The sequence below is a fragment of the Ohtaekwangia sp. genome (assembly GCF_036568665.1).
Lineage (GTDB): Bacteria > Bacteroidota > Bacteroidia > Cytophagales > Cyclobacteriaceae > Ohtaekwangia.
In genome coordinates, this window is the sequence record NZ_DATCSD010000446.1 from 1 (window position 1) to 57,671 (window position 57,671).

Here is a 57,671-nt window from a genome sequence, read left to right on the forward strand (position 1 = left end):
GGATGCTGTTTCGTTTCTCGGTCTCATGAAAGAGAAAATGAAACTCGTAGAGATCGATCAGTCATTATTGAATCGTTCACTCAACGAAGGGTTCTCCGGTGGTGAGAAGAAACGTAACGAGATCTTCCAGATGGCAATGCTCGAACCAAAGCTGGCTATACTGGATGAGACAGATTCTGGTCTTGACATTGATGCATTGAAGATCGTTTCTAACGGTGTGAATAAACTTCGTAATAAGTCGAACGCAGTAATTGTAGTAACTCACTATCAGCGCTTGCTGGATTATATAGTGCCTGACTTTGTACACGTGTTATATAAAGGAAAGATTGTGAAGTCTGGCACAAAAGAACTGGCTCTTGAACTGGAAGCCAAAGGATATGACTGGATTAAAGATGAAGTTTCTGTCGCTTAATGTGTAGATGATGAGTGTTGCAGCAACAGAAAAGAATATAACAACCGAGGTAGCGTCAGAGATCGAAAAGAGTCTGGCAGGCGCTGCCGGTCAGATGCTAAAGAAAGAAGCACTTGACTCCTTCCGTACACTTGGATTCCCTGCTAACAAAGCAGAAGAGTATAAATTTACTCCTATAACACGAGCGCTTGAAAGGAACTTCAATCTCTCGCTGAAGAATCCTGTATCCGGGAAATTGGATATAGCATCATACAAAATACAAGGGCTTGATGCTCATGTACTGGTATTCATCAACGGTGTTTTCTCCAAAGAAGCATCTTCTATACAAGCCGGTAATTTTACAATCCTCTCCTTACAGGAAGCATTACTGACGGGCAACAGTATAGTTGAAAAACATCTTGGTAACTATGCCGACTTTAAAGCCGATGCATTGGTTGCTTGGAATACGGCCTCATTCAGCGATGGTGTCTTCATTCACGTTCCCGATAAAATAGTAGCCGATAAACCTGTTATACTATATCACATTCACGATGCACAGGAAGGACAGGTTATATCGCTTAACCGTAACCTGATCGTAGTTGGAAAAAGCAGTGAACTAACTGTGATGGAGAAGTTCGATTCCAAGGGCACGTCTGCTAATTTTTCCAATGCTGTCACTGAAGCGGTAGTTTCCGAAAATGCCGGTCTGGAATTATACTCCATTCAGAATGATCCGGGTGCGCGTTACCAGTTCGGATTAACGCAAATTCATCAGTCAAACTTCAGTCGTGTAAATACCTATACATTTACATTGAACGGAAAACTGATCCGTAACAATTTACAATTTACACTGGATGGTGAAGGTATCGAATCGCACATGTATGGTTTATACCTGCTGGCGAATGATACCCTGGCGGATAACCATACCGTTGTGGATCATAAAAAACCTAACTCCTTCAGTAACGAGCTCTACAAAGGTATTATGGGCGACAGTTCTAAAGGTGTATTCAACGGTAAGATTTATGTTCGCCCGAATGCACAAAAGACCAATGCATTTCAGGCGAACCGAAATATACTTCTCACCGACAAGGCAACGGTTAACACCAAGCCTCAGTTGGAGATTTGGGCTGATGATGTGAAATGTTCACACGGTTGTACTACCGGACAACTCGATGAAGAAGCACTCTTTTATTTACAGGCACGTGGTATAGCGAAAGATACGGCACAGGCAATGATGCTTTATGCATTTGCCGGTGAGGTGCTGGACAATGTGAAGAATCCGGTAATTAAAGAATATCTCGATAACGTAATCAGCGAAAGATTACACAAAGATTTTTGAGTATGACTTCCTCTCCTGCTGCTATAGATCGGAAACTGGATATCGATGCTATTCGGAAAGAGTTTCCGGTGTTGCATCAACAAGTGAATGGCCGCGACCTGGTATATCTTGATAATGCGGCTACATCGCAAAAGCCTTTGAAGGTAATTAATGCATTGGTTGATTACTATCAGGGATATAACGCAAACATTCATCGCGGCATCCATACACTGGCTGAGCGCGCAACAAAAGCGTATGAAGAAACCCGCCATACAGCGAAGCGTTTCATCAATGCTAAGTCCGAGCAGGAGATCATCTTTACCCGAGGTGTAACAGAAAGTATAAACCTGGTAGCTGCTTCTTATGGCCGGGCGTTTATAAAAGAAGGAGACGAGATCATTGTATCAGAACTCGAACATCACTCGAACATCGTTCCCTGGCAACTGGTATGCGAAGAGAAAAAGGCTACGCTGAAAACTATACCCGTTTCTCCGCAAGGTGAACTTGACTTAGACACTTTCACAAAACTGCTTTCATCAAAAACCAAAATTGTAGCGGTTAATCATGCGTCCAATAGTCTTGGAACCATCAACCCGATTAAAGAGATTATAGCACTGGCACATAGTGTCGGAGCCGTTGTGTTGATTGATGGAGCACAATCAGGAGCGCATATTGAAATAGATGTGCAGGATCTCGATTGTGATTTCTATTGTCTTTCATCACACAAAATGTATGGACCTACCGGCACCGGTATACTATACGGAAAAAAAGATCTGCTCGAAAAAATGCCTCCTTATCAAGGTGGTGGAGAGATGATCAAAGAAGTTACGTTTGCTAAAACAACGTATAATGATCTCCCTTACAAATTCGAAGCAGGTACACCTAACATTGCCGATGTTGTGGCCTTCCGGTATGCGATGGATTTTATCCAGGAGCTTGGAAGAGATGCCATGGCGGCACATGAGCATGACCTGCTCACCTATGCCACTGAACGCGTTTCAAAACTAAAGGGTGTAAACCTGGTAGGTACTGCCAAAAATAAAGTAAGCGTTCTTTCCTTTACAGTAGAAGGTATACATCATTTTGATATAGGTCAGATGCTGGATGCACGCGGTATAGCTGTTCGCACCGGTCACCACTGCACACAACCTCTCATGACTTGCTATGGTATTGAAGGAACTGTACGGGCATCTTTTGCCGTTTATAATACAAGAAAAGAGATTGATCATCTCGTGGAAAGCCTCGAGCGGATCATTAACTTCATGAAGTAACAGATGACGGTTGACCAGATACAGGAAGAGATAATCAGTGAATTTTCGCTGCTGGATGGAGACATGGAGATGACGGTCTTCTATATTATGGAGTTAGGCCAGAAGCTCCCCGAAATGCCAGCCGCTGAAATAACAGAAGACAATGTTGTGAAAGGATGCCAGTCGAAAGTATGGCTGTCCGGAAAAATAGAAGATGGCAAAGTATACTTCACTGCCGATAGTAACACAGCCATCACCAAAGGACTGGTGAGCTTACTGGTGAGAATCTTTAATGGCCAAACACCTGATACTATTCTACATGCTGACCTGTATTTTATGAACAGGATCGGCATGGAACGATTCATCGGCACACAACGTTCGAATGGTTTTGCGGCCATGATCAAACAGATGAAACTATATGCGCTCGCTTTTAAAACCAAAATGGAAGTGAAATCATGAGTGAGCAAGTGGAAAATATACAGGTATCAGAAACTTCAATACCCGAACTGCGGGACAAGGTGATACAAGCCATCAAAACGGTTTACGATCCGGAGATTCCAGTGGATGTCTACGAGCTGGGCCTCATCTACGAGATCAATGTATACCCGATCAATAATATTTATGTACAAATGACGCTCACTTCTCCTTCATGCCCATCGGCTGAGGTAATTCCCGGAGAAGTAGAGCAAAAAATTAAAGCCATCGAAGGTGTCAACGATGTGAAAGTTGAAATTACCTTTGACCCACCATACTCGCAGGACATGATGAGCGAGGCTGCGAAACTTGAACTAGGATTTCTATAATTTGTTATAATACTATCAGCTTTAACTGACAATAAACTATGTATCCCGAACAATTAGTAGCACCCATGCGCACCGATCTGACAAGCGCAGGTTTTGCTGAACTAAAAACACCTGAAGAGGTGGATAGCTACCTGAAAAACCAAAAAGGAACAACCTTGCTGGTAATCAATTCTGTATGTGGCTGTGCAGCAGGTGCTGCCAGACCCGGAGTGAAGTGGGCTTTACAATCTTCATCTAAAAAGCCGAGCAACCTGGCTACCGTATTTGCTGGTGTTGATAAAGAGGCCGTTTCGAAAGCAAGAGAATATACGCTTCCTTATCCTCCATCATCCCCTTCCATTGCACTTTTCAAAGATGGTGAATTGGTACACTTTGTCGAGCGCCACCACATTGAAGGCAGAAATGCCCAGATGATCGGCCAACACTTAGTAGAAGTGTTCGATGAATTTTGCGAATAAGCTATAGATATAGCTGTATATAAAAGAAGCGGGCAATACCCGCTTCTTTGTTTTTATACCTTTTTTACCTGAAAATCTAAGCTGCAGTTTGCTGATCCAGCATAAGCCTGGTTTCTTCAAGATCGAGTTCGTACTCTATTCTTCGAAGGGCTTCATCTCCAATCTTCCCCTCTCTTCTCATCTGCAAAAGATCTTTCCTTTCCTTGTTGAGCAATTCCTGTTGAAGTCTGTGAAACTCATGTATCTCTGCTTCATTCAGTTTTTTCTCTGATTGATCTTTCCGCAGCCGTTGAATACGGATTTCATATTTTGTTTTGATCTGGTTGAGCACCTCATCACTCAACGACAAAGAGTAATTCTCTTCGATATGCTCAATAACAGAAGATGCAATTAATAGTCTTGCTTTCTGTTCTTCTTCCTGGTCTTTTCCATCTGCCTGCAAACCAAACCAATTGATCATCGGCCGCAGAGTAAGTCCTTGTAATACAAGTGTTGAAAAGATAACACAGAAGGTCAGAAAGATAATAAGATTCCTGTGAGGGAAAGGTTCTGTTCCTCTGCCGGTAAGAGGCAGTGCTAATGCAGCAGCCAAGGATACAACGCCACGCATACCCGACCATGCTACAATGGTAGTCAGTTTAAGATTTACTTCAGGCTCACGCTTACGAATCTTTTTACTGATCCGAGGTATATACGTGCCGGGATATACCCAGATGATGCGGCCGACAATTACTGCTATACTTATAATGATTGCATACTTCCAAGCCCAAAAAGAATTGTCTCCTAAATTTCGAATGATCTCCGGAAGCTGTAACCCGATAAGAATAAAGATGACTCCATTCAAAATGAACAACACCGTATTCCACGAGCCATACGCCTGAAGTCTGGTTTGCTGTGAGAACACCTCGCTGGAATTCCAACTCACATATAAACCGGAAGCGACTACAGCCAATACCCCGGAAATATGTATGGACTCCGCACCCAGGTAAGCTACAAAGGGTGCCAGAAAAGTAAGGGTTGTATCAGTAGTCGGGTTGTCGGGAGTAAATTTATGTATCCACTTGAATATCCATCCCACTAGAAGTCCCAATACAATTCCACCAAGTGCTACAACAAAGAATTGCACACTGGCATCCCACACACTAAATACTCCGGTGGTTACTGCTACAACGGCATATCTATACGCAATCAAACCAGTTGCATCATTCACCAGGCTCTCTCCTTCTAATATAGTGATAACACGCTTGGGTACACTCAAGCCCTTGATGGCGGCTGCCGCAGCGACAGCATCTGGCGGAGAAATGATTGCACCCAATACAAAAGCTTCTGCCCAATTAAAACCTGGTATAACCATATGCGCCACCCAGGCAACCGCGCAGGTAGTAAAGATCACACACCCTGTAGCGAGTAGAATGATGGGACGCTTGGCTGCTTTAAAATCCGGCCACGAAGTATTCCAGGCCGAAGCATAAAGCACAGGGGGAAGAAAGACAAGAAAGACAATATCAGGATCGAGCGAGATGGAAGGCAAGCCCGGTATCATCCCGATCAGGATACCCGCCACTACCAATAATATAGGATACGGTATCTTGATCCGGTCAGTCACCTCCGCCAGGGCAGTGACTACGGCAAGCAATACAATAACGGTAGCAATATTTTGCATGCAGTGGGATTAACAAAAAGCAGAGTTAAAGTTAATAACTGAACCTGGTCAGAAACTCTTCCAGTTCTTCTTTCAGTGGCTGGTCGTTCACCACGCCTAAAAGCTTATTTACTTCCGGGTTTACTTTTACATTCAGCTCGTGTAAACGAAGATGCTGGTTAATAAAAATAAACTCGAGCGGTGGAATAAGCTCCTTCAACGCATCCAATATATCAATTACTTTCAAATTGCGTTCAACAAGGTTGTATGTTCCGTTGCCTAGTTGGGCAGTGAGAAGGTTGGCCAATGCTCGGGCCGCCCTATCCACATGAATGAATGTTCGGGATTGTTTGCCATCGCCCTGTATAGTGATGAGCTTGGAAAAATTGGCTTCGAAGGCAAACTTGTTGATAACGGCATCAAAACGCATACTCCGGCTATAGCCGTATACATTTCCGCAGCGCATAATATAGGTATCAATTTTTCCAGCCAGCCTGCGAACGTGTTCTTCTCCTCTTAATTTAGAGATAGCATATAACGTCTGTGGATCCGGAGCCGTGTTTTCATCAGCCGCTTCTTTGGAAGAACCATATACTCCCGTGCTGCTGGTATAGATAAAGCGCTTTACATTACTTTCTTCAACAGCATAAACCAGTTCGGCTGTGCCCCAGTGATTTACCTGTTCGTATGAATGCGCATCGGCATTGGCAAAAGGAGTCGTTACTTTGGCCGCCAGGTGATATACTACATCTATACCCTTCAGTACTTTTCGAAGGGCGCGCGAATCCAGCAACTCACCTTTTACGAACGTGATCTTGGTATAATTCTGCAACCGCAGTCCCAGAAACATATTGTAGTTGGGCCTACTCAGATTATCGTATACTATTACTTGCTCTACTTCTGGTTTTGCTATTAACGCACTGATCAGCTCAGTGCCTATATATCCGGCACCTCCGGTAACTAATACTTTCATCTTTGAATTAATACTACTTGTTGATCAAATCCGTATGCAGGCCGCATTCTACCTTGTTCATACCGAACCAGCGAGCTTCACGCTCCTGCATTTCAGGGTCTAATTTACGGGTACACGGCTCACAACCTATACTGATATATCCTTTTTCTTCCAATGGATGTTTGGGAAGATTGTATTCCTTTTGATACTGCCAGATCATCTTGGCGTTCCAGTCGAGCATCGGGTGAAAGCGCGTACATCCATGCTTGGCTGGCTGCTCTACTTTCATCGCGGCACGCACAGCACTTTGATCGGCACGCACACCGTTGATCCATACATCATGCGAAAGCAGGATGGCATCCGTTGGTTGGGTCTTGTTGAGATAGCAGCAATGATCCGGATCGGAAGTAAAGAGCAAACGTCCATCGGCATCGCGCTGCATAAACTTGGGCACATCGGACTTGAGATCAATGATATTCAATCCGAATTGCTCACCGATGTAGTCTCTGAACTGCACCGTCTCCGGAAAATGATACCCGGTGTTGATGAAGTATATCGGTATAGACTTATCGATCCTGCTCAGGATATGGAGCAGCACCAGGCTATGCGACTGAAACGATGAAGTTGTAAAAAGTTTCTTGCCATCAGCCTTATATTCTTCCAGTTTAGCTTTAATCTCCTCGAATTTCACTGCAACTTATCGGTTAAGTAAAACAATCTAACTACTTAATAATCAAAATAACACAGAAAGAATAGTAAATCATTACTTTATAGGATATATTCGGTTAACCTTAATCCTAAAACCTTTCTACCTTGAGCCCTAAATATCGCGTTCTTTTAGCAGTATTGCTCACACTGCTGGCGATTTGTAGCCAGGCCGTGTTTGGGCAAACCAAAATTGTTCAGAAAATAGTTCACATTAACCAGCAAACGGTTAATGTTTCCCTCGACAAGCTTACACCTAAAGATTGTCAGGCAGGAGCCGGCAGCATCACTATTACTGTAACCGGTGGATCAGGTAAGTATACTTACAACTGGTCGGGCCCCGCAGGCTTTACCTCAAACCTTGAAGACCTCACCAACCTTAACTCCGGCACCTATACCCTTCAACTGAAAGATGGTGGCGATTGTATATATACCCGGTCATGGGAAGTACAATCAACCTGTGCGGCCACTTGCCAGTTGCTGGACATTGCCACTGTAACACAATCCAAAACCTGTAGCTCCAGCGATGGATCTATAAAAGTTACTATCAACGGAGGCTCCGGATCTTACTCCTATCTCTGGTATAATAAGAACTTCAACATCGTCGGTAATACAAAAGACCTGGCGGGTGTTGCTCCAGGCACTTATTACCTGGAAGTTACTGACCTCAAGAACACGGGTTGCACTACCATGTTCTACTATTACATTGAATCGGCACTGAAAGTAAGTTATACTTCAACCAGTAACAGCAAATGTGCTTCTCCTTTTACTGGGGGTATCTCGGCTATCGTTACGGGTGGTTCCGGTAATTATTCATACCAATGGCAATACCCGGATGGCACGAAAGTGACCAATACCGCAGCTTCGATCACCGGTTTACGAGGCGGCAATTATATACTGACTGTCAAGGATAAAACTCAGGACTGCACGGTTGATCAGTATATTTACCTATCCAACACATCGGCCGCCACATTGGCTATAGCGGAGAAGATTACTCCTTCAACACATTGTGCTCCAGGCAACGGAAGTATTGATATTACCGTAAGCAATGGTTCCGGTAATTATACCTATACCTGGTATAATCAGTCGACTGGCACATTTGCCAGCAGTACAGAAGATATTACCAATGTTACCGCCTCTACCTACAGTGCCTATGTGCTGGACAATACTTCGGGATGCTCGGCAAACAAGCAGTTTGTTGTTGCCGACAGAACACAGGTACCTTCATTTACTTTCACCAAAACCGATAACACGTTGTGCTCCACTCCTTTCAATGGCGCTATTGATCTTAATCCCGGAGCAAGCAACGACTACACCATACGCTGGAGTAATGGTGTAACCACAGAAGATATAGCAGGGCTGTCACCTGGTAATTACGGAGTATCCGTAACCGATAAAAGTACCGGATGCGTAGCCACTATTGATGCTTCGGGCAATCAGGCAATTATCATTGCGGATAAATCAGAGCAACCTTTATCAGTTACTATTGATGCTACTACGAATAACACACATTGTATAGCTCCTTCCGGATCTATTCAAACAACCATAGCATCGCCAGCCGCTCCTGTTACTATCACCTGGACTGGTCCGGATGGTTATACAGCAAACCTGGAAGACATTAATAGTTTAACCGGTGGCGATTATATACTTACTGCTTCCATACAGTGCAACACAGCTCCGGTAATAGACACGAAAGAGATCGTAATTCAAACACGATCAGCCATTGAGCTTGACCTGCTCACAATCATTACCGATCGCGATAACAACCTCGATCCATCCGGCATCACCATCATCAAGATGCCAAAGAGCGGAGCAGTGGCTTCGATCACGGCCGATTATAAGCTGAATATACAGTACAAAGAATCTTTCTCCGGCATTGATAACCTTACTATACAGGCATGCGACCTGATGAAAGCGTGTTCGGAGAATATCATTACGATCGATGTAAAGTCGTTGAGCGAGATGAATCAGAAGAGCCAGATTGTAGTATATAATGCAGTGGCTCCCAAAAGCATAGGCGACAATAGATTCATGCGCATTGAATATCTGCCGCCGGTCGATAACCGTGTTTCTATTTTTAACCGATGGGGCGATAAAGTGTTTGAAGTACAGAATTATACCAATGATCTTCCGGGAAAGCGCTTCGAAGGAATGAACGATCATGGTAAAGATCTGCCGAGTGGTACCTACTTCTATAAGATCGAGTTTGCTGATGCCTCCTCTCCTGTAACCGGATATCTTTCATTAAAGCAGTAAGCGCATGAAGTACCTCTACCTGACCCTGCTCCTGGGAATTTACCACAAAACTTTTTCCCAGGGAGACCCGCTCTATGCGCAATACCTCAACAATCCGCTGGTGATCAATCCTGCCTATACCGGGTTGAATAACAACTTCAATGCATCGGTATCATATCGCAAGCAATGGAGTAATTTTGATGGCAGCCCTACTACGTTTAATGTAAGCATGCATTCATCCGTGAGTCGAAACAAGATGGGACTCGGCATATTACTGGTTCAGGATAAAACCGGAGTGAACAAAAATACCGAAGCCTATACTACTTATGCTTACCGGCTTAAGTTAAATACCATGCAGCTATCCTTTGGTATACAGGCGGGCTTCATCAACTTCAGAACCAACAACGATGCACTCAATGCTTACGATCCGTCTGACCCTGCTTTTAGCAACAATCTGAATATTACCAAGCTCAGCTTCGGAGCGGGTATTATACTCAGCAGCGAACAATTCTTTGCAGGCTTGTCAGTTCCGCGCATGCTTCGCTCTACCATAGTACTATCAGACGATAACACGAACGAATCTGTAAAAGCAGAACTATACGATCAGCATTACTATGGAACCCTGTCCTATATGTTCTACCTTTCGCCTCGCGTACGCTTTAAGCCTTCATGTCTTGTAAAATATATTCCGGGTGCTCCAGTATCGGTTGACTATACGGCAGCGATCAACCTGGATCAGAAATATTCAGCGGGTCTATTTACCCGTAATGCCAACACGTTTGGTTTTTTAGTACAGCTCAGGTTTGCAAGTGCTTATCGGTTCGGATATGTATTCGAAGTACCCACAGGCAACTCTGTCGGCACACGCTTCAATACACATGAAGTTACTTTAGGATTGAACCTGGCTGTTTTTGGTTTTCAAACCACTACACTTTCTAATTTTTAGTAACCGGTAATTTTGCCGATTAAAAATTCTACACTGAACCTTTTAACCCTAAACCTGTTTACCTTTATGACATGAAGATTAAGGTATCGAGGAAGGAACATTTTAACGCAGCTCATCGACTTTTCAATTCCGAGTGGTCTTCGGAGAAAAATCAGCAAGTGTTTGGCAAGTGTAACAATCCCAATTTTCACGGGCACAACTACGAACTGATTGTAAGCGTTACAGGAGAACCTGACCCGGCTACCGGTTATGTGTATGACATGAAAGTGTTGAGTGATTTGATCAAGGAACATGTGTTGATTAAGTTCGATCACCGTAACCTGAATCTTGATCTTGACTATTTTAAAGAACTAAACCCGACTGCCGAAAATATAGCCATCGTTATCTGGAGAATACTTCGGCAACAGATTGATTCTAAGTTTGAATTGAAAATTACTTTGTATGAGACAGAAAGGAATTTCGTTGAATATCCAATCAGCTAATGATGGAGACTTTTCAGAAGACCACGTAGGTACTTCTGCCGAAACTCCTCTCCGTCCGGATGCATTCGACATGGATGATGAGGAAAAGATCGAGAAGATTGAAAATCATTTTCGCGAGATCATGACTATACTGGGTCTTGATCTTACTGACGACAGCCTCAATGGTACACCGCGCAGAGTCGCCAAGATGTATGTGAAAGAAGTATTCAGCGGTCTCAATCCAAAAAATCGTCCGCACTCTCGATTATTTGATAACAAGTATAATTATGATCAGATGCTCGTGGAGAAAGACATTACGTTTTACTCTCACTGCGAACATCATTTTGTACCTATATATGGCAAAGCCCACGTGGCTTACTTCTCCAGCGGTAAAGTAATTGGTCTCTCCAAGATCAATCGTATCGTTCAATATTTCTCCAAACGTCCTCAGGTACAGGAGCGTCTCACTGTTCAGATCGGCAAAGAAATGCAGCGCGTGCTGCAGACTGAAGATGTAGGTGTTGTGATCGATGCCAACCACATGTGCGTAGCATCTCGTGGTGTAGGCGACACAAATAGTAAAACCGGCACAGCCTATTTTTCAGGTAAGTTCAAAGACGAAAACATCAAAAGAGAGTTCCTGAATTATATAAACAGCAAATAATAGGGATAACCGGTACCGATTTCCATATAGGTGTTGTACCGGATTATTAAGGTATTCTGTCTGGCGGATTTCTTTAATGCCTACTTTGGGTGTCTAAACCCAGAAACCCCCGCTATATGTCATTAGAACAGGATATCTACCAGGAGGATTTCAGAAACGAGTTTCAGAAAGCCTTATTGAACATGGTCTTCACGAATTATCACGTGGTAGACAAGATGAACGTTGTGTTTAAGAAACACGACATCACGCGGCAGCAGTATAATGTACTGCGGATCTTAAAAGGTCAATTGCCAGGTCATGCATCGATCAATCTCATTAAAGATCGCATGCTGGATAAAATGTCGGATGCGTCCCGCATCGTTGAACGACTTCGTATTAAGGGTCTCGTTACCCGCGACTTCTGTGAAAAAGATAAGCGTAGTGTTGAAGTGAGAATCACGCAGACTGGTCTCACTATACTCGACCGTATGCAACCGGAAGTAGAAGGCTTCGAGCACATTTTACACAATCTTACTGAAGAGGAAACCCATCAGCTAAATTACCTGTTGGATAAAATAAGAGGATCAGATAAAGTAAAGCAAACGAATTCAAAGCAAACGCTAGAGGCGGAAACTTCTTCGCGATAAAAAAATTGCTACTTTAGCATCCGCTTTAAATTTAAACTCTTATGGTATTCGATTTAGAAATGATCAAGGCTCTGTATGCCAATATGCCTGCACGCATAGCCAAAGCTCGAAAAGTTGTCAATCGCCCTCTCACGTTGTCAGAAAAAATACTATACTCTCATCTCCACGAAGATCAAAAGCTGGAGAACTTTGGCCGCGGAAAGTCATATGTTGATTTTGCTCCGGACCGTGTAGCGATGCAAGATGCAACAGCACAGATGGCGCTGTTACAGTTCATGTCTGCAGGAAGACCTAAAGTAGCGGTACCTTCTACTGTACACTGCGATCACCTGATCGTAGCTAAGACGGGTGCTAAAGAAGATTTGATTAATGCTAATACAGAAAGTAAAGAAGTATTTGATTTCCTGGCCTCTGTCTCCAATAAATATGGTATTGGATTCTGGAAGCCGGGAGCTGGTATCATCCACCAGGTAGTGCTTGAGAACTACGCATTCCCTGGTGGTATGATGATCGGTACAGACTCTCACACGGTAAATGCCGGAGGCCTCGGAATGGTGGCCATCGGTGTCGGTGGAGCTGATGCCGTAGATGTTATGTCAGGCATGGCATGGGAGCTGAAGTTCCCCAAGCTGATCGGTATAAAACTTACCGGTAAACTTAATGGCTGGGCATCTGCTAAAGATGTTATTCTGAAAGTGGCGGGTATCCTTACCGTTAAAGGTGGAACCGGTGCTATAGTAGAATACTTTGGCGAAGGTGCTGAAGCATTGAGCTGTACAGGTAAAGGAACTATCTGTAACATGGGCGCTGAGATTGGAGCAACTACATCAACCTTCGGGTACGATGACTCCATGGAGCGTTACCTGATCTCTACCGGCCGTGCAGAAGTTGCTAAACTTGCCAACGGTATACGCGAGCATCTTACTGCCGATCCGGAAGTATATGCTGATCCTGAAAAATATTTTGACCAGATCGTTGAGATCAACCTGTCTGAACTTGAGCCACACCTGAATGGTCCGTTCACTCCAGACCTGGCTACTCCTATATCCAAGATAAAAGAAGAAGCGGCTAAAAATGGTTGGCCTACAACTGTTGAAGTAGGTTTGATCGGTTCATGTACAAACTCTTCGTATGAAGATATATCTCGTGCGGCAAGTCTTGCTAAACAAGTAGCGAGCAAAGGATTGAAAACAAAAGCAGAGTTTACGATCACACCTGGTTCAGAACAAGTTCGCTATACTATTGAGCGCGATGGTTTTATCGATACGTTCGATCAGATCGGTGCGAAAGTATTTGCTAATGCCTGCGGTCCCTGCATTGGTATGTGGAGCCGTGTAGGTGCTGAGAAAAAAGAAAAGAACACGATCGTTCACTCCTTCAACCGTAACTTCCAGTCACGTAACGATGGTAACCCGAATACATTTGCATTCGTGGCTTCGCCTGAATTGGTTACTGCACTCGCGATTGCCGGTGACCTGACGTTCAACCCGAACACAGATTACCTGACGAATGAACGCGGTGAGAAAGTGAAGCTTGACCCTCCTACCGGAGATGAACTTCCTGCAAAAGGATTTGACGTAAAAGATCCGGGCTTCCAGGCTCCTGCCAAAGACGGAAGCGGTGTAGTTGTAAAAGTAAATCCTGCATCGGATCGTCTGCAATTACTTGATCCATTCAAACCTTGGGAAGGTACAGATCTGAAAGGTCTGCGTCTGCTCATTAAAGCAAAAGGTAAATGTACTACCGACCATATCTCTATGGCTGGTAAATGGCTCAAGTATCGTGGTCACCTCGATAACATTTCAAACAACCTGCTGATTGGTGCTACCAACTTCTTCAACGAGAAGATCAACAGTGTTAAGAATGGTGTATCAGGTGAATACGATGAAGTACCAAAAGTACAACGTGCCTACAAAGCAGAAGGTATAGGATCGATCGTAGTAGGTGACGAAAACTATGGAGAAGGTTCATCACGCGAACATGCCGCGATGGAGCCACGTCACCTGGGAGTACGCGCTATATTGGTAAAATCATTTGCCCGTATACACGAGACCAACCTGAAGAAGCAAGGTATGTTAGCATTAACTTTTGCTAACAAGGACGACTATAACAAGATTAAGGAAGATGATTCGTTTGATATCATTGGCCTGACTTCATTCGCTCCTGAAAAACCTCTCACGCTGGTTCTTCACCACAGCGATGGTACTGAAGAAAGTATTTCTGTAAACCACACATACAATGCTAACCAGATCCAGTGGTTCAAAGCCGGGTCAGCATTGAACCTGATGGCGAAGAAATTTGCTGGCGAGAAGAAGCCCTCAGCAAAATCAGCAGCTCCTAAAGCTCCTGCTAAACCTGCCAAGACTGCTTCCGCTAAAGAAGCAGCGAAAAAACCTGCCACTAAATCTACAGCTCCTAAAAAAGCGGTAAAGAAATCTCCTGCTAAAAAAGTAGTAGCGAAGAAAGCAGCGAAAAAGGTAGTGGCTAAAAAGGCAGCTCCGAAGAAAGCAGCTAAAAAAGTAGTGGCTAAGAAAGCGGCTCCTAAAAAAGCAGCGAAGAAGCCCGTGAAAAAAGTAGTTGCTAAAAAAGCGGTAAAGAAACCTATCGCTAAAAAGGCAGCGAAGAAAGCTGTAAAAAAAGTAGCTAAGAAGAAAAGATAGTCTGCAAAAGCCCCGGTAACTCCGGGGCTTTTCTTTTTTAAGTTCGATATATACTCTTCCCCGATTATCCTCACGGAAAAACCAACAGAATACATTAGCTTCGGGCAAATTTATGTCCGTGCAATACGATGTTATAGTGATTGGTGGTGGAGCCGTAGGTTTGGCCACTGCCCTGCAACTCACCAGCCGAAATCCCCGGCTCAAAGTAATTGTTCTTGAAAAAGAGAATGCCGTTGCCAATCATCAAACCGGCAATAACAGCAATGTAATTCACTCCGGTATTTACTATAAACCCGGAAGTTTAAAAGCAAAGAACTGTATTCACGGGTATAATTTACTCCTCAACTTCTGTCGTCTGCACAATATACCACACAACATCTGTGGTAAAGTGATTGTCGCGACCGATGAAAAGGAGCTTCCCCTGCTGAAGAATATATTTGATCGCGGTCAGCAAAACGGATTACAAAATCTGAAGATGCTCAGCGCCCCCGAACTGAAAGAACACGAACCTCACGTTGCTGGTATAGCCGGTATACATGTACCTCAAACAGGCATTGTTGATTATAGAGTAGTTGCCGAAAAATATGCAGAGGTACTGCAACAGCAAGGTGGCGAAGTACATCTTGGAGAAAAAGTGATTGATATACAATTCAATACCGAGAAGGCTGTGGTGGTTACACAGAAAGCAAGCTATACCGGTAAATTGGTTGTAAACTGCGCAGGACTATATTCTGATAAGATTGCGCGCATGACATCTTCTCAGGTAAATGTAAAGATCATTCCTTTCCGTGGCGAATACTATAAACTTAAGAAAGAGAAAGAGTATCTCGTAAAGACACTGATATACCCTGTGCCTGATCCTAACTTCCCATTTCTCGGTGTACACTTCACTACGATGGTGGGTGGCGGAGTTGAATGTGGACCGAACGCTGTGTTGGCTTTTAAACGCGAAGGGTATAAAAAGAGCGACATCAATCTATCTGAACTTGGTGAGACATTGGCGTGGCCCGGCTTCCGCAAAATTGTAGCAAAATATTGGAGAACTGGTATGGGAGAAATGTATCGCTCCTATTCCAAAGCTGCCTTCACTGCAGCACTGCAAAAATTACTTCCGGAAATTAAAGAAGAAGATTTAGTAGAAGGTGGTGCAGGTGTTCGCGCCCAGGCGTGCGACAGAACGGGAGGGCTACTGGACGATTTTATGATTCTAGAAGAAAAGCAAGCGATCAATGTTTGCAACGCTCCTTCTCCGGCAGCAACTTCATCACTTTCTATTGGGGAAACTGTAGCTGAATTGGTTGAGAAGAGACTGTGATTTCGTTTCAGTTAACAGTTACTTGTTTAAGATTTTAATAACGAATATCGAACAAGGAACATCGATCAAACGAGTTATTGAAGTATAGCTTTTCACTTTCAGTTGTATTTACTCTGCCTAAATCTGAGAGATCTGCAGGAAACAAATGGCTGTTTATTTTGTGAAAATCTGTGAGTTCTGTGGGAAAGAACAAAGAGTTTCACCTTCTCTTGATGAAACCCTATATCCTCTCGGGAAAGATTTTGATTTTCTCGAACAGCCATCGGCTAACCAATAACGATTAACCGATAACGGCTACACATCAAACTCGATCGTATCTCCCGCGCTAAAAGTACCAGAAGACTTTCCGTCTTCCGGACTTTCTAACTTTAGATTTACTTCTTCCCTTTTGCCTTCGCCTTCTTTGCCGGAGCTTTCTTCACTACCTTCTTGGCTACTTTTTTTGCCGAAGAGGTCTTGCTGCTCGACTTGGATTTTTTTGGTGGGCTCGCTTTTTTGCTGGTGGCTTGGGGCTTGGCCTTTACCTTCTCCTTTTTCACCGCTTGCTTTTTCGGGCTCACCGAAGAGGCTGACTTGGCCGTCTTCTTCGACTTCGGGCTCAGATTCGTACTCAATTTTTTTTTTGACGACTGATCCGCATCAGTAGTCTCTACCACATTATTTTCCTCGTCACCTTCTTCAAAACCGGTCTCTTCTTCCTGCACCAGATTTACCTTAGTTACTTTATACTGAGACAGTTTATTACCAACTGCTTTCCAGCCTTTGATATCCACCACCTCTTCGAGGTTAATCACCTCGGTAACTTTAGGTTTATCTTTTACTTTCACAACCTCCACTTCTACTTCCGGAGTTTCGGATGTTGTTACCGCTACCAAACGTGAACCGATTCCTTCCGATATAAATCCAAACTCCTTATCAAACGTTGTGGTCTCGATCATGAAACGCTTCGCCATATACTGCTTGCTTTCACCATCTACATATACTGCAGATATAGGTTTCTCTGCATTGAACTTCTCTACGTGCAAAGTCTTCTCAGGATCGAAGCGGTTGGTCAGCTCATAGTTTGTGATCTTATAAGAACCATTACGATAGAAAGTAATAATCTTATCGTCTACATCGAACTTACCGAGATAGCGGCCGCGCTTCTCTTTATTGAGTCGGCCGGCATCCGTATCAAACCAGAGATCAAGTTTACTCAACGTAGATCCACCGGCTTTGAGGAAGTCAACCTTACGAACCGGGTACGGCGTAATAATATTACCTCTTGAGCTTCTGCCCTTTATCTCCAGTTCGGCAAAATCATAGGTAAATATCTTTTTGCGAGCTGTGCTGGACTGTGAAAGTTTTACTTCAACTTTCTCTGCTTCACCGTTCGGGTTTCCACTTACATAGAGTATGCGTGAGTTAGGATTGCCCTGCGACAAATCGTATTCTTTATCGCGGGTAACGCCTGGTATATTAAAGCGCTTGGCAAAGCTCTTGCCTCCTTTACCATCGGCATAGATCACATTATATACCATGCGGTCGTCACCTTTCTTCCAGATGCCAACATAGAGTATATCTTTACCCATGAAGACTTTATCCTGGATGCGCGACACTCTCGCTTTGCCATCTTTACGAATAACGATCACATCATCCAGATCAGAACAATCGCAGATATACTCGTCTTTCTTTAAGCCATAACCAATAAAACCATCAGCACGATTTACATATAGTTTCTGGTTGTTGGCTATAACCTCCACGGCAGTAACCGATTGGAAACTCTTGATCTCTGTTTTACGCTCACGTCCTTTGCCATACTTTTCCAACAAGCGCTGGAAGTACGCTATAGCAAAATCCGTCAGGTTCTTCAGGTTATGTTCTGTCTCCTTCAGTTCCTTCTGAAGATCGCGAAGTATTTCATCTGCCTTGAAAGAGTCGAATTTGGAAATACGCTTGATGCGTATCTCGGTCAACCGAACTATATCATCCGTTGTAATCTCGCGATAGAACTTCTTCTTGTGAGGCTTCAGTCCTTTATCGATCGTCTCGATCACTTCCTCCCAGCTCTCTGCTTCTTCAATGCTTCGGTATATTCTGTTCTCGATGAATATTTTTTCGAGTGACGAGAACAAAATTTTCTCCATCAACTCCTCGCGCTTGATCTCCAGCTCTCTTTTAAGAAGCTCTACAGTTTGCTCTGTATTGTGCTTGAGTATCTGGTTTACCGGCAGGAACTTCGGCTTGTCATCCACAATCACACAGGCATTCGGAGATATCGATATCTCACAATCGGTAAACGCATAGAGCGCATCGATCGCTACTTCCGGTGATTGCCCCGGCTGAAGCTGCAACTGTATCTCTACATTCTGCGCAGTGTTATCGATCACTTGCTTTACCTTGATCTGTCCTTTCTCACTCGCCTTCACGATAGACTCCATCAATGAAGTGGTAGTCGTGGCAAAGGGAATTTCTTTGATAACCAAAGTCTTTTTATCGAGCACATCAATCTTGGCTCTTACCTTGATCTTCCCTCCTCTCAATCCCTGGTTGTAATCACTAAAGTCGGCTATACCTCCTGTAGGGAAGTCGGGGTATATTTTCGGGTTCTTTCCTTTCAGTATATCTACAGAAGCCTTGATCAGTTCACAGAAATTATGTGGCAGAATTTTCGTGGAGAGACCGACCGCTATCCCCTCTACCCCCTGCGATAACAGCAGCGGAAATTTTACCGGAAGTGTTACAGGCTCTTTTTTTCTACCATCGTACGAAAGCTGCCATTCAGTAGTCTGTGCGTTGTACACTACATCCAGCGCAAACTTCGAGAGGCGTGCTTCTATATAACGCGGAGCAGCAGCACCATCACCGGTTCGAACATCGCCCCAGTTACCCTGCGTCTCTATCAACAGATCTTTCTGCCCTATATTTACGATCGCTTCACCAATAGATGCATCACCATGTGGGTGATACTGCATGGTGTTACCAATCACATTCGCTACTTTATTGAACCGGCCATCGTCCATTTCCTTCAGCGAGTGCATGATCCTTCGCTGCACAGGCTTGAGCCCGTCTTCCAGGCGCGGCACAGCACGCTCCAGAATTACATAGGATGCATAGTCTAGGAACCAGCTTTGATATAAGCCATCAATGGCAATGGAGTGAATTACATCATCACTTCCACCGGCACCGTTGCTTTCTTCATTCGACTCGTTGTCCTGGTTCGCTTTCGGGTTTTCTTTCTTACTCATGACCGATTAAAAAATGTAAACTTCAAAATTATGCTTCTACTTCTTCCTCTTCTGTTTTCTCAGCCTCACCTTCTACCTTATCCAGTTCTATACGCAGGTTCTCGATAATAAAGTCCTGGCGTGTAGGGGTGTTCTTGCCCATGTAAAACTCGAGTATCTTTTGCAAGTGACTGTCTTTATGCAGCAATACAGGTTGAAGACGAATATTCTCTCCAATGAACTTTCCAAATTCATCCGGTGAGATCTCTCCTAATCCTTTGAAGCGTGTGATCTCAGGCTTGGCTCCCAGCTTTCTCATCGCTGCTTGCTTCTCTTCTTCACTATAACAATATATAGTCTCCTTCTTATTGCGCACGCGGAAGAGCGGAGTCTCCAATATAAATACATGGCCTGCCTTCACCAGTTCGGGGAAGAACTGAAGGAAGAAGGTCATTAGCAATAACCGGATGTGCATGCCATCCACATCGGCATCTGTAGAGATAATTACTTTATCGTAACGAAGTCCTTCAAGACCGTCTTCGATGTTCAATGCGTGTTGCAGCAAGTTGAACTCTTCATTCTCATAAACTACTTTCTTGGTAAGGCCAAAGCAGTTAAGAGGCTTGCCCCGCAAGCTGAACACAGCTTGAGTTTCCACATCGCGCGATTTTGTGATTGAACCACTCGCAGAGTCACCCTCGGTGATAAAGATCATGCTATCAGAACCCTTTGGATTCTTTTCATCAAAGTGGAAACGACAGTCGCGCAGCTTACGGTTGTGCAGATTTGCTTTCTTGGCGCGTTCGTTTGCCAGTTTTTTGATACCGGCAATTTCCTTGCGCTCACGCTCCGACTGCTGAATGCGTTTCTTTAACGCATCGGCTGCTATCGGATTGGTGTTCAGGTATATTTCAAGTTCCTTGGCAACAAAGTCTCCAACAAAACTCTTGATAGGCTGCCCTCCTTCCGGAGCGGTATAGATCGATCCTAATTTTGTTTTTGTCTGCGATTCAAAAACAGGCTCTTGTACACGTACGGCTACAGCACCAATGATACTCGCACGAATGTCTGCCGCATCAAAATCCGATTTATAAAATTCACGAACACCTTTTACAACACCCTCGCGGAAGGCAGCCAGGTGCGTGCCTCCTTGTGTTGTGTTCTGTCCGTTAACAAATGAATAGTACTCTTCACCATATTGATTGCCGTGTGTAAGGGCAACCTCTATCTCTTTTCCTTTCAGGTGGATGATCGGGTAACGCAGATCATCAGCATCAGACTTTTGTCTGAGCAAGTCAAGCAATCCATCTTTTGAGAAAAATTTCTGACCGTTGTAATTGATGGTAAGACCGGCATTCAGAAATGCGTAGTTCCACATCAGATCATCCAGGTACTCCGGAATGAAGTGATAATTTTTGAACATGGAATTATCCGGCTCAAACTCAACGTATGTTCCGTTTTTCTCATCGCTCTTTCCAGGCTTGGGGTCATTTACCAGAACACCTTTCTTAAACTCGGCAAGCTTCTGTTGACCTTCGCGGAATGCCTGCACTTTAAAGTAGCTCGACAAAGCATTGACTGCTTTTGTACCGACACCGTTAAGACCCACGGATTTTTGAAAGGCACCGGAGTCATACTTGGCACCGGTGTTGATCTTGGAAACAACATCAACAACTTTACCCAAAGGTATACCACGACCATAGTCGCGCACGGTAACTTTAGATTCCGTTATGTTCACATCGATGATCTTTCCATAGCCCATCATGTGCTCATCGATACAGTTATCAACAACTTCTTTTACCAATACATAAATACCATCGTCCTTAGATGATCCGTCACCAAGTTTACCGATATACATACCGGGACGCAGACGAATGTGCTCACGCCAGTCGAGTGACTTGATACTCGACTCATCATACGTAAACATGGAAGATTCTTTCTCCGATTTTGCCATAGCACGAATAGGATTTAGCGTTCAGAAAATTTGAAGACTAAAAAATTCACTTTCAAAGTTTAAAAAATCTGCTGCATCATGACGGCCCGAAAACAAATGAATTGTTTTATAAGCCGCAGCAAAAAATCTATCTGGTTCTAATAAAATGAATTTTAAAGTCACTTCAAGGGGTTCAATAAAAACTTTAACTACAAAAATGAATAAAGTAAAATATTGTAACTAATTGTTATATAGTTACTAAAGTTACTTCAACTAAACTGATTGATCTGATGCTCGCTTATCAAAAAAGCGAACAATCGGCCAACTGATTGCCCATAACACTATAAGGCTAACACTACCATAGATCACAAAACCAATGCGGCTAAAGTCGAAGCGTTCATCGCTGTTATAGGCGTTGATCAGAAACATTCCGATCACAAAAAACAGGTTGAAAGTAATAATGAGGCCATAAAACCAGGCCCGGAACGTGTGATCTTTCTTGAACATACTGGAGATAACATATACTAACACATTGATAATGGTGAGAAAGCCCACCACAATGTAGAAGAATACATCGCGTGGAAGTAGCACCGTTTCAATGCCTTGCTGCTGCACAATAACATTTTCAGGCAGGTCGGCATACACGTAAAGCAATGCACTCAGCACACCCAGTAACGAGAAAAACCATACTGCCCGAAAGATTTTAAAAATCATACTTTCTCAAATTTTGGCGCAATTAACCAACATCATTTTTAACAACCAAGAAATTAGAAGACACTTCTCCCCTTGCATCTCACCGTGCAATCTACTTCCTTTGTTATATAAACGCATCGGGGTGCCGTGTTGAACGGCTGAGATTACACCCGGGGAACCTGATCTGGTTAGTACCAGCGAAGGGAATGCACCACGCTTCGATTTTTACTTTTACGGGTATAAGATATTGAGCCGCATTCCTTTTAGGTGCGGCTTTTTTATTTCCACTTAAAACTAAAGGCAATGTCTTTTAACCTCGTAACACAAAATCTGAGATCGTGGCAGAACCGAAAAGAGTGGTTCTTTAACCGTGAACATACCGATACTTACGAACTCTGGTATGAAGGTCGCTATAAACGCGCGGAGATCTGGCAGAAGAAAATTATTGGCGATCTGGTGTTGAGCGATCCGCGCATCCATACGCTGCTCGAGTTTGGTTGTGGTACCACACGATTTACCCGCTGGTGGAATAACATCGGCATTGAAGCAACCGGAGGTGACCTCTCACCTTTTATGCTCGGGCAAGGTGCACAGTTATTTAAAGGCGACCTTGTTTTAGCCGACTCGCACTATATGCCATTCAAAGACAAGACCTTCGATGCCCTTGCCTTCATTACAACTTTTGAATATTACCGCGATCCTGTTCAAGTGATACAGGAAGCTGCACGGGTAGCACGACACGGTATAGTATTCGGAATGATGAACCGAAATTCTCCGAAAGTTGTGCGCAGAAGAGTGCAACAGCTCTTTGGTAAAAATCCATTTTACGTTACAGCCCATTTCTATACTCCGACAACACTTGCTGCTGTCATTCACAAAGCCTTGCAGGGAAAAGAGTATACACTGGAGTGGAATTGTACCGGGTTGCCCAAATGGTTCCCTGTACAACAATGGAAAGTACCGTATGGTGATTTCTTCGGACTGCATGTAAAATTTAAAGAGTAAGATGCTATGAATGAAACACTGGAAGCCACACAATTTCCGGAGACCGGAAAAATTCAGAACAGTTTCTTTAAGGAGAAGGTGTTCCCGTTCTGTGGAGCAGCACGTCCGGAAGTAATTGTGGGGCCTGAATATGGCGTAGATGTATCACTGGTTAATCTCCCGAATGGTTTAACAATGGCTATGACCAGCGATCCACTATCGCTGATACCAACGCTTGGGCTACGCGAATCGGCCTGGCTATCGGTTCAACTCATGGCAAACGATATGGCTACTACAGGATTCACTCCTCAATACGCCCAGTTTACGCTTAATCTCCCCACAACGCTTGGGGTACACGATTTTGAACAGTACTGGCAATATATACATGAGTTCTGCGATCGGTTAGGAATTGCCATTACCGGCGGACATACCGGAAGGTTTGAAGGCATTCAATCTACCATTGCAGGAGGCGGCACCATGATTACCATTGCTTCCGGAGAGCAGATGGTTACCAGTAAGGGTGCACGCCCCGGAGATATACTCATCATGACAAAGGAATGTGCATTAATTGCCACCTCTATTCTGGCATTGAGCTTTCCGGAAACAGTAACGAAAAGTTGTGGTACAGCGGTGCAACAACAGGCGGCCTCATTATTTTACGAAACAAGTGCAGTGGAGGCTGGACTCATAGCCGGTGAAATTCATCGACATACCGCTGCTGTTACGGCCATGCATGATGTAACAGAAGGTGGCGTGCTCGGTGCTATATACGAGCTCGCGCATGCTTCGGGCTGTGGGGTTGAAGTGGATAACAATAACCTTCCGATTGGTGATGCACAACAGAAGATCGGTGCGCTGTTCGGTATAGATCCGCGGTTCTGTGTAGGTGCGGGTTCTATGATCATCACCATTAAACCGGATATTCTTCAGTTGATACTCAAGCAATTTAGGCAGAAGAATATACAAGCTACTGTGATTGGACGTATAACGGAACCTTCGCAGGGATTGATACTTACAGAAGGTTCTTCGCGCCATACTTTACAACATCCGGGTGCCGATCCTTATTGGAGCGCGTTCTTTCAGGCACTTCAACAAAATTGGAAATAACCTATAAAAAACAGCTGATTCACTTCACATTATAGTCTATGAACTCAAAAGGAATACACGGTGGTTTATACCTGGTGATTGATCCTGCTCCGGGAGTCGACCTGGTTCTTCCAAAGATCAGAGCTGCATTGAAAGGAGGAGTGGATGTTATCCAGCTATGGAACCACTGGCATTCTCGGCAAGACCAACACGGATTTATTGAAGCAGTAATTGCTGCAGCCCAACCGTTAGGAGTACCGGTATTGATCCATGAAGCCTGGCAATGGCTAAAGACTTTACCGCTTGATGGTATACATTTCGATGCTATACCCGGTAACTGGAGCGAGATCGGTAAGACTATAGGAAGACCTTTCATCACCGGCCTCACCTGCAGTAATGACCCTGAGCGGATTGACTGGGCACTAAAACATGCCAACTACATTTCGTTCTGCTCGATGTTTCCATCTTCATCCACTGATACGTGCGAGATTGTTCATCCTCAGATTATAGAGCGAACGCGAAGCCGTACCAATATACCAATCTTTGCAGCCGGTGGTATAACAACTGAAAATCTTTCCGGTTTACTTTCCCTGGGCATCGATGGTATCGCGGTGATCTCTGCCGTGATGAAAGCGCCAGACCCGCAGCAGGCAGCAGCGCGTTTCAAACATCAACTAACGAAGAACATCCATCCTTCATAACAAGAATTCATCCACATGAAAATTTCATTGCTTCAAAAACTTGCCTGTCCTTTTGATAAGAAAGATCTCGATCTGAAAATATTCAAACAGGAAGAAGACAATATTATAGAAGGTATTTTTACCTGTGCACATTGCAACCGCTACTACCCGATAGTCTATGGTATTCCGATTATGTCGCCCGATGAATACCGGGAAAAGACATTGGAACTCCCGGTGTTACATCGCTGGGGACTTCAGTTAGATGGAGACACTCCTACATTCCGACTGCTCTCCGCTCATCAGGAAGTTGAAAAATGAATGCCGAAAAAAGTGCGTCTGTAAAAACTTGTGATAAATTGCGCCCTTTAACGCAAAATAGATCATGAGTGAGTTATTAGAAACCGTTCAGACCAAGGCAGAAAGCTGGCTTAACAGTCGCGTAATAGACAACGCAACCAAGGCGGAAGTAAAGGCTTTGCTGGCCAAAGAAGATTCAAAAGAGCTGATCGATAATTTCTACAAAGATCTTGAATTTGGTACCGGAGGATTGCGCGGTATTATGGGAGCAGGCTCTAACTGCATGAACAAATATACTGTTGGTGTTGCTACTCAGGGACTTGCCAATTATCTCAACAAGACTTTTCCAGGACAAGAGATCAAAATTGCTATTGCTCACGACAGTCGTAACAACAGTAGTACGTTTGCCGAAGTGGTTGCTGCCGTTTTCTCAGCTAATGGCATCAAGGTATATATGTTCAACGATCTGCGTCCTACTCCCCTGCTCTCGTTTGCCATGCGATACCTGCAGTGTCAGTCCGGAGTTGTGATCACAGCATCACACAACCCTAAAGAATACAACGGGTATAAAGCATACTGGACCGGCGGTGCACAGGTTGTACCGCCTCACGATAAAAATATCATTGAAGAAGTGAAGGCAATTACTTCATTCGAGCAGGTAAAGTTCAAACCTACACTGGCAAACATTCATCTCATTGATGATGAGGTTGAGCAGGCATACTATGAAGAAGTAAAGAAGATCATCCCCAACCACGATGTAATTGCCAGACAAAAAAATATTCCGCTGGTATACTCAAGCCTTCACGGAGCCGGTATCACTATGGTACCGGAGTGTCTGAAGCAGATCGGCTTCACCAACATTCATATAGTAAAAGAACAGGAAGAACCCGATGGAGATTTTCCAACTGTAAAATCTCCCAACCCTGAAGAGCAATCGGCTATGGAGCTTGTTATCAAGCGCGGCAAAGAAGTAAACGCTACCATGGTAATGGCTACTGATCCGGATACCGATCGTGTTGGTATGGGCGTGAGAAAATCCAATGGAGAATTTATACTCCTTAATGGAAACCAGGCCTTTAGTCTCATGATGTACTTCATCATGAAGAATCTGAAAGACAAGAGCAACTCCTATATAGCCAAGACGATTGTTACTTCCGAGCTTATCGATACGATGGCCGCGAAGTTTGGCGTTGAATGCTATAACACACTCACCGGCTTCAAGTATATAGCAGAGCTGATGGGTAAACTGGAAGGCAAGAAAAAATTCGTAGCTGCCGGTGAAGAAAGTTACGGCTATATGGCTGGCGATTTTGTTCGCGATAAAGATGCTGTTTCTTCCTGCGCATTCTTTGCCGCGATGGCGGCAAGCGCTGCTGACGAAGGCAAGTCTATGTACGACTGGCTGATCGATATGTATGTAGAGTTTGCTTACTATAAAGAAGGACTACTCAACGTGACAAAGAAAGGTCAGCAGGGCGAACAAGAGATCAAAGCTATGATGGAGAAATTCAGAAGTAATCCTCCTGCTACAATCATCGGAAGCCGTGTGGTTCGCTTGCTCGACTATAAAACACTGACGGAAAAAGATCTCCTTAGCGGTAAAGAAACTACGCTCGACTTTCCGAAGTCGGATGTACTACAGTTCTACCTGGAAGACGGAACAAAAGTATCGGTTCGTCCATCCGGAACAGAACCCAAGATCAAGTTTTACATCAGCGTGAATGCTCCATTAGCCTCACGTTCAGAATTTGAAACGGTTGATTCACAACTCGACAAGAAAATAAAAGCCGTAGAGGAATACCTGTTAAGTGTTTAAGTTGCTAAGTGTGTACGTGTCTACTTTACCCCTGGATAACATAAACACGTACATACTTAAACACATAAACACGTTTTCCCTATCTTTGCGGCTTCATCATGAAAAAAGTCGCTTTTTATACGCTGGGATGTAAACTGAATTACTCAGAGACCTCGACCATTTCCCGAATGTTCGAGGAGAAAGGTTATAAAAAGGTTGATTTTACGGATACTCCCGACATTTTCATTATTAATACCTGCTCGGTAACCGAGAATGCCGACAAGAAATGTCACAAGATCGTTCGGGAAGCAAGAGGTATATCTCCTGAAGCATACGTGGCTATCATTGGTTGCTACGCTCAACTCAAGCCAAAAGAAATTTCGGAAATACCCGGTGTTGATGCAGTTCTTGGAGCTGCCGAGAAATTCCGTTTAGTAGAATTACTCGATGGCTTTGTTCGCAAACCTGAAGCAGAAGTATATGCTTCCGATGTTGAGCAGGCCAACAAATTCAATACCTCCTACTCCATCAACGACCGCACAAGAACTTTCTTGAAAGTTCAGGATGGTTGTGATTACTCTTGTACTTTTTGTACAATTCCACTGGCACGCGGAAGCAGCCGGAGCGATAGCATCGAAAATATACTGAAGACCGCAAGAGAGATCGCGAAGACAGATGTACGCGAAATTGTTTTAACAGGTGTAAATACTGGCGACTTCGGTATACAGGAAGGAAAACGTGTAGAACGTTTCATCGATCTTGTAAAAGCACTGGATGACGTTGAAGGCATCGATCGTTTTAGAATCTCCTCTATCGAACCTAATTTGTTGACGGATGAGATCATTGAGTTTGTGGCTTCTTCAAAAAGATTTGTTCCGCATTTTCATATACCACTTCAATCTGGTTCGAATAAGATCCTGAAGCTCATGCGCAGACGATATCAGCGTGAACTATATATCGATCGCGTAGCAAAGATCAAAGCACTTATGTCGCATGCATGTATAGGTGTGGATGTGATCGTTGGTTTTCCGGGAGAAACACATGATGATTTCTTGGAAACGTATCAGTTTCTCAATGAGTTGAACATCTCCTACCTGCACGTATTTACTTACTCTGAACGTGAGAATACACCGGCTGCAGAAATGCCAGGCACTGTTCCGGGAAGTCAGCGGGCAGATCGTTCAAAAATGCTTCATATCCTTTCCGATAAAAAACGGAGAAAATTCTACGAAGAAAATCTGGGAAGCGAATCTGTTGTATTATTTGAGAATGATATCGAGAACGGTATGATGCACGGATTTACCGAAAATTATATTCGTGTTACCGCCAAATACGATCCTGTATTAGTAAATGAATTGAAGCGCGTTAAGCTGCTCACTATAAATGACGCTGGCCTTGTTGAGGTTGAAGACACTTTCTCAGAAGTGTTGGCTCACTAGATCAAATTCCGTGTTGATACGAAGTAGGTTACCCGTAAGATAATCCACTCTTACGCACAATATGGGTATATTTTTAGGCATATTGTGGAGAAAAATCTATCATCTTACACCCTTACCTTCCTGCCCGACTCTATCTGAATTACCTCTAAAGGCCGCTATATCTTTGTATCAACAATCCGGTTAAAGAAAAAAGGAATTAAGCGGAGCCTACTCAAACCTGCTTATCCAAAGAAGAAGGAAACCACGGACTCGGAAGTTGGAAGTGAGGGTTTTCTTCTTTTGTTTTATACCTCTACTGTTTTACAATCCCATCCTTAATCTCAATTCTCCTGTCAGCCATTTTCGAAAGCTCTTCGTTATGCGTAACGATGATGAATGTCTGTTTCAACTCTTCGCGCAGTTGAAAGAACAGCGTGTGCAGTTCGAGTGCATTTTTTGAATCCAGGTTTCCACTCGGCTCATCCGCCAGAATTATAGCCGGAGAATTAATCAACGCCCGGGCTACTGCTGTTCGTTGCTGTTCTCCTCCCGAAAGTTCAGATGGCTTATGGTGTATCCGCGAGCTCAACCCTAACATCGAGAGTAATTCCTCTGCACGTTTCCGGATGGTAGATTCATTCTGATGGTTTCGAATAAGACCGGGTATCAGAACATTTTCGAGTGCCGAAAACTCCGGCAACAGGTTATGAAATTGAAAAACAAATCCGATTGATTTGTTTCTGAAAGCTGCCAGATTCTTTGCCGATTGCCCAAAAACATTTTGCCCCTGGATATATACACTGCCTTTATCGGGCACATCCAGCGTACCCAGTATATGCAGCAAGGTGCTCTTGCCGGCACCAGAAGCTCCGACAATGGCAACCACCTCACCCTGATTTACTTCCAGGTTAACGCCTTTCAGGACTTTTAACTGGCCATATGATTTTTCTACCTGCGTTGCTCGTAACATCGCTAATTATATAGATTCCTTTGAAATAAAGCTTTAAATACGCTAGTTTCGCCCAAAACAAAAAATGCAATGAACATTCACGAATACCAAGGCAAAGAAATTCTGAAGAAATACGGAGTGGCAGTTCAACGAGGCATCGTAGCAGATACACCCGACAGTGCGGTAAGTGCGGCAAAAGAATTACAAGCTGAAACGGGGACCAAATGGTTTGTGGTTAAGTCTCAGATACATGCGGGAGGCCGTGGAAAAGGTACCGTTAAGGAAACAGGTTCCAGAGGTGTTGTCTTGGCAAAAGGTATAAATGAAGTTCCTGATAAAGTAAAAGCTATTCTGGGCGGAACACTGGTAACCATCCAGACTGGTCCCGAAGGAAAGAAAGTAAATAAAGTTCTGATCGCTGAGGATGTATACTATCCTGGCGAAACGGAGCCGAAAGAATATTATATGAGTATACTTCTCGATCGCTCGAAGGGATGCCCGGTAATTATGGCGTCTACTGAAGGTGGTATGAACATCGAAGAAGTTGCTGAGACTCATCCTGAAAAGATCATCAAAGAATGGATCGATCCACTGTTGGGCTTGCAGCCTTTCCAGGCGCGTAAGATCGCTTTCTCACTCGGATGGGAAGGAAATGCCTTTAAAGAAGGTGTAAAATTCATCCATTCATTATACAACGCATACCTCGGATTGGATGCTTCTATGTTTGAGATCAACCCTTTACTGAAAACATCCGACAACAAGATTCTTGCTGTTGATGCAAAAGTAAATCTGGATGACAACGCTTTATATCGTCATAAAGATCTGGCTGAACTCCGCGACATCACAGAAGAAGATCCATTGGAAGTTGAAGCCGGTAAAGCTGGTCTAAACTATGTGAAGCTTGACGGAAACGTGGGTTGTATGGTAAATGGAGCCGGACTTGCTATGGCTACTATGGACATTATCAAGATATCAGGTGGCGAGCCTGCTAACTTCCTGGACGTTGGTGGTGGAGCAAACGCCGAGACCGTTGAAGCTGGTTTCCGAATTATTCTGAAAGATCCCAACGTAAAAGCTATTTTGATTAATATCTTTGGGGGTATCGTTCGTTGTGACCGCGTAGCGAATGGTGTTGTAGAGGCGTACAAGAAAATTGGTGATATCAAAGTTCCGATTATCGTAAGGCTACAAGGAACAAATGCGGAAGAAGGTGCTAAAATCATTGAACAGTCCGGGCTGAAAGTGTTTTCTGCAATACTGTTAAAAGATGCAGCTCAGCGAGTAAAAGAGGTGTTGGCATAGAGATTTCTATAAACCTGTCGAATTTGCTATATTTATAAAACTTTGACCGTAAACCCGATCAATGAAAAGGCTCTTTTGGTTTTTAATACTAACTATTTGTCTGGTCCCCTCCTTGACAGAAGCCCAAAGCTTTTATTCAACCAGGAGAAATAGAAATTTGCTAGTTGGTTTGGGCTCCGGCACAGCCAACTATTTCGGCGAAATGGTTAACCCAGGAAAGACCGGAACATTGAAGTTTAACATTGCTGCCAATGCAGAGTACTATCTGCATGAGCGTATCAGTGTACGGGCGGGACTTACTTTCTTTCAGATCTCTGGTGATGATGCAAAAGCCAATGATGACCGACAGGAAAGAAACCTGTCATTCAAATCCAGTAACATCGAGTTAAGTGCGTTAGGGGTTATCAATCTTAGTCCAATTGGCTTGCGCTTTTATCAACGCTCACAACTAAACTTCCACGCTTTTGCAGGTATAGGTTTACTTTACTTTAATCCGAAGACCGAATACCAAGGCAAGACGTATGCACTGCAGCCTTTACAAACGGAAGGTGTAAAATATAGCAGAATAACGCCAGTAATTCCCGTAGGACTTGGAGCTCGTATAAAAATAAATCCATTCTTTAATTTACTTGTTGAAGGAGGTTATCGAATTACTTTCACCGATCACCTGGATGATGTCAGTGTGAGACGCTACCCGGATCCTGCAACCTTGAAGAGCGATTTGTCTCGTGCGTTATCCGACAGACGTGTAGAGATTGGAACTCAACCTGCAAATCCAACACAGGTTGGCGTACGAGGAAACCCCAATAAGAATGACGGCTACTTCCTGGCAAACATCACCGTTCAATACTATCTGCCAAAAGAAGTATTCCAGTCCTCACAACGCAAACTCTATAACAAGAAACGCAAGTACTATTATCGCAGACCGTAGTCTTATTACGAGCTAAGAGTTATAAAATAAAAAGAGGCAGAGCATCAATAAGATGCTCTGCCTCTTTCTTTTGATTAATATTTTATGATGGATGTACTATTCTCTGCTGCTCACCGATCCTGAGACTTCGATCTAATCTTTCTCCCCAACTCTCTGCTTGCTATCTCATCATATTATTGGTGGAGTATACCCTCCCTTCCTTATAAAAAAACGAAGCCAAGTATCGATTATATATGGAGTGAATAAGTTGATTGCGAATTAATGAGTTATATCAAGAGCTTCAAATCTGGAATAATTGCTCTTATACTCAGGAACGATCTCTTTCATAAGCGTAACCATCTTATGCTCGTTCTTATCGTCAATGAAATCTTCCAGAAGATCAAGATTACGACATACTTCATCGTACATATACTCTGATACTTTTGCTTTCAGTATCTTCTCATGGTGAGTTGGTATTGTATTCTCCTGATTATTCAGCAGTTCCTCGTATAGCTTTTCACCATCACGGAGTCCTGTAAATACAATCTCAATATCTTTATTCAGTTCTTTACCTGAAAGCTTGATCATCTTACGAGCCAGGTCGTAGATCTTGACAGGTTTCCCCATATCAAAAATAAAGATCTCCCCTCCTTGTCCCATTACACCGGCTTCAATCACAAGCTCACACGCCTCCGGTATAGTCATAAAAAAGCGAGTGATCTCCGGATGTGTTACTGTAATAGGTCCTCCACTCTTGATTTGCTCTTTGAAGATCGGAATAACAGAACCGTTCGATCCCAATACATTTCCAAAGCGGGTAGTAACAAATGACGTTTTCCCTATACCCATCTTATCGAGGTGGCGGTCGAGTGACTGAACATAGATCTCTGCGATACGCTTGGTGCATCCCATTACATTGGTCGGGTTCACAGCTTTATCAGTAGAGATCATAACAAATTTTTTCACTTTAAACTCTACCGCTAAATCGGCCAACTGTCTTGTGCCGAATATATTAACACTTACCGCTTCGGCAGGATTACTCTCCATTAACGGTACATGTTTATATGCAGCTGCGTGAAAGAGTATATGGGGCTTAAACTCTTCAAAGATTCTTCTGATACGCGTCTTGTTACACACGTCAGCTATAAATACAAAGATTTTGCTTTGCTTATTCTTGCTTCGAAGTTCACGTTCTATTTCATAGAGTGGAGACTCAGCCTGGTCGATCAAGATGAGTGTACTCGGTTTGAAATTCAACACCTGTCTCGCCAATTCTGAACCAATAGAACCTGCAGCACCCGTAATACAAATTACTTTGCCTTGCAGGTCTGATTCAATCGACTTATTATCAAGCTTAATAACTTCCCGGCCTAAAAGGTCTTCGATGTTGATATCACGGATCTCTTTAACATCCCAATCATTACGTAACCACTTATCAAAAGAGGTTACATAGCTAACACGAATCAGATGATTCAGCGCATCATCTACAATCTCGTTTTTGCGTTCGATGGATAAGTTCTTAACAGCAATAACAATCTTCTTTACCTTATGCTTATGTACCAGCTCAGATAGTTTTTCATAGCCATAAATCTTTGAGCCGTTAATCTCTTTGCCATTCTTCTTAACATCATCGTCCAGGAAGCCGATCAACTTATATTGTCCGGTCATATCAGATTCAATAGCCTGCTTGGTCAGGAAGCCTGCAACGCCAGCACCAAATATGATAACGGGTACCCTAGACGCTGAATCTGATTTATAAAATGTAAAGACATTTTTTACGAACAATCTATACTGGTATAGCAACAGCGATGATATAAAAAATGCAATGAATACAACTGAAAACGGAATGAGGTTCCTGCCAACATTATAATGGTACAACAGGTTTATGATAACAATGATGGATAGACTTAATAACTCCGTGCGAATGATGCGAACACCGTCCTGTATGCCGGTATAGCGTACAATGCCAGCATAACTCTTCGTAATAAGGGTAGATAATAAAGCCGTGCTAAGACAAACTGCTATTCCGGGAAATGGATTATAGTCCAGTACAAATCTAAAATTGAAATTGAAACGTAGCAGGAAAGAAATCGAAACAGAAAAAAGAACGATGATGAGGTCAATAAAAATGATAATACCTCTCGGTAATACCGTTAGTCTATTAAGAAGTCTGAATAACACTGGTCTATTGGGTTAGTCTTTCGAAATTCTTTTTCGAAGTAATTTATAAGCCCCTAAAATACCTCCGGAGACAGCCAGATATTCCAATCCTGTAAGTGGCACTGGATTATCTATATCTCCGCCCGTCTGTGGGTTGCCCGGCTGTGCTAATGCACTGCCTGCAAACACAGACAATGTGAGAGAAAAACAAATGGTTAAAAAGAGATTGTCCTTTTTTACTTTCATCGCCTACTTCTTTTGTAACTGATAGCTATAACGACTTGTACCTTTGTCAACAACCAGTATATACATACCACTGGCATATGAGGTAAAATCAACAGTAATATCTTGCGTATTGTCAGTTAGTGTCGATCTATATATAGTCTGCCCTACTATTGATTTAATTTCAATCTGTCTGACGTCCTCATCCAGGCGTTGTATAGTTAATTTACCCGACACAGGATTAGGGTAGGCTTTTATACCTGCCATTTTTTCAAACGAACTCGATTCTATACTTTGTTTCTCAACAGCGAAACTGGTGTTCACCAAAGCATACGTACAAGATTGCGTAGCCATCACATGCAATGTATTCTGACCTTCATCCAGGGAATCAGCAACCAACGGGATGGCTATTGCTTTTCCCGTGCCGGATACTGAAGTCGAAATGATCTGATCAGCTTCATTTAACAATGCGTAGTTCACACCTACTTCAGAAGAACCAAGTTCTACTGTATATACTTTAGACGCCTCTACGGAAACCGGAGCATTCACAGAAAAAGACACATCAGGCAATTTTTCTTCCAGTCGTAAACTGAAACGATCAAATGCCTGTGATGCTTCATCACCTATAGTAAATGTATAAGCGTTTGACACTATATCTACTTCTTTATTCAGATAATGATCAATCAATATAAAATTAAAATTATCAAAGTATCCGCGTTTATCAAATGCTATTGTATAAGTTCCACCATCTGTTACTTTCAATCCGAGTTTCATAATCTTGCCACAATCCAATCCACTAAGTGCATTGATGGCCATCGGTACGTTATCGTCAGAAATTGTTGAGAAACTAAAAGTTGGGTTGTTGATTTTAGGCGCATCAAACTCATCAATTCCCGCTACAGCATCATCCTGAATTTTCACATACGCAGCATCACGAAGCTCACCGTTGGAGAGGCTTACAACAAATGATTCTTTGATACCTACTCTATAAAACTCTGCCACGGTACTCACTTTCACCCCTTCTGTGATCCTCAATATAGGGCTAGCTCCAGTCGCACGAACCCAAAAGGCTTGACCCACAGCAATTTGTCCATTAGGAATATCTTCTGTTACCCCGGCATCATAATAGCGTGTCATTCCGGAACCATTGTCCGTAACGGCGATAATCGTGGACATTCTTGTTTTAGACCATCCGGTTACATCCCAATCAATCGTAGCAGGGTAAGGATTTCCTACCAGATTCCATCCGGAAGCTGATGCATCGTTATTCGTATAGGTTAATGGGAATGTGATCGTTCCTTGATTTATAGTACCGGTAACATCAATCAGTGTAGGATTGGTACATTGGCGGATGAAGGTCGTATAGCCACGGCCCACCTGAAGGGCACTTGCAGCCGAAGTTGTCCCCGGGAGCGGATAAGCTACATATCCCTGGTTAATATCTCCCGCTACTGTCTCGTCATAATAAAACAAGGAAGCAGAAGAAGGAGTAACATAATAGCCACATATAGTCTGCTTAGGACTTGGATCAGAGAAGTTTCCGGTTACAGGGAAATCATCCTTCCATTGAGCCACAGTAGCGTTAGATACAGGGCTCGAAATATACCTATAGATACGCCCTTCACCACTCATATAGCGTTGCACGGTCACATCACCTGAAACTGTATTTCCGCTCTGAAGTCTCATGATCATCGCAGTACCACTTCCTGAAGCATCAGTAGTAGACAATAACGTCAGATGACCATTAGAAGCAAAATTTACGTTTGTTGAAGGCGAGCCAAATTGTAACAAACCGGAAAGATTCAACGCAGATGTGAGTTGCACTCCGGCACTGCCGGATTTTGCAACGGTAATATTTGAAAACGTAGTGCCATTCACAGATATAGTCTGAGCATTTGCCCCCGATAATGTTGCTGTAAACGTACTCATGTCAAATGAGCTACCGGTAGCGAAATTGATATTTCCCTGAATGACAAAGCTTCGGGTAAATGCTAAAGACTTGCCACTGTTCAATTGAATGTTACCAAAGAGAGGATTCGTTGTACCACCTGCACTGGTTGCACCGTCAAAAATAATTAGAGACGTTGAAGGAGTCAGATTTCCTGCGTTGTCACTCCATGCACTTCCCTTCATCGTTACGGTATAACTTTGCAAATTGAAAATGCCGCGATTCAGAGCAACATTTCCATTGATCGTAATATTCTGAGTAAGATTAACATTATGAGCAATTTGAGCAAGAAGGAAAGTCAGGCCACCAAGTGATGTTGCATTTGTGGGATCGGGTAACTCCAAACCAGTATCATACGATGCTGAAGTGGAACGATAATAAACTCCGTAACTACCACTGGTAATTACAGGGCGTTGGCCACTAATAGAGGATGTTTCATAACGAGTAATGAGAGCATTATTCGCCATGGTTAAACCCGAAGTATTGTTTAATATACCCTGTGTCAGATTCAATTGATTTTTTACTACCACTGTGCTGTTCAAATCAACCTGGCCACTTGTTCCTGATCTGTTTATTGTTAATGTACCTACAGTATCAGCTAAAGGATCAAATTTGATGGTACCCCATGTCCCTCCTGTAGTACCTGTAATAAACAGACTGGAAGTTGATGTGCCTTTTAATACACCTGCATTTACTTCCATTGTTCCTGAAGAAGTAAGTGCAAAATTATTCAAATTCAAAAAACCGGATTCAAGTCTGATCACGCCACCAATAGTTCGGTTGCCTGTCAAACTAACTCCTGATGAATTGTCAATCACTGTTGTGATTCCAGTTCCTGTTGGTTGACCAGGCCCCATATATTGGGCTCCTGATGATCGATAAATAATAACCGATCCACTTGAGTAGGTTCTGTATGTACTAACCGTACGAATATTTCCTCCCGTTACAACGAGTTGTATAGCACCACCTACATCCTGCGAACCCACCACCATGGTTCCATCGAGTTGAAAGGTTCCTGGTGTACTGCTCGCCATCGGGTATATTGACAGATCCAGCGTTGTAGCAGAACTGATATAGTAATTTATATGGCCAGATATACTTCCGGTCATCAAGTATGTATAAGAGCCGCTACCCAGAAATCGTATTGAACCTTGAGCAGGCTCTGATCCCAACTCATCAATTCTTCCTGTTTGCAAGGAGAAATTACCATACAGGTTAAGTGTCGTGTTACCGGTTGTACCTGTATTAGCCATGTGCAGTTTTCCGTTGGCCGTTGCATTCATGGAGAAGTCACCATAAACATCGACTGTAGTGGTACCAGTAAGTGTTAAGCTTGAGCCCGTAACATTAGAGGAGTTGAATCCAAAATTTCCATAGACAATAACATGTGTATTGCTACCGTCTGTTGAAAAATTTACTCTTGAAGTTCCTGATATTAAAATATCTCCACCAAAAGAGTCCGAGCTTGAGCCAATTGTAATCGTAGGATTCTCTGATGCACTAAGTTGTAATACATTCGTTCCGGTGTTCAGAACAGTAAAGTCTCCAAGTATAGTATTCAGGTTCCCGGCAAAGTCAACAATTCCACGCTGACCTGTTGAGTTGAACACTACATGCCCCAGAGCCTGAGCCCAAGTGTTATCTGCTGTAATCGTAGTGGTATTCGTAAACCCTAAAATTGAAACGGTAGAATTTTTATCCCACGTGGCTGTTGGCAAGCTTCCAACTGTAGTAGTATAATTATGTCTGTATTCTGAACCTGAACTGAATACAAGAGTCGAAGCATTAGAAGAATTATCAATCGTTGAACCATTGCTTCTTGATAATACACCAGAGACCTGTACAACTGCCGGAGAAGTAATTGTCATATCAGTCGATGCTCCGTCATTCAATGTCAATTGTCCTGTAAGTGCTATTGTTAAATTACCTTGAACAACCAGTTGATCTGCGGTAACTGTAACACCGCCTGGTACTGTAACCGTATGTCCTGACAAGATTGTTATAGTTCCATTTGAACTTGAAGGCGCTGAAGATGCAGCAACCCACGAAGTTCCGTTGAAGCTCTCCCAAGTACTAGCAGAACTCCAGTCTCCAGTTTGTGCAGTTCTGAAATCTCCAGAGGATTGCGCACTGGCATGACCGGTAATTATAGCTAACAAACAAATCGTAATGAACCTCATAGGCTTCTTGCCGAATTCACTAGAAGTTACGAAAATATTCATATGTTTCAACTTTATAGGGTTTTATAACAGCACCGTTTGTTTTGTAACCCATTGAGCCTGAATAAGCTTAACGACTCTTTCAAACTGTTCGGGAGAATTATTGGTACTTGACGGAAGGCATAGACCTTGACTGAACAGATGTTCTGAAACACCATTTACATAAGAAGGGCAATCTTTAAAAACCGGCTGTAAGTGCATCGGTTTCCAAACAGGTCTGCTTTCAATATTGTGTGCTTCGAGATCTTTCCGAATAATATCTGTAGTAACACCACCTGATTCATTAGGATCAATCAGTATAGTGGTGAGCCAACGATTAGCAAATAAACCTGCCGGCTCAGGAAGAAATTTTATACCTGACAGGGATGATAATTTCTCTTCGTAAAACGAGTATATCTTTCTGCGTTGTTCGATCCTCTGATCTAATACTTGCAGCTGACCACGACCGATACCTGCAGAAATATTGCTAAGCCTATAATTATATCCGATAGTTGCGTGTTCGTAATGTGGAGCAGGCTCGCGTGCCTGAGTCGCCAGAAAACGTGCTCTCTGTATCCAGGCTTCATTGTTAGATACCAACGCTCCTCCTCCAGATGTTGTAATGATCTTATTACCATTGAATGAGTAAATGCTCAGATCACCAAAAGTTCCTAACTTTTTGCCATTATACGTTGCGCCAAGTGCTTCAGCTGCATCTTCAATTACAGGTATTTCGTATTTTTTAGCTACCTGCATGATCTCTTCGATCTTTGCAGGCATACCATAGAGATGTACCACTATAATTGCTTTAGGCCTCTTCCCAGTTTTTTTGATCCTGTCTGCAATTGCCAAATCCAATAATTGAGGATCCATATTCCAGGTCTCATTCTCTGAATCAACAAAAACCGGCACTGCACCCTGATAGGCAATTGGATTACAAGAGCCTGAGAAAGTGAACGTTGAGCAGATAACTTCATCATTCCGTTCTACCCCCAGAATTATTAAGGCAAGGTGAATAGCTGCAGTACCAGAACTCAGCGCAGCGCAATGACCTATCGTATTGTAAGCAGCGAGTTCTTTTTCAAATGCAATGATATGTGGGCCAACAGGTGATATCCAATTCGTATCAAAAGCTTCTTGTACAAACTTTATTTCATGACCTCCCATGTGGGGAGCTGACAACCAGATTTTTTCATTCATAACCACAAATATAATTAGTATTCTTAAGACAACTGTAGATGTTGGGCCACTATTTGGCTCTGCCCCTTTGTTGACGCTGGTAATAAAACGCAGGGATTAATAAGATTATCAAGATGGGATTCAAAATCAGACGATGGAGATACGAAATCAACGGTCCGTTGTAGGTTGGAAAGTAGAGTTTCAACACAAAATACGGAAACAAAAAAAACACCATTCCAATTAACTGTATAAAACAGGAAAATATTACATACTTCCTGTCTTCGAACAGTGCGTAAATTAAGCCAATGGCAAACAGATCGTTCAGTAAAAAACGAACAGTACGATTGAATAAAAATCGATGAAGCGGTTTCAGACTTAATCCAAAGTAAACAGTCAGATCTTCCCGTTGAAAAAGAAATACCGCCAGCAAGCCTGCTATGCAAAGCACTCCGATAAGTATACGAAGCTTTTTATTACTCACGTTCTCTGAATTGAATATCGTTTAATCCACCATAGCCAAAGTAAAAAAATCACCCCGTACAAAGATGCTGTGAAGAGGTATTTGTGTGTAAAGTACATGAAGTGGGGCATGTATTCTGAAACATAAAAAAGTAAAATGATGCGTAACAAATTCATCAGGTGTATAATAACGATGCCTAACGGCACAAACCACAGCCACGTTCTTTTCAAAGGGCCGAATGCAAGGATGAAAGCAACAAATATGATCATTGTATTAATGCCATTGCATCCTTCGTATACAGCCAATATGCTTTTCTCTTCGTGTAGCAGGAGCGTTGTAGGCTTCATGGTATGGTCCTGAATAAACGTGGGCCATCCTGTGAGTGTGAGTACCCATGCCGTTTCCCTGGATACTTCATGTGTAATGGGATCTGGGCGCGGATCAAAATGATCTATATAAAATCCATATAGCAGATTACCGACTATATATATACCTATAAACTTAATCAGGAATAATATTGTAGGCTTAAACTCCTGCCAGGAAAATATATCTTTCTTCATAAAGGTTTAGCCGGCACTCCGGCCACAGTTATCCTTGAAGCAACATCTCTTACTACTACGGCTCCCATACCTACCCGACTTTCCTCTCCTATTAAAATGTCATTTTTAATACAAGCGCCAGAACCAATCAGTGCACGGGCTCCTATGGAAACGCCTCCTGCAATATTGACACTTGTCATCACCGAAGCATAATCATCAATTCTTGTATCGTGACCTACCGTTGTATTCAGATTTAGCAAAACGTGTTTCCCTAAACGGATATTCGTTGTAAGTATAACTCCCGCTGTTAAAATACAGCCCTCTCCTATTTGTATATGCTCTTCATCTTGCAAAATAGCCGAAGCATGTTTTAGTACAGGGAATTGTATATGCGGATTACGAATACTGGAGTATATAGTTGCTTTGCGTATCGGGTCTCCTATCGCGATGATTACATATATATCCTCTCCAATATCGTTAAGCCACGAAGCATTTCCCTTTACGGCTAATCCATTGATTATTTTTCCAGGAGGAGTTACGTCATCTATAAATCCCAACGGATTCCATTCGTCAGAGCCTTTAATCATACTCAGCACTTCTCTGCCTAATCCTCCGGCACCATAAATCAATAAAGATTTTTTCATGTGTGATGATTGTATTTTATGATACGCGCAGGATTACCAACAGCCACAGCATAATCAGGTATATCTCGTGTAACAACGGCACCGGCTCCTACTGTAACCCAGGCCCCGATCTTTTTACCAGGAATTATAACTGAACCAGCTCCTATAAAACTCCCTTCGCCAACTGTTATGGTGCCACAAAGCACAGCACCTGGACCAATATGTACAAAGTCATTCAGAATACAGTCATGATCAACCTGGGAACCCGTGTTAACAATACAGTGATTGCCAATTTCAACCTGAGCCTGCAGGATCGCTCCGTGCATAATCATATTCCCTATACCCATTTTAATATAGGGTGACTGAATAACGGAGGGGTGTATTGCATTGGTAAACTTGTGCTTTGTTTCCAACGCCACTTTCTTACGCACAACATTACTGCCAATAGCAACTAATGCCAATGCATCTGGCGCGAATTGAGAATTATAGCGGCCTTGCTGAGGTACGCCAAACAAGGTGCCTTCATATTTAGGATCGAACAATGCCAACACTTCCGTGCCCATTGCCTGTAAACAATCCAGCACAACCCGGGCATGTTCTCCTCCTCCTTGCAAGATGACTTTATTACTCATTGCCGCGAAATTTTTCCATTGTTACCGATGTACCGCTGCTAACTCCCTCCGCTTTAAAAACTTTCACAACTGTTAAGAATAGTATCTTTATATCCAACCAGAAAGATATATTTTCAACATACCACACATCATAGGCAAACCGCTCTTTCCAAGCAACGGTGTTCCTTCCATTTACCTGTGCCCATCCGGTTATACCGGGCCGCACGTTATGACGTTTCTTTTGCTCTTCGCTATAGAGCGTGAGATATTCAACCAGCAACGGACGCGGACCGACAATTGACATATCGCCTTTTACTACATTGATCAGTTGTGGTAATTCATCCAGCGAAGTTTTACGAATAAATTTACCCACGGTTGTCAATCGTTTATCATCCGGTAAAAGCGCACCCGTTGCGTCACGCTCATCTGTCATCGTCTTGAATTTTACAACTCTAAATATCTTGCCATCCTTTCCTGGCCGCTCTTGCAGAAACCATATATTGCCACGATTTGCAATGGTCAGCAAAACAATAGATATCAACAATAGCGGCAATGCTATAGTTAATCCCGTGAGGGCTACTACAAAATCGAAAAGAGGCTTGACAAATGCTTTATACAAAGGGACAAAGTTTTATTAAAGATACTATACACTTAATATACTATACTTTTCTGTCTCCATTTAAAGAGAAGCAAACTCGAAGAGATGATGATTGACCAAATGAACATCGTACTTAGATTTTGCCAGTTGATAACTTGCTTCGCCCATTTCTTCAATCAACTCAGAACGTTCAATAAACTTTCGCATAGCGCTCTGCAATGCCTCTGCATTTTTCACTGGTATTAAAAAACCATTTGAACCATCTCGTACAGTTTCGCGGCAACCAGGATTATCCGTGGTGATAATTGCTTTCCCCATTGCCATTGCTTCCAATATAGTACGGGGAGTTCCTTCTCTATAATACGATGGCAGTACAAATACAGAGCACGTTCGCAGAAGTGAACGAACATCTTTTTGAAATCCTTTATAATCAATAACTCCTTCTTCAACCAATTTATTTAACTGTGATTGATCAATGGAATCGGGATTACCTTCATCAAGCAACCCGATAAGCTGGAAAATTACTCTGTTACCAAATTGCTTTTTCAGATTACTTGCCGCCTCCAGATATTGATCTATGCCCTTTGCGCGAATAAGCCGGGCAGTTAATAAAAATATTACAGGTTCACGCACAACCTCTGCCCTGGTGTAATACGCAAGATCGACACCCGAGCCTGCCGTTATCGTCATAGCGGTTGCAGGATTTACAAGCTTGTGTAAAAGAAAATACTCCTGATCATCAGGATTCTGAAAGGCAATAAAGTTGAGTTTCCGCAGAGAGAATCTATACAGCGCATGAATAAGAGATTGCATGATCTTCTTCTTCAATGTCCGTACACCTGTATCCAGGTATCCAAGCCCCGTTATTAACGCTAATGTTTTTGTCTTGCCTGAAAAAGATGCAGCCAGTGTGCCATAAATAACCGGCTTGATAGTATAGGTAATCAACAGATCAGGCTGATATACCTTGAAGATTTTTTTCAATTCAAGTATAGTACTGAAATCCTTCAGAGGATTGAATCCGGTTCGAGCAAGTTCTACCGATCGAAATTCAACCTGCATCTCCTTTAGTTTACGCACCACTTCTTCATCGTAACCAGGTGCTATCGCCAACACTGTATATCCGTTACGAACCAGATCTTCCAACAGGTTTTTCCGAAAATTGATCAGTGAGAATATATAGCTTCCAAAAACAATAGCTTGTCTCTTATGCTTCATGTACCAGTGATTCTTCAGAGGTTTTATTCTTTGGCTTTACCACAGCTCTGCGAGGAGTGTGATAATATCCGTATGCCATAATAAACAGAAATGGAAAAATTATGGCGCGATGTCGTGCTATCAAACCAATGTTATTTTCAAACAATCCGACAGATAAGACATATATAGCCAAAAATGCTAAAATGAAAGTTGACAGTCTATGCCGCAGGCTTTCTCTTAGAAAAGCGGAAACAGAACGTCTGTTCGTGTATAGCAGGAACAAAACAAAATTGATTTCCAGTGATGAGGCTAACGCCAGCGGGTTTGTTCCTTCCCATATAAATGGTCGCGCCAATACATCTATTACACCTCGTGGAATGGAGGAAAGTCCACCAGACTTTTGTTCAAGTGCTCCGCTTCCATAATTGTTGTTTCGTAAAGTACCTGATTGCAATTCTGAAATGGATTCACTCGATAAATCCTCTATTCCCCATTTTGCAGAAAGATAATTCATAATAAAAATCAGTATCACCACTCCCACTACAATCTTGGCAGTTTTAGCAAAGAAGGAATCTTTAACATTGATAATGAAAAATGCCGCCATCGCGATTATTACCATGTAAGCAGCAGGAGGTCTGAAGGCGTAAGTAATAGCAATACCTAATGCAATGCGTATATAGTTTAGCTTCTTGTCAGTTATACCATAGCAAACAAGGCCAAGTCCTAAAAACATAAAAGCATCTTTGCCGATGGTTGATGTCCAGAACCACAAGGCCGGGAAATAAAACAAAAGCATACTCAATTTCCTGAACTCAACCTGAGGGTAATTATTTGCAAACGACTTGAGCATGTATACAAGCCCTAAAAAACAAACAAGCGAGAACAGGAGATAGATACCAAACATCGAGTTGAATGTTACTATCATAAAGATAGCTGCCGGGTATGCCACAAAGTTGGTGTAAAACAGTTGGCCACCACGCCACAATCTCTCATTTGTAAAGGGAGAAAGATCTCCATTCATAAAATACTCGGCAAATACAGCAGCATAGTTATCGTATACAAATGCATCTACCGCTCCACCACTAAAGTATATTGCATAAATAATATAGGCAGTAGTACCGAATATTCGGAAGAGCATGCCATAAGTATATACCTGGTTAAGAGAATTATATTTCCCTATATACCAGGGTCTGGCCATATAGCCAATAATAAATAATAACGCTATTCCAATGATCCCACCGATCATGCCTGCAAAACGCGTTTATAAAAAGAATACGTATTATCAGCCATAGTATTTAACGAAAAGAATTTTTTAGCATTTGTATCTGCAGCAGCAGCATACTGCCCCGCCATATCTTTGTTCTGCAACAACATGCTCACTTTGTCAGCAAGATCCTGAGTATCATAAGGAGTTGCCAACATTCCCGACTCTCCATCGGAGATCAGTTCATTTGCTGCCGGCACATTAAAGGCAACTACGGGCGTTCGTGCATTAAATGCCTCCAGAAAAACTACTCCAAAACCTTCCGATCGCGAAGGTACTAAAACCACATCGGAATATTTCATCCAGCAACCAACATCCTTTCTATAGCCCAGAAAATCAACATGCCTGGTCAGGTTAAGTTCTTCAACACGTTGTTTGAGTTGTTGTTCAAAAGAGCCGGTGCCAATAATAAGAAGCTTAATATCAGGATAGTTCGCTGTTAACTTTTGCACTGCCTCAATTCCCCACAAGTGTCCTTTAAACTCGACCAATCGTCCTGCGATACAAAGTTGATGAGTTGATTTTCTATAGGTTTCAGGCTCCTCAACCGGTGTTACTTCTGCCAGGTCAAATCCGTAGTAGATCAGCTCCATTTTCTCAGAAGAAGTTATACCTGTTTGTATAAAAAGATTGAGCAGCCCTTTTGAAATAGTATAACTCTTATCAAATTTCGATTCAGCCCATCTTGAGATAAGGAAGTACGGAGTCACTCCCTGCTTGCTTGCATCGAAACCATGCTTCGCTGTAAAGCTATTATCATAACCGTGTTTAGTGGAAACAAATTTTGCCTTTGGCCGAAAGAAAGTCCGAACAAGGGCAGCATAAAAATCAGCATGGATCAAATGGCTATGAACAATATCATAATTTCCCGCTCGAATAATTCTTGCAATTTCCCGAACATCACGAATACCCGGTACACGACCTATATTTACCTGGTAAACATGAACCTGCATCTGTTGAAGTCTTTTAACAAAATCGGAATCTTTACCCAGTTGATAGTCCGTATACAAACGAAGAAATTCAATGGTAATACCTCGCTTTTGCAGCGCAGGTATCATATTCAAATGATAATTCTCTGCACCAAAAATTCCACCTTCCTTTTGAATAAATAGTATTTTCATGTCTTCTTCTGTCGTTGTTAACGTCAAAATAATATACTTACTGCAAAGAATTTCGCAGCAGCAAATCTTTCATTTGCTGCGCGGTTGTTCTCCAGCTAAATCTCCTGGCGTTTACGCTACCCCGAACAGTCAGCTCTATACGCAGGTCTTCGTTTTGTAACAAGTCATCCATTGCAGTCGCTATTTCTTTCTCGTTGTAGGGATCAACATATCTGGCAGCATCACCACACACTTCCTCAAGGCTCCCCTTTCGTGTTGCTATTACCGGGCATCCTGAAGCCATCGCTTCTAATGCAGGCCAACCGAAGCCTTCATGAATTGATGGAAATAAAAATATAGCAGCTCGTTGATAGAGTGTACGCAGATCAATATCGGAGACATTCCTGACAACTATAGTTCTTGACATCAGCGAAGTACTATTGATTAATCGCTGTGCCTCTTCCTCTATATCTCCGACCTTTATAATCAGAAGATCCTGATACTTACTCTCTGACAGCGCTTTAAATGTTCTGAACTGATTTTTATACCACACTTTAGATCCTACTAATAAAGCATACGGCCTATCTTCTACTTGTAATTGCTTTAAAATGGAATTTTCTGTACTTGTATTTCTCTCCAGCCAAAATCCTTTTAATCCGTTATAAATCGTTCTTACTTTTTCAGGATTAAATTTGACTGCATGGAGTAAATCTGATTTTGTGTGTTCCGATATGCACACTGTCCATGTGGCTAATCGCATCAATTTCAGATTCCATTTATATATACACTTGAAATACCAACGACCATTCCTGTCCATTAAAGTATGCAGATCATGGCATACGATTAACGATCGTGAAGCTCTCAGAAATGGTAACAAAAACGCGTAACGCTCTGAAGGGAGTATTACAAACTCAGGAGCGATACGCAACAAGTTGAACGGAAGAACAAAATATTTTCGAACAAGTCCTGTTAATTTTCCAGAACCTCGCGAAAAATATATTGTATCGATATCAATACCTTCAAAGCTCTCTTTCAGCTCATGCACATATCGTTTTATACTCTGCGAAGCCTTTTCGTCTTCAATAATATGTATACGCACATCTATATACTTTGAGGTTGATCTTAACTATACTCAGGCATTTAAGAAGTCCTTTAGCCGCTGCAACGATTGGCCATCGGTCTTGTAAAAAAATTCCAACTTGAATTTCTCCATGTTCTCTTTTTCAAAATCAAAGGAGATATCTTCCAGTCGAAAGTTCCAGAAATTCAGCACTGGCGCTGTCTTTAGTGCTTCTATCTGTTCTTGCATGAACGAATAATTCAGCCTGAACAGAATCACTTTCTTCCAATATATAGCAGGGATCACCATGGTAGAATAAAATCCGAAGCAGCCCTCTGCCTGCTGTACATACGCACTCAAATTAGGTGTATGTTTCAAATAAACTATATTCTCATCCTGCGGGAACCAGGAGGTGCGATAACTTTCAGGGTGAAGCTTGATATATAGCTTCGCCTGATGACTCTTACAGAATGCATTCAGTGTCTGATAAAAATCCGTCATCTTCGCTTGCGACACGAGCTCCTCTCCCAAACTATGCTCTGCAAAAGCCTGATCAATATGCAGGTAAAATTTGTCCGTTGTTACAGGCTGCTCCGCTACCAGAAACTTATCCAGTTCAGGGCTCCCTATATATAGTAATTGTTCAACGCGTGGCTTTTCAATCTGTTTATGTATCGTGGCATTTCGAGGAGAAAAACACAAAAAGTAAGTTGGAATCTTTCCGCTAAACGAAAAGTAACGTGAAGCCCAATAATATCCTTTCTTTCGAGACCAGTATGTATATAGAACGAATGATACAATCATCCATCGCTGACTGGGCTTCAACGATTTCACTAAAAATGAGACTGAGCTGAATTTAACTTCACGTTTCACAGCATCAACCTTTTTAACAACATTCTTCTTGCGCCACTGTCGCTCTCTTACGCGATAATCTTTATAATTAGAATATATACCGTGCTGCAGGATATAAGTACGAATCCCGGCTGACTTTGCCGCTATATTCAAAGCGATTGAAAGGGCTGAATCCAGCGACATAAAAATGATCTTATCCGGAGCTACTTTATTCAGAACATCCTGTGCGTTCTGAAAAGAATACCAGTATATAATCTCAGCATAGGAAGGCGGCTGTACCTCATCAAAGGAAGGGTGAATCACAGAAAGAAACACAAAATCAAAGTCATCTTTCATCCGATCGAATACTTCAATCCAATCTGCTCTTCTATAGGGCCATACCAGCAATATCTTTTTTTTCACAGCAAAATTAATTTAGCATAGCCCTATCGTGGCGAGTTGTACAGATCCTCGATGATTTTCTCGTACTTTTCAGTAAGTATCTTGATATCAAAACGGCCCGCCAGATCGTATACTTTCTGTGACATAGCCTGAAGCTTTAACGGATTGTTTACAAGATCCTGGATGATGTCAGTAATTTCTTCACGTGTACTTACAACATATCCCTCTTCTCCATGACGTATCCACTCATCCGGACCATAGTCAATATAGGTTATGGTCGGAATACCAGAGCTTGCTGTTTCAATAGTAACTTTACCCAGACCTTCTGAACGAGAAGGAAAAATATGCAGATCAACCTTACGGAAAAGCTCTTTCATCTTTGGCTGTGGCAGTATACCATGGTATACTACGTTGCTTAAATTAGCTATCTCTTTTCTCTGTTCGTCATTCGCCTTCCCCACTATGTGAAATGTGAGTGATGGAAACGCTTTCGCGGCAAAAAGGTAATCGCTGATGCCTTTTCGCTTCATATCATTGCCTATAAAAATGATATTCTGAAGTCTGTCTATTTTTTTTCCCGGCTGATAAAATTCAGTTGTATCACTGGTAACAAAAAGCGTTTGTGGCTCTGTTTTTATACCAAATCGCTGAAAGTTATAGTCGCGCATATGCGAAGTAGTCGAGTATACACGATTATGACGGGTATACGCGCGGATCATCTTCTCTTTTGTTTTATAAATCGAGATAGGTCCTTCTAAAGCTGCATCATCCAGTTTATTTCTTACCGTCTTAAAGCTTTTCTTACGGAATAACTTCACTAAAAAAATTCCCCAATCAGAAAACTCAGCACGCGGAAAATAAGCGATATCACAGTTCCATATTCCCCATATAAACGCCAACATTCCCGATATCTTAAAGGGATAAAAGCAATGGAATATCTTTACTCCGTCTATGGTTGGCCTGGGCAGATCACCGTTAAAAATCGTACAGGTATAAATCTCGAACTTTTCCTTATCGATAGCTCTGGCCATTGACAGAATACTCAAGTTCTGTGCGTTCGTCTTGTTAATATATGCTGCGCAAAAAACTTTAATTTTCTTTTTCATTCAATTATTTTATACTCTTCAACAACTCTTCATCAATGGTGTCCGCACTAAATATATGACGGTTCAACTTTATCTTTTGTTCATCCCAATTCCACCACTTCGTTTGTAACAGGATATCGATCACAGGCTGAGGGAATCTATAGCGCAACGGTGAAGCCGGAACACCACCTACTATAGCGTACGGAGGAACATCTTTCGTGACCAAAGCATTAGCCGCTACCACTGCTCCATCACCTATCGTTACACCGGAAAGTATAGTAGCATTGGCTCCTATCCACACATCGTTACCTATAGTGATTGGCCCGTTGGATACTATATCATCTTCTTCTTTACCAGTAAAGAAATGCTTTTGAAAAAAATAAGATGAGATGCGCGAGTAATTATGGTTATGCTCCTGAATTGTTACATTCCGGGCTATCGAACAAAAACTTCCAATGGATACACCATGGATACCTCCCATGATAAAGACTCCGGGACCATTTACCTGCGTATATTGCCCTATACTTATTTGCCCGTCAAGATGACTTCTTCGTATCTGAGCTTTTCTCTTTACCTGAATACGTCCCTTCAGGAAAGTCCCTCGCACGGTAGCAGATGGATCAACATCCAATACACTGGGATTACCCGTGGTATTGGACATTGCCACTGTATCCAATATAAACTTTGTTAGCTTTTTTCGTATTGCCGAGAGCATGACTGAACACCTTAGGGTTTATTCAAAGAGGTGCCAAATCAAAACTGTATCTTCTTCAATTTCAGCGATTGCTTTTTTGCCAATCACATCATCTATATACTTCGGACTAATTCCGGATGCCGGGCGTTTCCAGGTTAAGTCGCTATACTCAATCACTTTTCCTTTCGGTATATTCTTCAATGCAACCAGACTTCTTCTTGCATTTTTAATAGCTGGCAATTCCGAAGGAAGACTCTTCACTTCAAACTCTCCTAACAATTCTACCACGCGATCCATGTTCTTTCTAAACACTTTGAGATCTTCCTTGTCCATAGCATGATAGTGGTCATTTCCGGGAAGTGTTTTATCGTGTGAGAAATGTTTCTCCAGTATTCTTGCTCCCAACAATGTAGCCACTTCAAGACTCTTCATGTCTTTCGGCAAGGTGTGGTCTGAATAGCCAATGATATTATCGGGGAAATGTTTAGCCAGACCTTTGATCATCCCCAGGTTTGCATTCTCATCTGCCGTTGGATAGTTGAGCACACAATGTAACAGTGCCAGCGGAACATTATACTTGTTGATCCAACCCACAGCTTCCTGAACCTCATGCAGCTCAGCAGCTCCGCTTGAGAGTATAATAGGTTTACCAAATTTAGCCATATACTCAATGAATGGCTTATTGGTAAGATCAGATGAGGATATCTTAAATGCATCCATCAGTTCATTTAAAAATGTAGCTGACTCAACATCAAATGGCGTACTCAAAAATTCTATATCCTGCTGATCGCATACTTTCTTCAACTCTTCAAATTCTTTCTTCCAGAACTTATCATATTTTTTGAAGAGATCAAACTGACTGGTCGTAGGCTCCTTCGTCAAATCCCAGTATGAAGGAGAATGTTTGGATGCAATCGTGTTGGCTTTATAGGTCTGAAACTTGATAGCATCAGCACCACCTTCTTTTGCCTCGGCAATCAGTCGCTTGGCAATTTCCATATCACCTTCATGGTTTACACCTGCCTCGGCTATAATGTATGGCTGACGTACGGTAATGTCGTTGGGTTTCTGACTGTTAAAGAAGTCCTTAATCTTCATATGTATTTTCTATTAATTCGTTGATCAATTTGATTACGCGTTTGCGTCCGTTCTTAATATCGTGTCGCATCATTCGCTCATGCATCGCCTGACGCTTTTCAAGAGGCAGGCACTCATTCAATGCGCCCAAAATTACACTTTCAGTGGCAGTACTTCCCAACCCCAAATGTAAAAAACCATTCTCTCCGGAAGCAAAAAAGTGTGTCAATTCCCGCTCATTCTGCGCCATAATAATCGATGGAGTGCCTAAAAGCGCTAATTCGTAGATGGTTCTGCCGGCAGATGAAAAGACAATATCCGCATCGTACATATAGTCTGAAATGTTCTTCACATTTCGTGTAATCTCCACCGATGAAAACTCTTTAAGTGTATCTTCATTGGCATATCCAAGCCCCAGTATAACCTGAATTGAAATTTTGTTCTCCATACAAAAAGTATAGATGGATTGGAGAGTTTTACGAGTAAGATTGTTCGGATCAACTCCCCCGAACGACAACAGCACTTTCTTTAGCTGTGGCCGTATCGGCTTTTCTCCATGCAATAAAAATTCTTCACGTGCACAGAAATAATCCGGGCCATAATAATGATTGGCCGGACTTTCTTTCTCCGGATAAATAGCATTTATCACTACATGCGCATACGCCGAACCTTCTCCTAAATCTTCAATGTTAACAACTTTAAATCCTAATTGACGAAGTTGCTTCACATAGTTAGCATCTGTATCCAGGCGATCGTTTACAACAATATCTGGTGCCAGCTTCTGAATGTCTTCCAACAGAGAAGTTTCTTCCTGATGAACCTCAAAGTTATTCTCCTTTATCTTGGCAAAGGCGAGATCACTTTTCTTATCCACCAAAAATACAATCTTATGATTCATGATGTGGTGCGCCAGTGTAAGGCAATTATACACATGCCCCAACCCTATCTGCGGATAACCTGAAATGCAGAATAGAATTGTTTTACGCTGTAGTAAGTATTCACAGAGCGACCAGTCTTCATGCGAATCAATGTCTATCGCCTCACCTACCGGAACTTCATATAGATCCACAGCCTTACCAATGCGTGCTGCAGGAGTAACTATACTTGCACGTGAAATAAAAAATCCTCCCGTCTCCTTATATACCGGAGGCAATTGTTGTCTGTTAACGCGTGCTTTATAGTTAGGGAAATAACCGCCTTCATTCTTTCCCCACGTCAAGTGCGTATCGTTCACAGCCGATAATATCGTTTCAATTTCAGGTCGCTCGTGTATTCGTTTTAGTGCCTGATCAAGCGAATAAGTAGTCAGTAACGGTGATGTCGGTTGAAGCGTAATAACAAAATCATACTGTTTATTTTCCTGCGAAGATATCTTCGTATAAGCTTCGTAGATCACAGGGTCGAGTGTTACCAGATCTCCACCAAGATTATTATCCCGGAGATGCACTTTTGCTCCGAACTTTCTGGAGAAGTATGCGATCTCTTCATCATCTGTACTTACATATACATCGGGTTTATAAACAGACGCACGCGCCAAATTTATAGAATAATATATCAGCGGTTTACCATTTAGCGGCCGCAGGTTCTTTCGGGGAATCCCCTTCGATCCTCCCCTTGCAGGTATAATTACAAGAACATTCATTTTTATATCACTCAGTCAAATTTACTTTCTGTTTGTACTCAAATCCTGAATAACCTTTTGAAGACTTCCGGAATTATGATCCAGCACTACAGATACAATGGATGAATTAAGGTAGTCTTTAAAAATTGATACGCCGCGCTCATCAATCAGAACAGATGGAACATCAAATTCTAAAGCCTCCAGAAAACAACCAGAATATTTAGTAATGTGAACCCGGCTGTGAATCATTATATCAGGCAAAGGTAACGATGTTGCGTCTTCTATATTTACAACAGATGCAAGGTCAAGACGATCGATTTCTTCCTGTATTCTTCTCCGCTCTCCTAACTGACGAGGGTGAAGTCTTATCCACCATTGATACTCCGAACTCAATGCTTTTATGGTTTCCACCAGATAAGGTTCAAAGATATCATCAACCGGTTGGAGCGTATAAAGAATCAAGTTCCTTGGCCACTTATTATAACTACTGGACGCCATCCCTTCCTTCCAGTATCTTGCCCAAGGATTACCAAAAGCAATTGCCTTATGCTTTGAAGAAGTGGCCCAGGCATTTATCTCACTTGCATCGCTTACATTCCAGCAAAGGAATTTATCAGGTAACAATTGATAACCTGTTTCAGGGACTTTCGTCCAAGACGCATAAGCTGCATGTAGTGCCCCTTGTGGCCCATGTTGCATTTCATGGACCTCTATCCCCATGGCTTTGCAAGCTGCTATAATTCCCATACTCGAAGGATTATAGTAGGTAAGGCAAATTACTGTTGAAGGTTTTACTTTTTTGAAGAGGAAATTATATAGTTCCTTGTTAACCTGCACCCGGTTTATATCACTTTGCAGAGAAGCGAGAAACTTGTTTACATCCAATGAAATACCAAAATGAAGACTTGCTCCTTCAATCACTTTCTTGATTTGTGAGACTATAGAAGAATCAATATCTATATTTCCTTTACGTGTGAAGCTAAAAAAAGGGAATAATCTATAAACTTCTATTACTCTCTTTTTCTCATAATAATCTAACTTTGTTTTTGGTCTTTCATATTCCATCAATAAGCCATTCCCGTTTTCTTTATCGAGCATCGGATCAAAAAAACGATTAAATGATTTACCCTTGAATGATATTCGATGCGCAAAAAAACCAGCATATAATGTCTTCACTGGTTTAATCTTTAGCGCTATACTAATTCTATAAAAAACAGAATCAACTAATATACCCAGCTTTTGACGTAACGACAATCTCATACTTGTACTCTCAGAGGAAGTATGTTTCTCCAGAGCAAAGATCAGTGTAAAAAAAAGCTTTATTCTTACGATTGGCCATAACTCAAAACCAGATACCTGCCAGTCGTTTACTTGCACATCTTCTTCCTGTGCAACAATAAAATCAATTATATCTTTTCTATTAGAAGTTGCCACAATAGTTATTAATAATCATTCTTCTCTTTACTTAGTTGACTAAATGCTTCTTAAATTTTTTATAGAGTATAAATGCTATACCAAGCAAAACAACTGTAGCGCTTGCTTTAGCCATAACTGGTAACTCCACCAATACATAAGCTGCTGCTGTCAGAATTACAGTAGCAATCAGCCAAACCAGCGGGTAATGCTTTACTCCATTGTTCAAATCTTTAAACGTCTTAAAAGTAAAACCAATATAGCCCATGTACATATAAGCCACGAAAGTTGTTACCGATGCAATGACAACACCAAAAACGGGAATGAGGGTGAAATTCAAAAGGATATTGATAACACCAGCACCAAATGATACACGCCACAACACGGAGGTCTTTTCAAAAAACAATATTTTCGCATTAGAGGCAAAGTACATTGGTCTATAGTTATAGCTCATAATAAGAATAATGGCAAACGGGTAAGCTTGACGTAATACTTCGTTTCGAATAAGAAGATAAAAGATCTCTTTCGACCACAGACAGAATATGAAGGTAAGCAAGAAGAACGCCCCCTGTAACATAAAGATTAAATTCCTTGCAACAATATCTTTCCCTTCCTTATATAAACTGTTCAACATCGGACCTGTCGCCAGTCCTGATGCCGTAGCAAGCGTACCAAAGTAATTTCCAAAATTAGCTGCGAGGTTATATTTACCTACTTGATTCGTTGGTATTTTCAAAATATCCATAACCATGCGATCCGATGAATTTAAAAGATAGGTTGCATAGTAATGGGGCACAGTAGGCATGGCCGTTTTAAGAGACCGAATAATTGTAGAGCTTTTAAATCTAAAAATTGGCTTTAACCCTAATTGTATATTTACAGCATACCAGTAAGATGCATTAGACAAAAGTCCTACGATACACTCAGTCCAAAACCACCCCATATAGCCCAGCTTCAAATAACTGATCATATAGATATTTAATCCGACTGATAAGAGTCCGAATAAAATGGTACGTGTAGCTATTTGCATGGGCTTTTGCTTTAACTGGAAATAGGTACTTCCAATCATGCTCACTGGCCCAAAACATACCAGCGGGATTACATTGAGTAAAATTATTGTTGGAGCATTTGCTTTTGCCTCAGAAGGTATAGCAAATAATAAAACTCCTGTTGTTATAATCGCAAATACCAATATCCACAAAGAAAGAAATCCATATAGTTGCCTCCACAACCATTTGAACTGACTACGATAATGATAAAATGAATTTACGAGGATAATGCGAAGTCCTAATGTATTGAACACTCCTATAGCGCCTACATACGCTGTAACAAATCCAGCCACACCATAATCAGTAGCAGAGAGGTCTTTTGTAATTATCGGTAACGCAAAAAAACTAAACAGTTTGGGGATGTAGGGTGCAAGACCATATATAGCTGTGTGACTGAATACTTTCTTAAGCATAAATCAGATTGTATTCATTAGTATATTATATACATATAAATGTCCAATCTCATTAAGGTGAATATGATCTGACATTATACCTTTTCGGTCAATCTCGTCAAGCGATATAAAACCAGTACCGAAATGCTTTTTTAGTATTTCATTATATTCTTTAACTTTTTTTGTTATTCCAGGCACTACCAGTTCATACTGATCGTTAGTAGGCAGTATTGCAAGACTATAAATCTTCGCACCTGGCAACTGTTTCTTAATCTTATCAAGAAAGGAAGAGAACGTTCCAGCCGGAGTGTATGTCTTCCCTCTCACTTTACGAAGAAACTTGCTATTTCTTTTTACAAGAGGCAAAAAGAACTTCCTTGTGAACCAATTCTTTTCCAACACCATTACCTCAAATTGCGATAGAGATCTTGGTGCACAATCAACTATACCTGACTGTAGAATTACTATATCTGGATTATAAGCTTTATAATACTCTAGCTGTCTATGTAAATCCCTGATCGTTCCTCCTCCAATGGATACCTGATGAACAATAAAAGATTTCTTTAACAATTCAGGCCATGTATTTTGATAAACGCAGGTTTCCGGTTTATCACGCGGTAATGTCAAAGAATCTCCTACTACAAGTATCCTCTTCATCAGTTAATTTCTGAGTTAGCTTTTGAATAATCTGTAGGTAAACCTATATCAATCCAATAATCTTCAAATCGGTATATTTTTGTGGTGAATTCCTTTTTTATAAGGTCTTGAAACAACGAAGGCATATCATAAAATTCTCCTGCAGGGACTTCTTCCAGAATTTCGGGATTTAATGTATATATACCAGCATTTATATAGTTATTCACTTTTGGCTTTTCAACCAGGCTTTTTAAATTGAAATATTCATCAAACTCAACGCATGCATACGGTATCTCATAGGCTTGAGGTTTTATACACATCGTTGCGTGAGACTGTTGCCCGGCATGAAAGTTAAGTACATCTTCAAAATCGATATTGGTAATTATATCCGCGTTGAGAACTATAAATGGATCTTCTATAGACTTACGGTCAATAAGACTCAGCGCACCTGCTGTGCCAAGCCTTTTTTCTTCTTTAGTATATTCAATATTTACATTAAGTTTCTCTCCATTCTTAAAATGATTCTGAATGACTTCAGCCTTGTAATTGAGGCACAACACAAATTGCGTAAACCCCTGAAATTTTAAATTCTCAATAATGTGTTCGAGAATAGGTCTTCCTCTAACAGGGAGCATAGGTTTAGGTGTTTCCTGTGTTAATGCTCCAAGTCTGCTACCAAGCCCGCCGGCCATAATAACTACTTTATTAGCCTTAGGCTCAACCATCAGGTTTTCCAAAAAAACAACATCAACCAGCCTGCCTTGTTCATCGACAATTGGCATGTGTCTTAGATGCATTTGTCTAAGCAATCTTAAGATTTCTCCTTTAGCCGTTTTATTGGAAACCCGTTTGGGATTTTTATTAATGATATGGTCTATATCCAAAGAATTTTGAAGAATGGCTCTTCGTACATCACCATCTGTTACAATACCTACAAGCCGTTGATCTACATCTACCACAGGTAAAATTCCGACACCAGATTTATCAAGCATCTGAATGATTTCATGTACTGTTGTCGCACTGTTTAAAACTAGCTTAGTTACTGACATCTTCAGGTCGTATTATAGTATCAGATTGTATTGCATTCACTAATCGCTTTCCAACTAAATCATCAAGCTTCGAATAACCATCAAATCTTCCCACCATCTTCAATGATATATCCTTGGCGGTTACAATAGAGCCTTCTTTTAGGTTTCCATTAGCTACTGCCATTTTCTGGCGATTCCTATAGTTTACTTCAGCCGGAGTCATTTCAAATGAATCCTTGTAGCTAAATAAAATATCATAGAGCTTATCAAGATTTTCTTTAATCTTCTTTAGCTTCTCAACTCCAATGGCAGATTCGAAATCTACACGAGATTGCCCTTCATTTAGGGTAATGTGTTTTTCAAAAACCGAAGCGCCCATAGCGTACGCTAACGTATTACTATCTACACACCACGGATCATCATAACTACTGTGATCTCCGTAACCTACTTGAACATCAGGATACTCTTTTCGTAAATCCTGAATCTTACGAAGTCGTATATCTTGAATTGCTGAGGGATAAGATTGAAATCCAGTCATGAGAACTCTAAGTTGTTCACCAAAATATTCAACAGCCTCGTCTATCTCTTTTTTAGTTCGCCCTCCT

Annotated in this window: 50 protein-coding genes, 1 pseudogene and 1 riboswitch (1 of these 52 running past the window's edge); of the genes and pseudogenes, 21 read left to right on the top strand and 30 right to left on the bottom strand. The window is 42.0% G+C overall.

Annotation, left to right across the window (positions count from 1 at the left end):
• From VIN08_RS26250 to VIN08_RS26275, 6 genes are all read left to right on the top strand, one after another.
• Positions 1-412, top strand: a 412-nt coding sequence (locus VIN08_RS26250) for an ABC transporter ATP-binding protein (protein WP_414693316.1), incomplete at its 5' end; no start/stop codon positions are given.
• Between the two features lie 7 nt (positions 413-419).
• Positions 420-1,730, top strand: coding sequence for a Fe-S cluster assembly protein SufD (gene sufD / locus VIN08_RS26255; RefSeq protein WP_331972089.1), 1,311 nt, complete (start codon positions 420-422; stop codon positions 1,728-1,730).
• A 2-nt stretch (positions 1,731-1,732) separates the two neighbouring features.
• Positions 1,733-2,980, top strand: a complete 1,248-nt coding sequence (locus VIN08_RS26260; RefSeq protein ID WP_331972092.1) for a cysteine desulfurase — start codon at positions 1,733-1,735, stop codon at positions 2,978-2,980.
• A gap of 3 nt (positions 2,981-2,983) precedes the next feature.
• Complete coding sequence (locus tag VIN08_RS26265; RefSeq protein ID WP_331972095.1) at positions 2,984-3,418, top strand: SufE family protein; 435 nt, start codon at positions 2,984-2,986, stop codon at positions 3,416-3,418.
• Positions 3,415-3,762, top strand: coding sequence for an SUF system Fe-S cluster assembly protein (locus VIN08_RS26270; RefSeq protein WP_331972098.1), 348 nt, complete (start codon positions 3,415-3,417; stop codon positions 3,760-3,762). Before VIN08_RS26265 ends, VIN08_RS26270 begins: the two co-directional genes overlap by 4 nt.
• A gap of 38 nt (positions 3,763-3,800) precedes the next feature.
• A complete protein-coding gene (locus VIN08_RS26275) occupies positions 3,801-4,220 on the top strand; it encodes a BrxA/BrxB family bacilliredoxin (RefSeq protein ID WP_331972101.1) in 420 nt (139 codons plus the stop codon).
• Between the two features lie 76 nt (positions 4,221-4,296).
• Here the strand turns inward: VIN08_RS26275 and VIN08_RS26280 are convergent, their stop codons facing one another.
• From VIN08_RS26280 to VIN08_RS26290, 3 genes are read right to left on the bottom strand one after another with little or no spacing between them, the layout of a single operon-like run.
• Positions 4,297-5,883 (bottom strand): Na+/H+ antiporter, encoded by a 1,587-nt coding sequence (locus tag VIN08_RS26280; RefSeq protein WP_331972104.1) that lies wholly within the window; start codon positions 5,881-5,883, stop codon positions 4,297-4,299.
• A gap of 31 nt (positions 5,884-5,914) precedes the next feature.
• The gene (locus tag VIN08_RS26285; RefSeq protein ID WP_331972106.1) at positions 5,915-6,835 is read right to left on the bottom strand and encodes an NAD-dependent epimerase/dehydratase; all 921 of its coding nucleotides are present in this window, start codon (positions 6,833-6,835) and stop codon (positions 5,915-5,917) included.
• Between the two features lie 13 nt (positions 6,836-6,848).
• Positions 6,849-7,505: a phosphoadenylyl-sulfate reductase gene (locus tag VIN08_RS26290; RefSeq protein ID WP_331972109.1), complete on the bottom strand. Its 657-nt coding sequence runs from the start codon at positions 7,503-7,505 to the stop codon at positions 6,849-6,851.
• 122 nt (positions 7,506-7,627) lie between these two features.
• Between VIN08_RS26290 and VIN08_RS26295 the strand changes: the two genes are divergently transcribed.
• The 7 genes and pseudogenes from VIN08_RS26295 (at position 7,628) to lhgO (ending at position 16,426) form a co-directional block, all read left to right on the top strand.
• Positions 7,628-9,775: a gliding motility-associated C-terminal domain-containing protein gene (locus VIN08_RS26295; RefSeq protein WP_331972112.1), complete on the top strand. Its 2,148-nt coding sequence runs from the start codon at positions 7,628-7,630 to the stop codon at positions 9,773-9,775.
• A gap of 4 nt (positions 9,776-9,779) precedes the next feature.
• The gene (locus VIN08_RS26300) at positions 9,780-10,700 is read left to right on the top strand and encodes a type IX secretion system membrane protein PorP/SprF (protein ID WP_331972114.1); all 921 of its coding nucleotides are present in this window, start codon (positions 9,780-9,782) and stop codon (positions 10,698-10,700) included.
• A gap of 71 nt (positions 10,701-10,771) precedes the next feature.
• Entirely contained in the window at positions 10,772-11,182 is a 411-nt protein-coding gene (locus VIN08_RS26305) for a 6-carboxytetrahydropterin synthase (RefSeq protein ID WP_331972117.1), read from the top strand.
• The gene (folE, locus tag VIN08_RS26310) at positions 11,142-11,825 is read left to right on the top strand and encodes a GTP cyclohydrolase I FolE (RefSeq protein ID WP_331972120.1); all 684 of its coding nucleotides are present in this window, start codon (positions 11,142-11,144) and stop codon (positions 11,823-11,825) included. Before VIN08_RS26305 ends, folE begins: the two co-directional genes overlap by 41 nt.
• Positions 11,826-11,941: 116 nt before the next feature.
• On the top strand, positions 11,942-12,451 hold the full coding sequence (locus VIN08_RS26315) for a MarR family winged helix-turn-helix transcriptional regulator (RefSeq protein ID WP_331972123.1): 510 nt from the start codon (positions 11,942-11,944) through the stop codon (positions 12,449-12,451).
• Positions 12,452-12,492: 41 nt separating this feature from the next.
• Positions 12,493-14,739: pseudogene (locus VIN08_RS26320) on the top strand (aconitate hydratase); the annotation flags it as partial.
• A gap of 484 nt (positions 14,740-15,223) precedes the next feature.
• Positions 15,224-16,426 carry an L-2-hydroxyglutarate oxidase gene (gene lhgO, locus VIN08_RS26325; RefSeq protein WP_331972125.1) on the top strand — a complete coding sequence of 401 codons (1,203 nt, stop codon included), beginning with the start codon at positions 15,224-15,226 and terminating at the stop codon, positions 16,424-16,426.
• 374 nt (positions 16,427-16,800) lie between these two features.
• Here the strand turns inward: lhgO and VIN08_RS26330 are convergent, their stop codons facing one another.
• The 3 genes from VIN08_RS26330 to VIN08_RS26340 form a co-directional block, all read right to left on the bottom strand.
• Positions 16,801-19,653, bottom strand: a complete 2,853-nt coding sequence (locus VIN08_RS26330) for a DNA gyrase/topoisomerase IV subunit A (protein ID WP_331972128.1) — start codon at positions 19,651-19,653, stop codon at positions 16,801-16,803.
• Positions 19,654-19,681: 28 nt separating this feature from the next.
• Entirely contained in the window at positions 19,682-21,586 is a 1,905-nt protein-coding gene (locus tag VIN08_RS26335; RefSeq protein ID WP_331972130.1) for a DNA topoisomerase IV subunit B, read from the bottom strand.
• A gap of 252 nt (positions 21,587-21,838) precedes the next feature.
• Entirely contained in the window at positions 21,839-22,279 is a 441-nt protein-coding gene (locus tag VIN08_RS26340) for a hypothetical protein (RefSeq protein WP_331972133.1), read from the bottom strand.
• Between the two features lie 107 nt (positions 22,280-22,386).
• Positions 22,387-22,481: riboswitch (TPP riboswitch) on the top strand.
• Positions 22,482-22,561: 80 nt separating this feature from the next.
• Between VIN08_RS26340 and VIN08_RS26345 the strand changes: the two genes are divergently transcribed.
• The 6 genes from VIN08_RS26345 to mtaB all read left to right on the top strand — a co-directional run bounded on the left by VIN08_RS26345 (position 22,562) and on the right by mtaB (position 28,539).
• Positions 22,562-23,263 carry a class I SAM-dependent methyltransferase gene (locus tag VIN08_RS26345; protein ID WP_331972136.1) on the top strand — a complete coding sequence of 234 codons (702 nt, stop codon included), beginning with the start codon at positions 22,562-22,564 and terminating at the stop codon, positions 23,261-23,263.
• A 6-nt stretch (positions 23,264-23,269) separates the two neighbouring features.
• On the top strand, positions 23,270-24,349 hold the full coding sequence (locus VIN08_RS26350) for an AIR synthase family protein (RefSeq protein ID WP_331972139.1): 1,080 nt from the start codon (positions 23,270-23,272) through the stop codon (positions 24,347-24,349).
• 38 nt (positions 24,350-24,387) lie between these two features.
• A complete protein-coding gene (locus VIN08_RS26355; RefSeq protein WP_331972142.1) occupies positions 24,388-25,029 on the top strand; it encodes a thiamine phosphate synthase in 642 nt (213 codons plus the stop codon).
• A gap of 15 nt (positions 25,030-25,044) precedes the next feature.
• On the top strand, positions 25,045-25,326 hold the full coding sequence (locus VIN08_RS26360; protein ID WP_331972145.1) for a Trm112 family protein: 282 nt from the start codon (positions 25,045-25,047) through the stop codon (positions 25,324-25,326).
• Between the two features lie 64 nt (positions 25,327-25,390).
• Entirely contained in the window at positions 25,391-27,121 is a 1,731-nt protein-coding gene (locus tag VIN08_RS26365) for a phospho-sugar mutase (protein ID WP_331972147.1), read from the top strand.
• A gap of 98 nt (positions 27,122-27,219) precedes the next feature.
• Positions 27,220-28,539 (top strand): tRNA (N(6)-L-threonylcarbamoyladenosine(37)-C(2))-methylthiotransferase MtaB, encoded by a 1,320-nt coding sequence (gene mtaB / locus VIN08_RS26370; protein ID WP_331972150.1) that lies wholly within the window; start codon positions 27,220-27,222, stop codon positions 28,537-28,539.
• Between the two features lie 292 nt (positions 28,540-28,831).
• Here the strand turns inward: mtaB and VIN08_RS26375 are convergent, their stop codons facing one another.
• Positions 28,832-29,488, bottom strand: coding sequence for an ABC transporter ATP-binding protein (locus VIN08_RS26375; protein ID WP_331972153.1), 657 nt, complete (start codon positions 29,486-29,488; stop codon positions 28,832-28,834).
• Positions 29,489-29,557: 69 nt separating this feature from the next.
• Between VIN08_RS26375 and sucC the strand changes: the two genes are divergently transcribed.
• Positions 29,558-30,769, top strand: coding sequence for an ADP-forming succinate--CoA ligase subunit beta (gene sucC, locus VIN08_RS26380; RefSeq protein WP_331972155.1), 1,212 nt, complete (start codon positions 29,558-29,560; stop codon positions 30,767-30,769).
• A 61-nt stretch (positions 30,770-30,830) separates the two neighbouring features.
• Positions 30,831-31,700, top strand: coding sequence for a DUF6089 family protein (locus VIN08_RS26385; RefSeq protein WP_331972158.1), 870 nt, complete (start codon positions 30,831-30,833; stop codon positions 31,698-31,700).
• 258 nt (positions 31,701-31,958) lie between these two features.
• Here the strand turns inward: VIN08_RS26385 and VIN08_RS26390 are convergent, their stop codons facing one another.
• From VIN08_RS26390 to VIN08_RS26495, 23 genes are all read right to left on the bottom strand, one after another.
• Positions 31,959-33,860: a nucleoside-diphosphate sugar epimerase/dehydratase gene (locus VIN08_RS26390; RefSeq protein WP_331972160.1), complete on the bottom strand. Its 1,902-nt coding sequence runs from the start codon at positions 33,858-33,860 to the stop codon at positions 31,959-31,961.
• A 12-nt stretch (positions 33,861-33,872) separates the two neighbouring features.
• Positions 33,873-34,085, bottom strand: a complete 213-nt coding sequence (locus VIN08_RS26395) for a hypothetical protein (protein ID WP_331972163.1) — start codon at positions 34,083-34,085, stop codon at positions 33,873-33,875.
• Between the two features lie 3 nt (positions 34,086-34,088).
• Complete coding sequence (locus VIN08_RS26400) at positions 34,089-38,189, bottom strand: T9SS type A sorting domain-containing protein (RefSeq protein ID WP_331972166.1); 4,101 nt, start codon at positions 38,187-38,189, stop codon at positions 34,089-34,091.
• A 63-nt stretch (positions 38,190-38,252) separates the two neighbouring features.
• Entirely contained in the window at positions 38,253-39,407 is a 1,155-nt protein-coding gene (locus VIN08_RS26405; RefSeq protein ID WP_331972169.1) for an aminotransferase class I/II-fold pyridoxal phosphate-dependent enzyme, read from the bottom strand.
• Positions 39,408-39,456: 49 nt separating this feature from the next.
• Entirely contained in the window at positions 39,457-39,867 is a 411-nt protein-coding gene (locus tag VIN08_RS28685) for an exosortase F system-associated membrane protein (RefSeq protein WP_414693317.1), read from the bottom strand.
• Complete coding sequence (gene xrtF, locus VIN08_RS26410) at positions 39,864-40,406, bottom strand: exosortase family protein XrtF (protein ID WP_331972172.1); 543 nt, start codon at positions 40,404-40,406, stop codon at positions 39,864-39,866. The genes VIN08_RS28685 and xrtF overlap by 4 nt, the downstream gene beginning before the upstream one ends.
• The gene (locus VIN08_RS26415) at positions 40,403-41,029 is read right to left on the bottom strand and encodes an acetyltransferase (protein ID WP_331972175.1); all 627 of its coding nucleotides are present in this window, start codon (positions 41,027-41,029) and stop codon (positions 40,403-40,405) included. Before VIN08_RS26415 ends, xrtF begins: the two co-directional genes overlap by 4 nt.
• Entirely contained in the window at positions 41,026-41,640 is a 615-nt protein-coding gene (locus VIN08_RS26420) for an acetyltransferase (protein ID WP_331972178.1), read from the bottom strand. Before VIN08_RS26420 ends, VIN08_RS26415 begins: the two co-directional genes overlap by 4 nt.
• Positions 41,633-42,238 (bottom strand): sugar transferase, encoded by a 606-nt coding sequence (locus tag VIN08_RS26425; RefSeq protein ID WP_331972181.1) that lies wholly within the window; start codon positions 42,236-42,238, stop codon positions 41,633-41,635. The genes VIN08_RS26420 and VIN08_RS26425 overlap by 8 nt, the downstream gene beginning before the upstream one ends.
• A gap of 60 nt (positions 42,239-42,298) precedes the next feature.
• Complete coding sequence (locus VIN08_RS26430) at positions 42,299-43,435, bottom strand: glycosyltransferase family 4 protein (protein ID WP_331972184.1); 1,137 nt, start codon at positions 43,433-43,435, stop codon at positions 42,299-42,301.
• Positions 43,425-44,612, bottom strand: coding sequence for a hypothetical protein (locus VIN08_RS26435; protein WP_331972186.1), 1,188 nt, complete (start codon positions 44,610-44,612; stop codon positions 43,425-43,427). Before VIN08_RS26435 ends, VIN08_RS26430 begins: the two co-directional genes overlap by 11 nt.
• Positions 44,613-44,656: 44 nt before the next feature.
• Positions 44,657-45,799 carry a glycosyltransferase family 4 protein gene (locus VIN08_RS26440; protein WP_331972189.1) on the bottom strand — a complete coding sequence of 381 codons (1,143 nt, stop codon included), beginning with the start codon at positions 45,797-45,799 and terminating at the stop codon, positions 44,657-44,659.
• A gap of 37 nt (positions 45,800-45,836) precedes the next feature.
• Positions 45,837-46,823 (bottom strand): glycosyltransferase family 1 protein, encoded by a 987-nt coding sequence (locus VIN08_RS26445; protein ID WP_331972191.1) that lies wholly within the window; start codon positions 46,821-46,823, stop codon positions 45,837-45,839.
• An 87-nt stretch (positions 46,824-46,910) separates the two neighbouring features.
• Complete coding sequence (locus tag VIN08_RS26450) at positions 46,911-48,092, bottom strand: polysialyltransferase family glycosyltransferase (RefSeq protein ID WP_331972193.1); 1,182 nt, start codon at positions 48,090-48,092, stop codon at positions 46,911-46,913.
• A gap of 23 nt (positions 48,093-48,115) precedes the next feature.
• Positions 48,116-49,102 carry a glycosyltransferase family 4 protein gene (locus VIN08_RS26455; protein ID WP_331972196.1) on the bottom strand — a complete coding sequence of 329 codons (987 nt, stop codon included), beginning with the start codon at positions 49,100-49,102 and terminating at the stop codon, positions 48,116-48,118.
• A gap of 79 nt (positions 49,103-49,181) precedes the next feature.
• On the bottom strand, positions 49,182-49,817 hold the full coding sequence (locus tag VIN08_RS26460) for a CatB-related O-acetyltransferase (protein WP_331972199.1): 636 nt from the start codon (positions 49,815-49,817) through the stop codon (positions 49,182-49,184).
• A 72-nt stretch (positions 49,818-49,889) separates the two neighbouring features.
• Positions 49,890-50,948, bottom strand: a complete 1,059-nt coding sequence (locus VIN08_RS26465) for an N-acetylneuraminate synthase family protein (protein WP_331972201.1) — start codon at positions 50,946-50,948, stop codon at positions 49,890-49,892.
• Positions 50,938-52,569, bottom strand: coding sequence for a cytidylyltransferase domain-containing protein (locus VIN08_RS26470; protein ID WP_331972202.1), 1,632 nt, complete (start codon positions 52,567-52,569; stop codon positions 50,938-50,940). Before VIN08_RS26470 ends, VIN08_RS26465 begins: the two co-directional genes overlap by 11 nt.
• A gap of 21 nt (positions 52,570-52,590) precedes the next feature.
• Positions 52,591-53,982 (bottom strand): hypothetical protein, encoded by a 1,392-nt coding sequence (locus VIN08_RS26475; RefSeq protein ID WP_331972204.1) that lies wholly within the window; start codon positions 53,980-53,982, stop codon positions 52,591-52,593.
• A gap of 31 nt (positions 53,983-54,013) precedes the next feature.
• Positions 54,014-55,423 carry a lipopolysaccharide biosynthesis protein gene (locus VIN08_RS26480; protein ID WP_331972207.1) on the bottom strand — a complete coding sequence of 470 codons (1,410 nt, stop codon included), beginning with the start codon at positions 55,421-55,423 and terminating at the stop codon, positions 54,014-54,016.
• A 3-nt stretch (positions 55,424-55,426) separates the two neighbouring features.
• Positions 55,427-56,059 carry an SGNH/GDSL hydrolase family protein gene (locus VIN08_RS26485; RefSeq protein WP_331972210.1) on the bottom strand — a complete coding sequence of 211 codons (633 nt, stop codon included), beginning with the start codon at positions 56,057-56,059 and terminating at the stop codon, positions 55,427-55,429.
• Positions 56,059-57,087, bottom strand: a complete 1,029-nt coding sequence (locus VIN08_RS26490; protein WP_331972212.1) for a nucleotidyltransferase family protein — start codon at positions 57,085-57,087, stop codon at positions 56,059-56,061. The genes VIN08_RS26485 and VIN08_RS26490 overlap by 1 nt, the downstream gene beginning before the upstream one ends.
• Positions 57,074-57,671, bottom strand: partial view of an N-acetylneuraminate synthase family protein gene (locus VIN08_RS26495; RefSeq protein ID WP_331972215.1) — the 3' portion only. The gene runs 395 nt beyond the window's last position; only the last 598 of its 993 coding nucleotides appear in the window; its start codon lies off the right edge, out of view — the gene reads right to left on this strand; its stop codon occupies positions 57,074-57,076. The genes VIN08_RS26490 and VIN08_RS26495 overlap by 14 nt, the downstream gene beginning before the upstream one ends.

Bases quoted from the DNA above. Each gene is read 5' to 3' on its own strand.
- VIN08_RS26430 (WP_331972184.1), bottom strand. From the start codon at position 43,435: ATGAAGCATAAGAGACAAGCTATTGTTTTTGGAAGCTATATATTCTCA.
- VIN08_RS26480 (WP_331972207.1), bottom strand. From the start codon at position 55,423: ATGCTTAAGAAAGTATTCAGTCACACAGCTATATATGGTCTTGCACCC.
- xrtF (WP_331972172.1), bottom strand. From the start codon at position 40,406: ATGAAGAAAGATATATTTTCCTGGCAGGAGTTTAAGCCTACAATATTA.
- VIN08_RS26355 (WP_331972142.1), top strand. From the start codon at position 24,388: ATGAACTCAAAAGGAATACACGGTGGTTTATACCTGGTGATTGATCCT.
- VIN08_RS26435 (WP_331972186.1), bottom strand. From the start codon at position 44,612: ATGGCCAGACCCTGGTATATAGGGAAATATAATTCTCTTAACCAGGTA.
- folE (WP_331972120.1), top strand. From the start codon at position 11,142: ATGAGACAGAAAGGAATTTCGTTGAATATCCAATCAGCTAATGATGGA.
- VIN08_RS26385 (WP_331972158.1), top strand. From the start codon at position 30,831: ATGAAAAGGCTCTTTTGGTTTTTAATACTAACTATTTGTCTGGTCCCC.
- VIN08_RS26465 (WP_331972201.1), bottom strand. From the start codon at position 50,948: ATGAAGATTAAGGACTTCTTTAACAGTCAGAAACCCAACGACATTACC.
- VIN08_RS26485 (WP_331972210.1), bottom strand. From the start codon at position 56,059: ATGAAGAGGATACTTGTAGTAGGAGATTCTTTGACATTACCGCGTGAT.
- VIN08_RS26335 (WP_331972130.1), bottom strand. From the start codon at position 21,586: ATGGCAAAATCGGAGAAAGAATCTTCCATGTTTACGTATGATGAGTCG.
- VIN08_RS26455 (WP_331972196.1), bottom strand. From the start codon at position 49,102: ATGGCCAGAGCTATCGATAAGGAAAAGTTCGAGATTTATACCTGTACG.
- sufD (WP_331972089.1), top strand. From the start codon at position 420: ATGATGAGTGTTGCAGCAACAGAAAAGAATATAACAACCGAGGTAGCG.
- lhgO (WP_331972125.1), top strand. From the start codon at position 15,224: ATGTCCGTGCAATACGATGTTATAGTGATTGGTGGTGGAGCCGTAGGT.
- VIN08_RS26270 (WP_331972098.1), top strand. From the start codon at position 3,415: ATGAGTGAGCAAGTGGAAAATATACAGGTATCAGAAACTTCAATACCC.
- VIN08_RS26260 (WP_331972092.1), top strand. From the start codon at position 1,733: ATGACTTCCTCTCCTGCTGCTATAGATCGGAAACTGGATATCGATGCT.
- VIN08_RS26365 (WP_331972147.1), top strand. From the start codon at position 25,391: ATGAGTGAGTTATTAGAAACCGTTCAGACCAAGGCAGAAAGCTGGCTT.
- VIN08_RS26420 (WP_331972178.1), bottom strand. From the start codon at position 41,640: ATGAGTAATAAAGTCATCTTGCAAGGAGGAGGAGAACATGCCCGGGTT.
- VIN08_RS26300 (WP_331972114.1), top strand. From the start codon at position 9,780: ATGAAGTACCTCTACCTGACCCTGCTCCTGGGAATTTACCACAAAACT.
- VIN08_RS26400 (WP_331972166.1), bottom strand. From the start codon at position 38,189: ATGAGGTTCATTACGATTTGTTTGTTAGCTATAATTACCGGTCATGCC.
- VIN08_RS26360 (WP_331972145.1), top strand. From the start codon at position 25,045: ATGAAAATTTCATTGCTTCAAAAACTTGCCTGTCCTTTTGATAAGAAA.
- VIN08_RS26460 (WP_331972199.1), bottom strand. From the start codon at position 49,817: ATGTCCAATACCACGGGTAATCCCAGTGTATTGGATGTTGATCCATCT.
- VIN08_RS26415 (WP_331972175.1), bottom strand. From the start codon at position 41,029: ATGAAAAAATCTTTATTGATTTATGGTGCCGGAGGATTAGGCAGAGAA.
- VIN08_RS26350 (WP_331972139.1), top strand. From the start codon at position 23,270: ATGAATGAAACACTGGAAGCCACACAATTTCCGGAGACCGGAAAAATT.
- VIN08_RS26375 (WP_331972153.1), bottom strand. From the start codon at position 29,488: ATGTTACGAGCAACGCAGGTAGAAAAATCATATGGCCAGTTAAAAGTC.
- VIN08_RS26340 (WP_331972133.1), bottom strand. From the start codon at position 22,279: ATGATTTTTAAAATCTTTCGGGCAGTATGGTTTTTCTCGTTACTGGGT.
- VIN08_RS26330 (WP_331972128.1), bottom strand. From the start codon at position 19,653: ATGAGTAAGAAAGAAAACCCGAAAGCGAACCAGGACAACGAGTCGAAT.
- VIN08_RS26315 (WP_331972123.1), top strand. From the start codon at position 11,942: ATGTCATTAGAACAGGATATCTACCAGGAGGATTTCAGAAACGAGTTT.
- VIN08_RS26285 (WP_331972106.1), bottom strand. From the start codon at position 6,835: ATGAAAGTATTAGTTACCGGAGGTGCCGGATATATAGGCACTGAGCTG.
- VIN08_RS26265 (WP_331972095.1), top strand. From the start codon at position 2,984: ATGACGGTTGACCAGATACAGGAAGAGATAATCAGTGAATTTTCGCTG.
- VIN08_RS26490 (WP_331972212.1), bottom strand. From the start codon at position 57,087: ATGTCAGTAACTAAGCTAGTTTTAAACAGTGCGACAACAGTACATGAA.
- VIN08_RS26440 (WP_331972189.1), bottom strand. From the start codon at position 45,799: ATGAAAATACTATTTATTCAAAAGGAAGGTGGAATTTTTGGTGCAGAG.
- VIN08_RS26345 (WP_331972136.1), top strand. From the start codon at position 22,562: ATGTCTTTTAACCTCGTAACACAAAATCTGAGATCGTGGCAGAACCGA.
- VIN08_RS26275 (WP_331972101.1), top strand. From the start codon at position 3,801: ATGTATCCCGAACAATTAGTAGCACCCATGCGCACCGATCTGACAAGC.
- VIN08_RS26305 (WP_331972117.1), top strand. From the start codon at position 10,772: ATGAAGATTAAGGTATCGAGGAAGGAACATTTTAACGCAGCTCATCGA.
- VIN08_RS26470 (WP_331972202.1), bottom strand. From the start codon at position 52,569: ATGAATGTTCTTGTAATTATACCTGCAAGGGGAGGATCGAAGGGGATT.
- mtaB (WP_331972150.1), top strand. From the start codon at position 27,220: ATGAAAAAAGTCGCTTTTTATACGCTGGGATGTAAACTGAATTACTCA.
- VIN08_RS26405 (WP_331972169.1), bottom strand. From the start codon at position 39,407: ATGAATGAAAAAATCTGGTTGTCAGCTCCCCACATGGGAGGTCATGAA.
- sucC (WP_331972155.1), top strand. From the start codon at position 29,558: ATGAACATTCACGAATACCAAGGCAAAGAAATTCTGAAGAAATACGGA.
- VIN08_RS26395 (WP_331972163.1), bottom strand. From the start codon at position 34,085: ATGAAAGTAAAAAAGGACAATCTCTTTTTAACCATTTGTTTTTCTCTC.
- VIN08_RS26280 (WP_331972104.1), bottom strand. From the start codon at position 5,883: ATGCAAAATATTGCTACCGTTATTGTATTGCTTGCCGTAGTCACTGCC.